This window comes from Collinsella sp. AM38-1BH (genome assembly GCF_003467545.1).
GTDB lineage: Bacteria > Actinomycetota > Coriobacteriia > Coriobacteriales > Coriobacteriaceae > Collinsella.
In genome coordinates, this window is sequence record NZ_QSHC01000002.1 from 1 (window position 1) to 57,671 (window position 57,671).

Consider the following 57,671-nt stretch of genomic DNA (forward strand, 5'->3'; position numbering starts at 1 on the left):
CAAGAAAGGGCGGAGGCGGGGCATGCCCCGCCTCTTACACCACATCTCTGTGCGCTACCCTCTCGATATCCGACCGTCCGAAAATCCTCGCTCGTCCATCACTCGCGTATCTCTCATCTCTCACTCATCTCTAATACGAGAGATAACAGAAAGACGAGAGATAAATATGAGAGATAACTGAGCAGCAAAGAGACAAGCAATCATGGTATTATCTCAATACCGATTGTTCTACCAGCAAAAACATGTTTATATGAAACAGATGGCAGACATCTTATCTTTTATCTCTCACTCATCTCTAATATGAGAGATAACAGATAGATGAGAGATAATTACGAGAGATAACTGAGAGACGAAGGAAATCCATTCGCGGCATTCTTCGCAGAACCAAGCGAAAGGACGTGCAGATGAACGAAAACGAGCTGACCGGTCTGCTCGAGTCTTTAAGGCGCATGGGCTCGGACGATCTTAACGTCGAGGTCAAGGAGAGCGCCACGACGCTTTCCCGCGACGTATGGGAAACGGTTAGTGCATTCGCGAATACCGCTGGCGGAATTATCGTGCTCGGCGTGAGCGAGCGCGCGGGCTTTATCCCGGTCGAGAACTTTGAGACCGAGAAGGTGCTCAACCAATTCGTAGCGGGCATGGGTGATGCCGGCGGCCGCGGAAAACTGGCCAATCCGCCCAAATACACCATTGAACGCGTGGAGCTTCAGGGCACCGTGGTTCTGGTCATCGCGATTGAGGAGCTCGACCCGTCGAGCAAGCCTTGTTATGTCATAGAGCGGGGCGCTCAAGGCGGCAGCTACAAACGCATCGATGACAAAGATGTCCCGCTTTCGTCGACTGAGGTCCTGTCCTTGTCATCGTATGAACGGACGAGCCCCAGTGATCGCGATGCAGTACCCGGCGCGGTCGCAGGCGATCTTGACGAGGCCCTGGTCGACCGCACGATAGAGCGTGCTTTCTCGCTGACACCCCGTGCAATGCGCGGCGCGCCGGACAAGAAAACGAAGCTGGAGCGCCTGAATTTCCTCGACTCCCAGGGCAATGTTACTAAGGCCGGGCTCCTGGCCGCGGGTGCCTATCCTCAGCAGTTCTATCCCAAGCTCTTTATCGATGTGGCGGTCTATGCCGGAACGCAGAAGGGCGCGGCGGGGTCGTTGAGGTTCATGGACCGTACGATCTGCGAGGGAACGTTGGGCGAAATGATCTCGGATGCCGTCGCGGCAGTCGCTAAGAATTTGCGGCGAACCTCGACGATCCAAGGCGTCTCGCGTGTCGACTCGCTGGAGATTCCCGAGGAGGTCCTGCGCGAGGCAGTCGCCAACGCGGTTATCCACAGGGAATACGGGGATCGGTTCTGTGGGCAATCGATCGCCGTCGACGTTTTTGACGACCGTATCGAGGTGACGAATCCCGGCGGCCTTTATGGAGGGAAGACTCGCGAGAACTTGTTTGACGGCAGCTCCCGATGCCGTAATGCAACGCTCGTGAAACTCATGTCGATTGTTCCACTGCCGGATGGCGCGGGCTCGCCGGCTGAGGGAAATGGCTCGGGCATCCCGATGATGATCGATGCCATGCGCGCGCATGGTCTGGCCGAGCCCCTGTTCTGCCCGGGGTTCGATCGGTTCAAGGTTGTACTTTACCGTTCAAAGGTTGAGCCGGTCGATCATGGCGGGGACTTGATTATGACGGCACTCAAGCGCTACGGCGAATTGGGGACGCGCGAACTGGCGGAGCGCACGGGACTCACGGTTTCCCAGGTTAGGGCACGCGTCAATGCACTCATTGCGCAGGGTGAGCTTGAGCCGACGGCGCCGTCGACAAGCCGCAACCGCAAATATCGACTGTCAGAGCGCGTGGAATAAATGCGTTAGTGGACGAGGCGACCCATTAATCGACTCTCGATTGGCGCCCACCAGGGTAAAGCAGTTGTTGCCCAGTCGACGGTGATGCTAAAGACTCGGCTTACGCCGGCATGGCCCCGAACCCGCCCGTCAAGAACAGTCTAAGAACCAGCTTGATGACATATCCCGGTTTGACTTCTGCCGCGTCAAAGACGTGGCGCTCGGCGAGCTCGCTGCAGTATGCATAGATGTCGCGGATGAGCTTCGCGCTCGAGAGCGTAAACATGTAGCCTGCGTCCGAAAGCGCATTGGGTGCGGCGGGCAACTTGGCCATGTGGCAGAACGTTTGCAGGTCGGGCGCCATAACATTCTGGTAGTCGAGGTGGCCGCTGGCATCCTGTGCGGCAAGCTCCAATTGGCGCACAAAATCCAGTGCCGCCGCTAACACAAAGCTCGGCGTAGGCGCATTGACGTCCTGAGTGGTCGCCACAAGCCTGCCCGCCGCCTGCGTGACAAGCCAAGCGACCTCGCGCTGGCAACGCACGGCCTTGCGCGTAACCGGCTTGATGGACGAAGAAGAAACGCTTCCCTTAGGCGGATTCGAAACAGCCACAAGACCCTCCCATGAACAATCCGGCCCAACAAGCCCGGACGAAACACGTGCTACATCAGTATACAGGGGAGTGGGGTAGTGGGGCGCGGGCGCGCCAGCGGCAAACCGAGAGCATCAACGATGTGCCGATTGCGGAATGAGATCTCGTAATAATTGACTCTCGGCCATATTATTGAAGGGCATGACTCGTGTTCGTATGGTTGTAGGTGCTGGCGATGAACGACTTTGACCTTGCTGTTCCGTTGATGGATGGACCAAGCTATGACCGTGCCTGCAGTCTCGTGCCTTCCGAATACGTTGAGGCATGGGAGTGGTTTCTGGGTGAGGAGCAGCGCGGCGGCGTTTGGACCAGCCTTCCGCACCACACCAAGGAAGATAGCCCTCAATATCAGTATCGTTTGAGAATTGGCTCGGACTTCTTTCCCGTAACGCGGGATTCAGGGATCTTCTGGCCGGGCCAGGATCGGGTGAAGCAAGATCCCGATAAGATCTTTGCGCTCTCGGTTCATAACTCTAAAAAGAGTTTCTATACCGATGTTCCTCCGCTCTATTTGGATGACGGCACGTGGGTCATTAAGTATTCGGTTCAAGCGCCGGGCACCGTTGGTTCTCGAGACCAAGACTATAACCGGAAAATGCTCAACTGCATGGAATGTGGCGTTCCAGTTGGAGTCATATTTGCAACTGAGGTTGGCTATAAGGTGCTTGGCCTTGCGTTTGTTGAACGGTTCGAGCCCGAAAACGGCTGGTTTGTTCTGCATGGTCCCGTTCATAAAGGCGGGCCTGACCCTCGTTTTGCGTCCGACATGAGCTATCTGAAGCACATGCCAGTCGACATTGAGTTTGCCGGACGGGATGCGACCGATGACGAAAAAGTTCGCTATGCGTTAAGGCGCGAGCGACTGGGGCAGCAATGGTTCCGCAAGCAGCTCGTTGCCGCCTATGACGGCCGTTGCGCGGTGTCGGACTGCGGCGTCAGCGAAGCTCTGGAGGCTGCACATATCGAGAATTACTCGGGCCCTAAATCGCAAGTTGCCAGCAATGGCATTCTGCTTCGGCGCGACTTACATTCCCTATTTGATGCTCATCTGATTTCGTTTGAGCCTGTTTGCGGTGAATATCGGCTGTGCGGATCGTACCTGCTGGATAAGACCGACTACGCTTCCTTTGCAGGTGCGACGCTAAGGCAGCCGAATGAGCGTCAGTGGCGACCCAATACGGCGTTTCTTGAGGCCCATCGCATTGAGTTCGATCGCTCGGAAAAGAAGCGTGAAAAGGCGGGGATTCTGCCGTATTAGCGTATTTGGCTTTGGTGGTCTTTTAAGATCGTGTTGTTTGATCGGATCGCGTGGCGATGCAATTTCGCGCGCACTTGCTGGTGCATGCTCTTCCTGGTTTCAATTACGGGAAGGGAGCGAGCGTGAGCTGGCGAGGCGATGTCGTGATGGGGAAGTACGGAAAACTGCCGCGTGCCCTTATCGACAACAATATGTTTCCGAGCGTAGAAGTTGATTGCGGGTCGTTTGTCGTCGCCTGTCCTTGTTGCGGCTCGCAAATACCGTGTCTCGACATTCGGTTCATCGATGCGCGCGACAGACTCAGCGACGAAGTGAGAAAACGGACAGGCGTTCATATGCCGGTGTACCCGGAGAAATGCCCTGTTTGTGGCCTCGATATCGTGTACGACGCCGGCGACGAGGGATAGGTGATGCGGAGGAGCTGGCTGTGAAGGCCTCTCCGTCCCTACAAATAAATCCCCTCACCGAGTTGCCTGTGGAACTCGGCGTGATGGTCGCGTGCCCAGGTAAAGAGCGCCTGGTCAAAGTCAGTGCGCGTAGCCGGGACGCCAAAGACGCCGGCAACTTCGACGCGCACAAACTCCAGTTCCGGCAGCTTGTTGATGGCAGTGAGGGCAAACGGGGATGAGGGCTCCTCGAACAGATAGCGGCTGCCTTGCAGTGCGTCGCAACTGGTGCACGTGTTGCCGAGCGACGGGGCTTTGGAGGCTCGCGCGCCTACGGGCTTGTAGCCGCAGCGCTTATGAAGGTAGTCGCGGATCTCGCCCGGCACGCAGCCAAGAGCGGGCACGATGGCGAGTGCGCTGGCGTTGGCCGTGTCGATGGCAATGTGCCCGGCTTCGTTGGGCGCGTGCGCGATGGCGATGCTCTCGTCGTTATCGGTTCGATAGGGAATGCCGAAGGCCGCGACCGAGGTCTCTTTGTGACACTTCCAGCACTCGCGCTTGCCCAGTACTAGATATATATACGGCGCCGAGAGGTCGGATCGGTCAACACCGGGCAGCCACTCGGCAAAGGGTTCGGGGTTGACGCCGCTAGGTACATACCAGATCTTCTTGGTTCGGTCCCATTTGGCGCCCAGCGCCTTGGCTTCTTCTTTGTGCGAAAAGGGAACATCGAGCTCGGTGCGCATGGCGGCTCCTTGGTGCTGCAGGTGCAAGTGGCTCAAGGATACCGCAGGGCGCAGACATCGCGGCGTTTTGCTGAGAAGTTGCGGTGCGGACTGATTGGTTATGCCGATGGATAGATCGGCAAGTAGATGGTCGGCTTTTGGCTAGTTGGGCGGTTGGAACTGCCGGCGGATTTGGCGACATAAAACAAAACAGCCCAGAGGACATAGCCTCTGAGCTGCGAACATTTGGTGGGCGTTAGAAGATTTGAACTTCTGACCTCTTCCGTGTCAGGGAAGCGCTCTCCCCCTGAGCTAAACGCCCGATCAAGGGTGCGCAAGCGCGCAAGGGATAATATAACGGAGCCTGAACTCGGTGGCAAGAACATTTTTAAAAATCGCTTACATTGTGGAATTCGGGGGCTTTGCCATATCCATTTCAAAAGAGCCTGCTGCCGCGATTTGGCTGTCGCATAATGCAAGGCCATTGCGGTATCGAGCTATGGAAAGACGCCTGCGGAATTGTCCTACCGATAAGCGGACAAGCCTCCAGCTGGTGACTTCGCCGTGGTAAGGTAAGCCGAATTGCTTCCAGACTGTTTCGGGGGAGTGGAATGAGCAAAGAGTGTGTCGAGCAGGTCGAAGGCGCAGGGGCTTCGGTGCCGATGGCCGATATATCGAACATTGATGTGCCCGAGGGCACCGACGAGCTCAGCCGCAACACCCGTCGCGCATGGCGCGACCGCCTGAACAACGCTTCGACGCGCAAGATGATCACGGGCGTCTTGGCTACGCTGGTGGGCGGTTCGTTTTGGGGCTTCTCGGGCACCAGCGCGAGCTTTCTGTTCGAAACCTACCACGTCGACACCTTGTGGCTTATGAGCGTGCGTCAGATTCTCGCCGGTCTACTCTTTATGGCCGTGGTTGTTACGCGCGACCGCGAGCGCCTGGTTAAGCTCTGGACCACACCCGCCGATCGCAAGCAGCTGCTGCTCTTTACCGCCTTTGGCCTGCTGTTCAACCAGTTTTGCTATCTATCGGCCGTGCGCCTGACGAACGCCGGAACCGCGACGGTGCTCCAGTGCCTGCAGCTCGTTATCATCATGGGCTACACCTGCGTGACCGATCGCCGCATGCCGCGTACTCGCGAAGTCATCGGCATTGGCTTGGCTCTGGGTGGAACCTTTTTAATCGCCACCGGTGGCGACCCCACCAGCCTGAATATCTCGCCGCTCGGTCTGATCGCGGGTCTCATGTGTGCGGTCAGCGCTACATGCATGGCGGTGATTCCCGCCAAGATCCTGCCCGAATACGGCAGCCCCATCGTCACGGGCTCGGCAATGCTCACGGCGGGCGTGGTCTCGTGTGTCTTCGTGCAGCCCTGGGCGCATATGCCGGCGCTCGACGCTGCCGGCGTCGAGGCGCTCGCGGTGTTCGTGGTTATCGGCTCGTTTTTTGCTTACATGCTCTATATGCAGGGCGTTAAGGACATCGGCTCGGTGCGTGCGAGCCTCATCGGAACCATGGAGCCGGTTTCGGCCACCATCACCAGCGCCCTTATGCTGGGAACGGTGTTTTTGCCCACCGACCTGGCGGGCTTTGCCATGATTATCGCGATGGTGTTTTTGACGGTGTAGATGGCGCCAAGACGGAAAAGGCGTTGTGCCGCATTTTCGCCAATTGACGTCCGTGTCTGGAGTTTAGCTGTCGATGCTCAAAATGCCATAAACTAGTAACGTTATGGACTTTTTCATTGCGACTCAATTGCGAGGATTTCTTTATGGCTGGTAATCACTTTAAGGGCAGCGATAGCGGCCGTCCTGCAGTTCCGCCGCGTCCGAACGGGGCTGGTAAGGCCGGCACGCCGGGCGGCGCTGGACAGGGCGGCTCCGGTAAGCGCGTGTCCCCGGGCGAGACGGCGATGTTTACCGCTCTGTACGAGCAGTCTCAAAAGGCAAAAAAGACCGGCCGTGCAAGAGGGAGTGTCTTTGCGGGCGGTGCAACCTCCACGTCGCAGCCGAGCGGGGCTCCTTCGGTACCTGCGAACAACGCAGGTGCCGCCAACGCCGCGAATGCCGCCGGCAACGTTAATGCCGGCAAGGCCGCCAACAATACCCCCTCTGCCGGTGGCGCGGGGCTTACGGGTAACCTTGGCACGATTTACACCGGCGCCTCCGAGACCGGCACGTTCGCCCGCCTGGATGATAGCGGTGCCGAGTTTGCGGGCTCGGGTTCCAAGGAAGATTATTACGATTTTGGCTTGAACTACGGTAGCGACGCTTCGTCGAGTTCGACCTCTGACGGTCTGGTCCGTCATCGCCATCGCAAGGGCGAGCGCAAAAAGCGTCACACTGGCGCCATTATTGCCGCTGCAGTCGCGGTGCTTCTCGTTGCGCTTGGCGCAAGCGGCTTTATGCTGCTTAACTCGGCAAAGACCGTAAAGAGTGAAGCGAAGGAGGCCGTCGAGATTGTCGGTGGCCTTAAGGACAAGGTCACGTCGGGCGATTTTTCGACGCTGCCTGACGACGCGAAGAAGATCGATGAGCTTTGCGACAGCATGAAGGCGGAGACCTCGAGCCCGCTGTGGACGGCGGCTTCGTTTATCCCGGTGTATGGCAGCGACATCAATGCGGCCCGCACCATGATCGACGCCCTGTCCGATGTCTCGACCAATGCGCTGGTTCCCATGGCCGATAACCTTTCGCAGGCCACGCCCGGCAAGCTGTTTCAGGACGGCATGATTAACGTGTCCGCGCTGCAGGCGGTCGCCGATTCGCTTTCCAGCAGCTCGAAGGTGTTCAAGAGCGCCAACGAGAAGATCCAGGGCATTGGCGATACTCATATTTCCCAGGTGACCGAGCTGGTCGATAAGGCCAAGGACGGCTTTGCCACCCTCAACGGCGCGGTTGACGCGGCGGAGAAGGTCGCCCCCGTCCTTCCCCAGATGCTCGGCGCCAACGGCCAGACGCGCAACTACCTTGTGTACGCCATGAACAACGTCGAGATTCGTGCCTGCGGCGGCTTTGGCGGTTCGCAGGGCCTGATTTCAGTTACCGATGGCCAGATGTCGATCGGTGACTTTGTCCCATGTATTGCGCTTGGCAAAGACGAGGCGGTTGAGAGCGTCGACGAAGAGGACGAGACACTGTTTGGTGACCACAGTAACCTGTACAACTCTGGTAACGCGTATTCGCCCGATTGGCCCCGCAACTCGCAGCGTGTCGCAGCCCTGTGGAAATCTCAATATGGCCAGGACGTTGACGGCGTCGTGGGTATCGACCCGGTGTTCCTGCAGTATCTGCTGGGCCTGGTCGGTAATGTGTCGCTGCCCGACGGAACGGTTGTCGACGGCACCAACGCCGCAAAGGTCCTCATGCACGATGTGTACTGGAACTATCCGGTCGAGGAGTCGGACGGCATCTTTGCATCCGTCGCCAGCGCTGCCTTCGACAAGATCCTTGGCGGTATCGGCGATGTCGATGTTACGAAGCTTGTCAGCGCCGTTGAGCGCGGTGCCGAAGAGGGACGCCTGATCGCGTGGATGAAAAACGATGATGAGCAGAATGCCATCAAAGAGACGGGCATTGACGCTTCGCTGCCCGATCCAGATGATCCGAGTGCCGATCCTGTTGCCGGCGTTTACTTTAACAACCTGAGCTTCTCCAAGCTCGACTGGTACCTGAACGCCGATACGCAGATTGGCCAGGGCGTCAAGAACGGTGACGGCACGTGCTCGTATCGCATCACCGTTACCCTGACGAACATCATGACGCAGGAGGAGGCCGGCAAGCTGCCCGACTACGTCGCGGCGAGCGCACCCGATGCCGCGCGTGACGACGAGCGTCTGAATGTCTCGTTGTTTGCCCCGACGGGCGGCAACATTACTGATCTGACCGTCGAGGGCACCCAGTTTGGTCTTGGCGCCGCTGCGTGGCATGGAATCCCCTTCTATTCGGGCACCGTTGACCTGCATGCTGGCGAGACGACGACGATCACGTATACGCTGACCACGTCGGCCGAGGCGGGGGACAAGCCGCTTACGCTGCGTCAGACTCCTACATGCCAGGCGGCTCGCGACAGCGCGTCGGCGTAGGGTTTTTCTGGTTGCGCAGATAATCGAGTACCATTTTGGGGCGGACAGGCAATCTGTTCGCCCCTATTTTGTAAGGAGAGCGCATGAAGTACTTTGGCACCGACGGCTTTCGCGGTGAGGCTAACGTTGGGCTGACGGTAGAGCACGCTTATAAGATTGGCCGTTTTGTGGGCTGGTATTACGGCGCCAACCGCGAGCGCAAGGCGCGCGTCATCGTGGGTAAGGACACGCGTCGCTCGAGTTATATGTTCGAGGCGGCGCTGGTGAGTGGCCTGGTCGCGAGCGGTGCGGACGCCTATATGCTGCACGTGATCCCCACGCCGGGTGTAGCGCATCAGACCGTGGAAGGCTGTTTCGATTGCGGCATCATGATCAGCGCGAGCCACAACCCGTTTTGCGATAACGGCATTAAGCTCGTCAACAGCGACGGTTTTAAGATGGACGAGGACGTGCTGGAGCTCATCGAGGACTACATCGATGGCAAGAGCGAAGTTCCGCTGGCCACGGGCAACCACATCGGTGCCACGGTGGACTACATGCAGGGCCGCAACCGCTACATTGCTTCGCTCATTGCAAGTGCGAACTTTTCGCTGCAGGGCGTCAAGATCGGTCTCGACTGCGCCAACGGCTCGGCTTCCTCGGTGGCCAAGCCGGTGTTTGACGCGCTCGGTGCCGACGTGCGCGTGATCAATGCCGCGCCCGATGGCTTTAACATCAATGTGGACTGCGGCTCCACGCATATGGAGCGCCTGCAGCGCCATGTGGTGGAGCAGGGCCTGGACGTGGGCTTTGCCTATGACGGCGATGCCGACCGCTGCCTAGCCGTGGACGAGCGCGGTCGCGTGGTCGACGGCGACCAGATCCTGTACGTGTGCGGCGTGTACCTGAACAAGCACGGTCGCCTTTCGGGCGGTACCGTGGTGCCGACGATCGCCAGCAACTTTGGCCTGATCAAGTCGCTGGAGCTTGCCGGCCTGAGTGCCGTGACCAGCGGCGTGGGCGACCGTCACGTGTATGCCAAGATGCGCGAGGGCGGCTACAGCCTGGGTGGCGAGCAGACGGGCCATACGATCTTTGGCGATATCGAGCGCACGGGCGACGGCATTATGACCTCGCTGCGCGTGATGGAAGTGATTCGTGCCGAGCGCGAGACGCTCTCGCAGCTCACGGCCCCGTGCAAGCTGCTGCCGCAGGCGCAGGTTGCCGTGCGCGTGGCGGACAAGGACGCCGCGCTCGAGAACATGGGCGTGCAGAACGCCATCGCCGAGGCCGAGGCTGCGCTGGCAGGCGAGGGCCGCGTGCTCGTACGCAAGAGCGGAACCGAGTCGGTGATTCGCGTGCTCGCCGAAGCCCCCGACCAGGCAGCCGCCGACGCCGCCATGAAGCGCATCGCCAACGCCCTGGAAGCTCTGTAGTTACGCGGTTTTACCAAACCGCGTAACCGCTCGACGCTGCAAACGACCCTAAGCGGCAATCTGACGTTCAATTTCAAGTAGTCATGGGGGACGTTCTTAAACGACTAGTCATTAAAGAACGTCCCCAATGACTAGGGGGGCGCCGCGGGATAGATCCTGCGGCGCCCCTTTGCGTTGTGTGTTGTCTAAGCTTTAAAGCTCGTACAGCGTGGTGAACTTGTCCTGCAGGTAGCTGCAGTAGTAGCGGGAATCAAAGGCCATGCCGCAAGCGCCCTTGATGAGCTCCGGTGCGTCCTTGGCGCGGCCCCACTGCCAAATGTGCTCGCCCAGCCACGCGCGGACGGGTGCCAGATCGCCGCTCGCACAGGCGCCATTGAGGTCGACACCGTCGCGGCACATGGCCGGCACAAACATGGCGTCGTAGGCGCTACCCAGCGCATACGTGGGGAAGTAGCCAAACGAGCCGCCGCTCCAGTGCGTATCCTGCAGGCAGCCGCGCGTGTCGTCGGGAACGGGAATGCCCAGGTACTCGTTCATAAAGCGATTCCAAAGCGCGGGGATGTCCTTGGCCGTGGCCTCGCCGGCAAACAGCATGCGCTCGATCTCGTAGCGCACCATAACGTGCAGCGGATAGGTGAGCTCGTCGGCCTCGGTACGGATCAACGACGGCTGCGCGATGTTCACGGCGCGGTAGAGTGTGTCCTCGTCGACGTCGCCGTAGACCTCGGGTGCGTGGCGGCGCAGCACCTCGAGCAACGGGCCCATAAAAGCGCGGCTGCGACCCACGGTGTTCTCGAAGAAGCGGCTCTGGCTCTCGTGGATGCCCATGGAGGTGCCACCCTCAAGACAGGTGCGCGCATAGGCAGGATTGACGCCCAGCTCGTACATGGCGTGTCCCGCCTCGTGGATGATGCTGTAGACGTTGGAGATGCAGTCGTCCTCGTAGATGTGCGTGGCGATGCGCGCGTCGCCTACCGAGAAGCCCTCGCTAAACGGGTGCTCGGTAAAGGCAAGCGTGGTGTCGTCCAGGTTCAGGCCGACGAGTTTCATGAGGTCGAAGCTCATGGCGCGCTGGGCGGCCTCGGGCACACGGGCGTGCAAGAAGTCGGCAGCGGGCTGCTGGCCGCGCTCGCCAATGGCATGCACAAGCGGCACGACCGTGGCCTTGACCTCGTCACAAAACGCGTCGAAGCTCTGGGCGGAAAGGCCGCGCTCGTACTGGTCGAGCCACACATCGTAGGGGTCGCGCTTGGGGTCCATGAGCTCGGCCTGATGCTTAAGTTGGGCGACGATTCTATCCACATAGGGCTCAAAGCTCGCCCAGTCGTTGGCCGCCTTGGCCTTGTGCCACACGGCGTCGGCCTCGCAGGTGAGCCTGGTCCAGGCCTCGGCCTCCTCGGTGGGGATAACGCTCGCCTCGCGCTGGTCGCGGCCGAGCACGCGGATCTCGTCGAGCAGCTGCGGGTCGTCGATCTTGCCGCCGGCGACGGTCTCGCGCGCCAGCGAACGCACGAGCTCGATAGACTTTTCGCTGGTCAGGAGCTTATGATGCTCGCCGGCGAGGGTACCCATGGCGTCGGCGCGCGCCGCGGCGCCGTTGGCGGGAGCAATGGTCGCGCCGTCAAACTCGGCAATCTTGAGCAGGTACTCGCGGGTCCACAGCTTGCCCTCGAGCTTGCGGAACTTCTTGACGGCCTTATCGACCTTCATGCCCTTGGGTGCCTTGCCCTCCGCGGCCTTGGCCTTCTTATCGAGTTTCTTTCCCATACCATATCCTTAATCTCGCAGACCGGACGCCACGGGTGGGCGTGCGGTCAGTTTGCACAGCTACCTGCTTTGTACCCAGCGCGAACAAAACGGAACGCGGCGATGCACACGCAGAATGTGTTATCCTATAGCCCAATGCGTTGACGGAGAGGGTTTTGCCCGCCGCGTCGCCGGCAAGAGAGGGAAGGTCATGGGCTGCAAGCCTTCCTGCGGTGACAAGGGCCAAGCGTTCACTCCCGAGCAGCAACCTCAACGGGCGCGGCCAGCGGCGGCGAAGCCCCAGTAGGGAAGCCGTGAGCCTCGCGAAAAGGGGCAAAGAGTGGGCGCGGCGGGCCAGACATCCGCCGGGTCAAACAAGGTGGTACCGCGGAATTCAACCGTCCTTGGGCAATGCACATGCCCGAGGACGGTTTTTTGTTACCGAACCGGGCCGCGCATCCGTAAGCGTCGGGTAGCGCCAGCTGCCTCGGCAAGCGGATGCGCGAGAGACGAAAGGGAAGACATGAGTCTGATTGATGATCTGGTCAAACTCGAGGAAGAGGCCAAGGAGCTCGTCGCAGGCGCCGACGACGCCGAGAAGCTCGAGGCCGCGCGCGTCGCGCTGCTCGGCCGCAGGGGCCGCATCACCGGCCTGATGCGCATGATGGGCAAGCTCGCCCCCGAGGATCGCCCCGTCATGGGCAAGCGCGCCAATGAGATGCGTCAGCTGATCGAGGGCATGCTCGACGAGCGCACCACCGAGATGAAGGCTGCCGCCCTCAAGCACGCACTCGAGCACGATGCCGTCGACATCACGCTGCCAGGCATCCGTCCGCAGATCGGCCATCAGCACCTGATCAAGCAGATCATCGAGGAGGCCGAGGACATCTTCTGTGGTATCGGCTACACCGTCGAGTCCGGCCCCATGGTCGACACCTCCTACTACAACTTCACCGCACTCAACGCCCCCATGGATCACCCGAGCCGCTCGGCCCGCGACACGTTCTACGTGGTCGACAACAATCCCGGCAGCGTCGCGCACCCCGAGGCTCACGCCCACGGCGAGTCCGACGTGCTGCTGCGCACTCAGACCTCGGGCGTGCAGATCCACACCATGGAGTCGCAAAAGCCGCCCATCTACATGATCTGCCCGGGCACCGTCTACCGTCCCGATACGGCCGACGCCTGCCACCTGCCGCAGTTCAACCAGATCGAGGGCCTGGTCGTCGACGAGGGCATCACCTTTGGCGATCTTAAGGGTACGCTCGACTACTTTGTTAAGTGCATGTTTGGCGAGGACCGCAAGACGCGCTACCGCCCGCACTTCTTCCCCTTCACCGAGCCCAGCTGCGAGGTGGACGTGAGCTGCCACGTCTGCGGCGGCAAGGGCTGCAACTTCTGCAAGCACAGCGGCTGGATCGAGATCCTGGGCTGCGGCATGGTCGACCCCAACGTGCTGATCAACTGCGGCATCGACCCCGAGAAGTACACCGGCTTCGCCTTTGGTATTGGCGCCGAGCGCGTCGCGGCCCTGCGCTACGACCTGCCCGACCTCAGAACGCTCATGACTGGCGATATGCGTTTCTTGAATCAGTTCTAGGCTGCGGCTTGCCCAAGCACGGCACCTTGCCTTTCAATCGTCGGTTGCGTACCTAAGTACGCGGCCCTCCTCTTTCAAGGCAATCTGCGGCACTTGGAAAACCCGTCTCCGTTGCAGTTTTTTGGCTCAAAGCCGCATTTATGAAAGGAGACCAGTTAGATGCGCGTTTCTTACGACTGGCTCAAGACCATGATCGATATTCCGGAGGATCCCAAGACCCTTTCGGACGAATATATCCGTACCGGCACCGAGGTCGAGGCGATCGATGCCGTGGGCGAGTCCTTCGACCACGTGGTTACCGCCAAGGTACTCACCAAGACCCCGCACCCCGATAGCGACCATATGTATGTGTGCTCGGTCGACGTGGGCGACAAGAACCTCGACGCCGACGGCAACCCCGCTCCGCTGCAGATTGTCTGCGGCGCGCAGAACTTTGAGGCCGGCGACCACATCGTCACGGCCATGATCGGTGCCGAGCTGCCCGGCGACATCAAGATCAAGAAGAGCAAGCTGCGCGGCGTCGTGTCCATGGGCATGAACTGCTCTGCGCGCGAACTCGGCCTGGGCGGCGACCACTCCGGCATCATGATCCTGCCCGAGGATACGCCCTGCGGCATGCCGTTTGCCGAGTACGTGGGCTCGAGTGATACTGTGCTCGACTGCGAGATCACGCCCAACCGTCCCGATTGCCTGTCCATGATCGGCATGGCCCGCGAGACCGGCGCCATCTTCGACCGTGATTTCCACGTTGAGCTGCCCGCCATCAAGATCGAGACCGGCCGCGCGACCGACGACGAGCTTTCGGTCGAGATTGCCGACGAGGGCCTGTGCGACCGCTATGTCGCCCGCATCGTGCGCAACGTGAAGGTCGGCCCGTCGCCCGACTGGATGGTCAAGCGCCTCAATGCCCTGGGCGTGCGCCCGCACAACAACATCGTCGACATCACCAACTATGTGATGATGCTCACCGGTCAGCCGCTGCACGCCTTTGACCTGGACACCTTTGCCGAGCGCGATGGCCACCGCCGCGTGGTGGTTCGCGCCGCCCAGCAGGACGAGAAGTTCACGACCCTCGACGGCGAGGAGCGCACGCTCGACGCCGGCATGGGCCTCATCACCGACGGCGAGCGTCCCGTGGCGCTGGCCGGCGTCATGGGCGGCATGGATTCCGAGATCGAGGACGACACCGTCGACGTGATGGTCGAGAGCGCCTGCTTTAACGCCGGTCGCACCTCGCATACCAGCCGCGACCTGTCGCTGATCTCGGACGCCTCCATTCGCTTTGAGCGCCAGGTCGACGAGACCGGCTGCGTGGATGTGGCCAACGTGGCCTGCGCGCTCATCGAGGAGATTGCCGGCGGCCAGGTCGCTCCCGGCTACATCGACGTGTTCCCCGCTCCTAAGACCATCGACAGCATCAAGCTGCGCCTGGCCCGCGTGCACGCCATCTGCGGTGCCGACATCGAGCCCGACTTTATCGAGCGTTCGCTCACCCGCCTGGGCTGCACCGTCGAGCGTGACGGCGAGGACTTTATGGTCACTCCGCCGAGCTTCCGCCCCGACCTGCCGCGCGAGATCGATCTGATCGAGGAGGTCCTGCGCCTGTGGGGCATGGGCCGCGTGACGGCGACCATCCCGGCTGCCAAGAACCACATCGGCGGCCTGACCCGCGAGCAGAAGCTCACCCGTAAGGTCGGTGAGATCCTGCGCGCCTGCGGCCTCAACGAGACCACGACTTTTGGCTTTGCCGCCCCGGGCGACCTGGAGAAGATCGGTATGTCCACCGAGGGCCGCGGTTGCCCCGTGGTGCTCATGAACCCGCTGGTGGCCGAGCAGACCGAGATGCGTCGTTCGCTGCTGCCGGGCCTGCTGCAGTCCGTGGCCTACAACGAGGCGCACGGTACGCCCAACGTGCACCTGTACGAGGTCGGCAACCTGTTCCACGGTCGCGAGAACGCCAGCCTGCCCAAGGAGACCAAGTCCGTGGCGGGTGTGCTCTCGGGCCAGTGGAGCGAGCAGTCCTGGAACATGAAGTACCGCAAGCTGCGCTTCTTCTTTGGCAAGGGCATTGTCGAGGAGCTGCTCGCCCAGCTGCGCATCGAGAAGGTTCGCTTCCGTCCCGTCGAGGGCGAGGGCTACGCTTTCTTGCAGCCGGGTCGTGCGGCCGAGGTTCTGTCCGGCGGAACCGTGCTGGGCTGGGTCGGCGAGATTCACCCCGAGGCGCGCGAGGCGATGGGCATCGATGAGGTCGTCGTTGCCTTTGAGCTCGATTTGGACAAGCTGATCAAGGGCGCCCGCAACCAGGAGAACTATCGCGAGTTCTCGCAGTACCCGGCTGTTGAGCATGACCTTGCCATTGTGGTCGACAACACTGTGACCTGCGAGGATCTTGAGCGTCGCATTACCAGTGCCGGCGGCAAGCTGCTCGAGGGCGTGCGCCTGTTCGATGTCTACCGCGATCCGGTCCGCATCGGTGCGGGCAAGAAGTCCATGGCCTTTGCGCTCACGTATCGCTCGGACGACCACACGCTTACCAGCGAAGAGGTCGAGAAGGCGCACCAGAAGATCGTCACCAAGGTGTGCAAGGGCGTAAACGGCGAGGTCCGCGGCTAGGGCTTGCGATGGGAGTGTAGGGCCTGATGGCGGTTGCTGCGGAGCTCTGCGCGACCGCGGTGTTCGGAATAAGGCATCGCTGACCCTGCATATATGACACGCGCATTACAAAACGGCGTGCTGCTTTTGTGGCGGCGCGCCGTTTTGCTATCATAGCCTGCGGCGTGTTACGAATCATCTAGCTCGTAACACTGATGAAATGTTTCAGGCGGCGCTGCAATCCCATGCGCCGGCAACCGGGAGGCGTATATGCACATTCCAGACAACTACCTGTCCCCGCAGACCGATGCCGTCATGGCGGTGGCGATGGTTCCCGTTTGGGTTCACTGCATTAAGAAGGTGCGCGCCACGCTCGATCGCGAGCACATGGCCTTTCTGGGTATTTGCGCCGCATTCTCCTTCTTGCTCATGATGTTCAACGTGCCGCTGCCTGGCGGCACCACTGGTCACGCTGTTGGTGGCGCGCTCATCACGCTGCTGCTGGGCCCCGAGGCCGCGGCTATCGCTGTCTCGGTCGCGCTGGCGCTGCAGGCGCTGCTGTTTGGCGACGGCGGCGTTCTGTCGTTTGGCGCCAACTGCTTTAACATGGCCTTTGTGCTGCCGTTTGTCGCTGCTATCGTGTTCCGTGCGCTCAACAGCCGTCTGCACGACAAGAGCTGGGGCACCTCGGTTTCTGCCATCGTGAGCGGTTGGGTCGGCCTGTGCCTGGCGGCCCTGTGCGCGGCAATCGAGTTTGGTATTCAGCCGATGCTCTTCACCAACGCTTCGGGCGCCCCTCTGTACTGCCCCTTCCCGCTGTCCGTGGCTATTCCGGCCATGTTGATCCCGCATATGCTGGTTGCCGGCGTGATCGAGGGCGTGGCGACGGCCGCCATCTACGGCTTCATTAAGAAGACGGCGCCGAGCATTATCGTCGGCCCCGAAGCCGCCGATGGCCAGCTTGCCGCCGATGGTACCGCCAAGAAGACTTCCCTGATTCCCACGCTCATTCTGGTCGCCGTGCTTGTTGTGGCCACGCCGCTGGGCCTGCTGGCCACGGGTGACGCATGGGGCGAGTGGGACGCCGAGGGCGCCGCGACTGCCGTTCAGGAGGCTGGCGACGACAGCCTGCAGGCTTCGGTCGGCCTCGATACCCCGACCTTTGCCGATGCCCTGCCCACGGTCGATTATCTGCAGGCCTATTCCGAGGAGCAGGGTCTTGGCTTTGCCGGCCAGGCTGCGATGTATATTCTTTCGGGCGTGATTGGCGTGGCGGTGCTGACCATCGCATTTCGCCTGGTCTCGCTGACGGTCAAGGAAAGCGGTGCTCATGGCAATAGCCGAGCTGCCTAGCTGGCTTGCGGTCGAGCAGCGATACGAGCCCGCGGGGGCTCGGCATCGTGTGATGCAAAAGAATGTCCTACACCTGGCGAGCCTGCTTGAGCGGGTTCGCCTGGGTGGAGGCGCGCACGAGGGCGGGTCGATGGTCGACCGCGCCCTTTCTTGCGTTTCGGCTCCGGTGCGCCTGGTGGGGATGTTCGTCTGCGTTCTGTGCGTGTGCCTGACACAGAGCCCGCTTTACCTCATGTTGATGGCGGCTATCGCGCTGGTGCTCGTTGCCGTGCGCCCCGTACGCGGGCTGCGGGCAACCTTTGTGCCGGCGCTTGGCGCTGCGGGGCTCGCGGTGGTTTTGGCACTGCCTGCCCTGCTGCTGGGCGCGTCTGCCACGGGCGCCATGCTCAAGATCGCGCTCAAGACCTTCATTAATGTGTCGCTGGTGCTGGGCGTTTCATGGACGCTTACCTGGAGCCGCATGTCGGCGGCGCTCAAAATGTTGCACCTGCCCGACGAGGTCATCTTTACTTTCGATATGGCGCTCAAGCATATCGAGGTGCTGGGACGCACGGCGCACGATCTGTGCGAATCGGTCATGCTGCGCAGCGTGGGTCGTGCGCCTGCGGGTTTTTCGCGCACCGACTCGCTGGCGGGTATCATGGGCATGACCTTTATCAAGGCGATGGAATGCAGCCGCGCGATGGACGAGGCTATGCTTTGCCGTGGCTTTGCCGGTGCGTATCCGACTCCCGCGCGGAGCGGCTTTGGCTGGCGCGATGCGGTCTATGCGGTCGTCGTGGTGCTGCTCGCCGTGTTGTGCGCGGTGCTGTAGCGCGGGCGGCCGAGCCGTCGATGTGGATAGGGAAGGGCGACGTTTTGGCAAACGATACGAATAACGCGATGGGTGCGAGCGGTGCTGCCGGCGCCGAGGTCACGCCGCTCATCGAGTTTCGCGACGTGCTGTTCTCCTATGCGGGGCATACGGTTGTCGATGGTGTGTCGCTGCAGGTCGATCGTGGTGAACTCGTTGCCCTACTCGGTCCCAACGGCTGCGGTAAGACGACGATTATGCGCCTTATCAACGGTCTTGAACTAGCGGACGCGGGTGCGTACCTGTTTGACGGGCACGTGATCGATGCGGCATATCTCAAGGATTCCGCAGCCGCTCAGCGTTTTCATCAGCGCGTGGGCTTTGTGTTCCAGAATGCCGACGCCCAGCTGTTCTGCGCTACGGTGGGCGAGGAAGTTGCTTTTGGCCCCGCGCAGATGGGGCTGCCGACAGACGAGCTCGAGCGCCGCGTCCGCGATGCCATGGAGCTGTTCCAGGTTGCCGATCTGGTCGATGCCTCGCCCTATCAGCTTTCGGGCGGGCAAAAGAAGCGCGTTGCGCTGGCTGCGGTGGTGTCGATGAACCCCGATATCCTAGTGCTCGATGAGCCCACCAACGGGCTCGATGAGGACTCGTGCGACATCGTAGTCAACTTTTTGCTGGCCTACGTTGCTGCCGGTAAGACGGTTTTGATGAGTACGCATCATCAAGATTTGGTGCGCCGCCTGGAGGCCCGTGCCATCTATATCGATCGATATCACCATGTGGTCGAGGCGCCCGTGCCGTCGTATGGAACCGAAAGCGGTGCTGCGGAATAGTTGCTGCGTAGGGTATGTATGGCCGCCTGTGCGACTCTGCCGTGATGGTATAGTTATCCAGGTTTTTTATGGGGGTGGCTATGCCAAGCTGGAACATTCATATCGCTCAGACGGAGCGTTTGCTGGGGCGCACCAGTGCGCTTGCCGATAGCGTGCGTGACCGTAATGCCTTTTTGTTTGGCTGCGTGGTTCCGGATATCTTCGTGGGCTATATGGTCCCTGGCATCGCCGATCCCATTCCGTATCGCATTACGCACTTTGCAAAGCCCGAGCCTATCCCTAAGCCGCGCGAGCACGAGTTCTGGGATACCTATGTGGCGCCGCTGCTTAAAGGCGCACCCGCGGGCGAACCTGCAGAGGCTACCTCGATTGTCGAGGAGCGCGAGCGACTGAACCGCGTGCACTATCCTCAGCGCTACAGGGATGCCGAGCCGGTTGTCGGTCCCGGCGCCTGTGAGTTCTCGCTTGCGTCCGAAGATGTGGCGCAGTCGCTGCTCGATTTAACGCTGGGCGTCTGGTCGCATCTGGTGGCCGACACGGTATGGAACACGCGTGTGAACCAGTATCTGGAAGCACGCGGCGGCAAGCCGTGCGAGGAATTCCGCATTAAAAAGCAGGGCGATTTTGACTGGTTTGGCAAGACGCTGGGCATCGTTTCCATTCCGCGTGCGACCGATCGCCTCTATACCGCTGCGACGCGTTTTGGGCAGTATCCCATCCATAAAGAATATGTGCTCAAGACTATCGGCGTCATGCACGAGATTGTACGCGAAAACCCCGGCGAGCCCGATCATCCGCCGTATCGCCTGCTAACCGAGGAGTTTTTCGATGCAACGTTTACCGAGGTCATCGAGCTGACCGAGGCGGGATTTGCGGCTCGCGTCGCTGCTTCTGACGTTCCCGCAGTCCCCCTGATCGCTAGCTGCTAGCCGGCCGGCTTAACGGTGAACAGTTCATTCCAATTGACCAACGGCTCCCGTCGCAGGGCGTCTTCGGTGGTGCGCTCGGCATCGGAGAGGCTTGCGACTGAACACAAATCGATGATGCGGCATACGAAGAAGGTCTAAAAAGGGCCCGGAAGGCAATGCCTTCCGGGCCCTTTGCAATGCAAATCTGCTTGCAAGTGCGATTTAGCGCACCTGAGCGACGTAAGCGACGTTGGTCGAGGAGACCTTGTCCTCGAGCTGGACGCTCATGCGGGGATCGCCGGCGGTGGCGACGGTCAGGTCGCCGGCCTCGACGTAGCCGAGCTCCTTAGCGGTCTCGATCGCCTTGACGATCGTGCCGTTGACGGTGCCCTGGGTAATCTCGGCCTGGTGCGGGATAACGCCCCAGTACATGATCATCTGCTGGACGGCCCACTCGTGGCGGGAGAACGCGCAGATCGGCATGTTGGGACGGAAGTGCGAGATCAGGCGAGCGGTACGACCGGTGGTCGTCGGCACGGTGATGCACTTGGCGCCAACGGTGGTGGCCATGTTCACAGCGGACATACCCACAACGTTGTTGACGACGCGGGTGCCGTGAGCATCGGCCGGAACCTCGAGCGGAGCGTGGGCCGGGAGGTACTTCTCGGTCTCGAGAGCAATGCTGGCCTGCATCTTGACGGCCTCGACCGGGTACTTACCGGCAGCGGACTCGCCGGACAGCATGACGGCGTCGGTGCCGTCATAAATGGCGTTAGCAACGTCGGCAACCTCGGCGCGCGTCGGGCGCGGGTTCTGCTGCATGGAGTCGAGCATCTGCGTAGCGGTGATGACGGGCTTGTAGGCCGCGTTGCACTTGGCGATGATCTCCTTCTGGATGTGCGGAACGAGCTCGGGCTTGATCTCGATGCCCAGGTCGCCACGGGCGACCATGATGCCGTCAGAAGCCTCGAGAATCTCGTCGAAGTTCTCGACGCCCAAGGCGCACTCGATCTTCGGGAAGATCGTCACGTGCTCGCCGCCGTTCTCGCGGCAAAGCTCGCGGATGCCGCGGACGGACTCGCCGTCACGGATGAAGGAAGCGGCGATGTAGTCGATGTTCTCGGTCAGGCCAAAGAGGATGTCCTGACGATCGCGCTCGGTGATGGCGGGCAGCGAGATGTTGACGTTGGGCATGTTGACGCCCTTGCGCTCGCCGATCAGGCCGTCGTTCTTAACGACGCAGGTCATGTCCTGGCCACTGACGGACTCGACCTCGAGGGCAACCAGGCCGTCATCGATCAGGATGAGGGAGCCCTTCTCGACCTCGGAGGGCAGAGCCAGGTAGTCGAGGGAGATGTGCTCAGCGGTGCCGTGGAAATCCTCGGACGTGGGCTGAGCGGTGACGACGATCTTATCGCCGGTCTTGACGGCAACCTTCTTGCCGTCGACCAGAAGGCCGGTGCGGACCTCGGGGCCCTTGGTGTCGAGCAGGATGCCGACAGGCAGACCGAGCTCCTTGGAAATACGGCGGACGCGCTCGATGCGACCGTGGTGCTCGTCGTAGGAGCCGTGCGAGAAGTTAAAACGGGCGACGTTCATGCCCGCCTTGATCATCTCGCGGATGGTCTCGTCGCTATCGCAGGCGGGACCCATGGTGCATACAATCTTAGTGCGCTTGTACATTCAGACCTCCATCTGACATCGTCTTGCGCTGATAGATAAACCATAAGAAATAAAACCGAGATGATTATAACGAAATGCCGACCGAATACCCCAAAAAATCGACCGTATGCCGAAATGGAAGTTCATTTTTTGCGGGAAAAACGGTATATGGAAAATCTTTACCAACCACTCCAACCGCTGCTATCTGGGCGATATGTCAGTTTGGCGATGTGCCGAAGAAAAAACGTTTTACCAATGTTGAGCATCACACGGTCTGCACCGTTGCGTGCGGACCATATTTCCAAACCGATTGTTTTGGCTAGACGCGTCGCTTTGGGGTACCATAGCTCCACTATCAACTGCCGCTCAGCACGGCAGCCTTGATGAGCCCTTGCCCTTCTCCTGGGAATTATGATCGGGCATCAATCTGCTGAGTGGCCCGAATCCCAGGAGGGGATTCTATATGCAAAAGGAATACCTGTCCGCCGCGGCGGAGGTGCTCAGCGACCAAGGTGTCGATGAGAACCTCGGCCTGAGCAACGACGAGGCGTCGTCGCGCCTCGCCAAGACAGGCCCTAACAAGCTCGAGGAAGCCGAGAAGACGCCGTTGTGGAAGCGCTTCTTTGAGCAGATGGCCGACCCCATGGTCATCATGCTGATCGTTGCCGCCGTCATCAGCGCGCTCACGGGCATGGTCAAGGGCGAGGCGGACTTTGCCGATGTCGCCATCATCATGTTCGTCGTTATCGTCAACTCGGTGCTGGGCGTGGTCCAGGAGGCTAAAAGCGAGGAGGCTCTCGAGGCCCTGCAGGAGATGAGCGCGGCGCAGTCCAAGGTGCTGCGCGACGGCAAGCTCGTGCACCTGCCGAGCGCCGAGCTCGTGCCCGGTGACGTGATCATGCTCGAGGCGGGCGACTCCGTCCCGGCCGACTGCCGCGTGCTCGAGAGCGCCACGATGAAGATCGAGGAGGCCGCGCTCACCGGCGAGTCCGTGCCCGTAGAGAAGCACGCCAACGTGATCGAGCTTGCCGCGGGCACCGATGACGTGCCGCTCGGCGACCGCAAGAACATGTGCTACATGGGTTCCACCGTGGTATACGGCCGTGGCCGCGCCGTCGTGGTCGGCACCGGCATGAACACCGAGATGGGTAAGATCGCCGGCGCCCTGGCCGAGGCCAAGGAGGAGCTCACGCCGTTGCAGGTGAAGCTCGCCGAGCTCAGCCGCATCCTTACCATTATGGTGATCGTCATCTGCGTCGTGATCTTTGGCGTTGACATCCTCCGCCACGGCGTGGGCAATGTCCTCACCGACCCGACTGCCCTGCTCGACACCTTTATGGTCGCCGTCTCGCTTGCCGTCGCCGCCATTCCCGAGGGCCTGGTCGCCGTCGTGACCATCGTCCTTTCGCTCGGCGTGACCAAGATGGCCAAGCGCCAGGCGATTATCCGCAAGCTCTCTGCCGTCGAGACCCTTGGCTGCACGCAGACCATCTGCTCCGACAAGACCGGTACCCTTACCCAGAACAAGATGACCGTCGTCAAGCACGAGCTCGCTGCGCCCAAGGAGAAGTTCCTGGCCGGCATGGCGCTGTGCTCCGATGCTCAGTGGGACGAGGAGCTGGGCGAGGCCGTGGGCGAGCCGACTGAGTGCGCGCTCGTCAACGACGCCGGCAAGGCGGGCCTCACTGGCCTGACTGCCGAGCATCCGCGCGTGGGCGAGGCCCCGTTTGACTCGGGCCGCAAGATGATGTCCGTGGTCGTCGAGACCCTGGATGGCGAGTACGAGCAGTACACCAAGGGTGCGCCCGACGTGGTGATCGGCCTGTGCACCCATATCTACGAGGGCGAAAAGGTCGTCCCGCTGACCGAGGAGCGTCGCGCCGAGCTCGTGGCCGCCAACAAGGCCATGGCCGACGAGGCTCTGCGCGTGCTGGCGCTGGCAAGCCGCACCTACACCGAGGTCCCGAGCGACTGCAGCCCCGCTGCGCTCGAGCACGACCTGGTCTTCTGCGGCCTGTCCGGCATGATTGACCCTGTCCGCCCCGAGGTCGCCGACGCCATCCGCGAGGCGCACGATGCCGGTATCCGCACCGTCATGATCACGGGCGACCACATCGACACCGCCGTGGCCATCGCCAAGCAGCTGGGCATCGTCACCGATCGCAGCCATGCCATCACCGGTGCCGACCTCGATCGCATGAGCGACGAGGAGCTCGACGCGCACATCGAGGACTACGGCGTGTACGCCCGCGTCCAACCCGAGCACAAGACACGCATCGTCGAGGCTTGGAAGTCGCGCGACCAGATCGTGGCCATGACGGGCGACGGCGTCAACGACGCCCCGTCCATCAAGCGCGCCGACATCGGCGTGGGCATGGGCATTACTGGTACCGACGTCACCAAGAACGTCGCCGACATGGTGCTCGCCGACGATAACTTTGCCACCATCATCGGCGCCTGCGAAGAGGGTCGTCGCATCTACGACAACATCCGCAAGGTCATCCAGTTCCTGCTTTCGGCCAACCTTGCCGAGGTGTTCTCGGTGTTTATCGCCACGCTCATCGGCTTTACCATCTTCCAGCCGGTGCAGCTGCTGTGGGTGAACCTGGTCACCGACTGCTTCCCCGCGCTCGCGCTGGGCATGGAGGATGCCGAGGGCGACATCATGAAGCGCAAGCCGCGCAACGCCAAGGACGGTGTCTTTGCCGGACATATGGGTCTGGACTGCGTGGTCCAGGGCCTAATCATCACCGCGCTGGTGCTGGCGAGCTTCTTTGTGGGCGTGTACTTTGACATGGGCTACATCCACATCGCCGATATGATCGCCGGCAATGCCGACGAGGAAGGCGTGATGATGGCGTTCATCACGCTCAACATGGTCGAGATTTTCCACTGCTTCAATATGCGCAGCCGTCGTGCGTCGCTGTTCACCATGAAGAAGCAGAACAAGTGGCTGTGGGCTTCCGCCGCGCTGGCACTGGTGCTGACGGTGATCGTGACCGTGCAGCCGACGCTTGCCGAGATGTTCTTTGGCCCCGTGACGCTTGAGCTCAAGGGCGTTGTCGCTGCCCTGGGCCTGGCCTTCCTGATCATCCCGCTGATGGAAATCTACAAGGCGATCATGCGCGCGGTCGAGAAGGAGTAACGTTCTCGTCCGGGCCCGCCCCACGCCCTTTCTCCCTCACTGGTCCTCGCGCTTCGCGCTGCGGGATCGTTCGGGAGAAAGGGCTTCCGGGGCGGGCCCTGCGGTATCCTTGCTGGCTTTTCTCCCGCGCGGATGATAAAGGGCTGAGGGAAAGTTTGTGAGCCGATCGAGCGTTTGCTCGACCGGCTCTTTTTGATTTAGGGCTTTGCCCGGCCAGCTCTTTTTGATTTAAAATACCTGCTCAGTTGTGTGGTTTTGTGCTGGGAGGCATCTGTGGGCAAGGCTAAGGCTAAAGCGAAGAAAAAGACGACGGGGGCGCGGGCTAAGCGCGATCGTCGTCGGAAGCTCGCGACCGAACCCCCTGCATCTGCTGAGGAGTTGCTGGCGAGTGTACAGGGGCTTGACGCGCTGCAGGATGTTCCGGCGTTTGATGACCTGCCGGTCGATGAAGCTCAGCAGGCTGCCTTTGATGATTTCTGCGCACATGCCGAGGAGCCCGAGCAGATGCAACTTGGCGCCGTGGTGCGCTTGGATCGTGGGTTTCCGCTGGTGGCGAGTGCCGACGATACCTTCCGCGCCGAGCATGCCGTGGGATTTGCCAAGTCGCGCGGTGGGGACGAGGTCCTGCTGCCTGCCGTGGGCGATCGTGTGGCGGTGCGCCGCGCTCCCGGGCACGATATGGGCGTGATTGAATGCGTGCTGCCGCGCCGTACGAGCTTTGAGCGTTGGCGCGGCCGTGCCCGCGGAGAGCGCCAGGTGCTCTGCTCCAACGTGGATAGCGTGCTAATCGTGCAGGCGCTCGGTGCCGGTGAGGTGCTGCTCGACCGCGTGGCGCGCTCGCTGGTGTTGGCGCTCGACTGCGATGCCGAGCCGGTGGTGGTACTCACCAAAGCTGATCGCTGCGATGCCGAGGAGCTCGAGCGCGATCTGGACCGCGCGCGCCGCCTGGTGGGTCCGGACGTGCGTGTGATCGTGACGTCCTCTGCCGAGGGCCGCGGCCTGGACGAGGTCCGTGCCTGCGTGCCTGCCGGGAGCTGCGCCATGATTCTGGGCGAGTCGGGTGCCGGCAAGTCGACGCTGCTCAATGCACTGCTGGGCCACGATACGTTGGCGACCGGCGGTGTGCGCGAACGCGACGACCAGGGCCGTCACACTACCGTCGCGCGCGTGATGGTGGCGCTGCCGGGCGACGCCGGCGTGATCGCCGATGCCCCGGGTCTGCGCAGTTTGCCGCTCGTGGGTCACGAGCGGGGTCTGGCACGCGCCTTTCCCGAGATTGTCGAGGCATCGCGCGCGTGCCGGTTTGGCGATTGCACACATACCCATGAGCCGGGCTGCGCCGTTCGCGAGGCCGAGGACGCCGGGCAGATCGACAGCCTGCGTCTGGAAACGTTCCAAAGCCTGGCGTCATCCATGCGCGTGAGCGCTCAATTGCTCGATCCCGATGTTCATCTGTAATTGATTTTTCCTATGACAGCCGTCTCCCAACTGTTCGGGAGACGGCTTTTTTGCTGCGGAAAAGCCTCGAAACATGCAGTTTGCTGACGTGCTGACCAAAACCTTGCCACGAGCTTGACGGGCTGGTCAGCTTTTGGTCAGCGATTGGTTTGACATCGAAAACCAAGATTGCGATTGCGCCGCTTTGCACTCTGGCCGCCCAGACAATGGTGGTACGGGCATTCGCCCGGCACTGCCATGAGAGGAGCGGCCGTGAACAAGAGCAAGCGCATCGCCATCAGTCTGGTCGCGGGCGTGCTCGCTGCTCTGCTCTGCATGGTTTACGGCTCGTCGATCCGCTCGCAAGCCGAACAGGTCCAGGCTGAGACCTTGGCCAAGTACGGTGGCGATCGCGTCGAGGTATGCGTCGCGGCGCGCGATATCGATGTGGGTGAGACCCTCGATGAGACCAATGTCATAACCCAGGAATGGCTGACGAGTCTGCTGCCGCGTGACGCGGCGACCGAGCTGCGCCAGGTGCGCGGCGACGTGACGACTTCGCGTATTCCCAAAAACGCCGTGATCTGCAATGTCTACACCAAGGCCGAGAGCCGCAAGCTCGAGGTGCCTAAGGGCAAGGTTGCCGTTTCGGTGGCGGTCGATGCCGAGCACTCGGTCGGCGGTGCCACGGGCGTGGGCAGCTACGTGGACGTGTACGTGCAAAAGGACGGCGTGACCGATCGGCTGTGCGGCGCGCACGTGATCGATACCAGTGAGGATTCCGGTGCCACGCGCGAGGGCAAGATCGAATGGGTGACGCTGGCGGCTGACCCCGAAGACGTCAAGGAACTGCTGGGAGCCTCGGGCAAGGGAACGGTCAGCTTGACGATTCCCGCCACGGCGCGCGGCAAAAAGAGCGGAGGCGACGAGTGATGAAGGCGATCTGGCTTGCGTGCTGCGCGTGCGGCGATTACGGGCTGTTGCAGCGGGAAGTCGAGGGCCGTGATGCGGGTGCACAGGTGCTTCGCGTGGGTGACCTGGACGGGCTGGTTTCCATGGCGCGGGCGTTTCCGTCGCGCCGCGGGGCTGCCATCATCGCGGCGTCTCTGTTTGATACCGAAGATGTGCGCAAGACTGTTGCGCGCCTGACGGCCGAAGGCCGCGTGAGTCGCGTGGTCGTGTTGATAGAAGCGCTCGATCCGTCGGATATCGAGGGGCTGTTTCGCGCGGGGGCGACCGAGGTCATCGCTGCACACAGTATATGCGGCAACGGGCGCGCGGGCGAGGGAGCGGTTGATTCCGATCGGCGCATGACGATTGAGCCCGATGCTTTTGTTGATAGGGAACCCGGGGCGCCTCGCGCTACAAGAGGCCCGCGTGTTGATGATTATGGAAAAGCGGAAGCCGAGCATGGTCGGCGCCCCCGGAACCCCCTTGTATGCGATGACGCTGGAGGGCCGGCGCAGCATGCTGGCGACTCCCCGGCTGTAGATATGGGATACGTGCACGGCGTGAATCTGGTGGATGAACTCGACGAAGTTGAGGGCTTTGCCGGGTGCGGCGAGTTGTCGCTGATGCAGCATGAGCAGATTGCGCAGAACGAGCCTGCCTCGCAGACCGAACAAGCAGCCATGCCGGCTTGGACGCAGCACGTGGTTGCGGCGGGGGAGACGGGGACGCTGTCACCGACGTCCGCCCCGCCGCCTCCGATGCCGCCGGCAGACGCTACCGCTCCGCCGCATCGAGCTCCAGTCATCTGCGCTATTTCGGGTTCGGGCGGTTGCGGCAAGTCGACGATCGTTGCCACCATGGCACACACATCGTCGCTGTTGGGCTTGCGTGCCGCCGTGCTCGACCTGGACCTGATGTTTGGAAACCTTTACGACTTGTTAGGCGTCGATGCTCCGCGCGATATGGCGGCACTTATCGAGCCGTCGGCGGCGGGCACGCTCACCGAGCCGGATATCGTAGCCACATCGATGCGCGTGGCGCCGGGCGTTACGCTCTGGGGTCCCGTCGCGGCGCCCGAGCAAGCTGAGCTCATGGCGCGTCCGGTGGAGCTACTGCTTGATGTTCTGCGTCGCGAATCCGACGTGGTCTTTATCGATACCTCGGTCTTTTGGGGCGACGCCGTGGCGGCTGCGGTGGCGGCGAGCGACCGTTGCCTGGTCGTTGGCGATGCGGCGGTGTCGTCCGCGACATCGGCGTCGCGCGTCATCGAACTGGCAGGTCGAGTAGGTGTGCCGCGCACGCGCATGAGCGCCGTGTTCAACCGGTTCGGTGCGCGCGGGGCAGACGAGGACGTCGCCATGCGCTTTGAGATTGCCTGTGCGTTGAGCTCCAAGATTCGTATCGCCGATGGCGGGCAGGATCTCGCCGCGCTCATGGCGTTTGGACGCGCTGACGAGGCGGTGGGGCAGACCAGTGCTTTTGCGACTAGCATGCGCGAGGCCACGCGCGAGATGCTCGTGGAACTGGGGTGCGCCGTCGGCCCTTGGGGCGATATGGTCGCCGACCGTGCAACGCGTACCGAACGCCCGCGTATCCGCCTTCCCTGGTTGCGCGAGGGTGATCAGCGATGAGCCTGCAAACGAGGATTAAGGCTGCCGGCGCTGCAGCGGCGGCAGCGCCTGTAGATGCGGGGCGTCGCCGCGCGGTGAAACGACGCACCAAGCGCGCCGTGATGGACCGCATGGGTTACGACGAAGTGGCGCGTATCAGCGCCTATATCGACCCGGCACTTGCCCGCTCGGAATTGCGTCCTGCGGTGGAGGCGGCGCTCAATGTTGAGGAGCCGACCGATCTCGCGACGCCCGAGCGCGAAACCATCATCGACGAGATTTTGGATGACGTGGTGGGCTTGGGGCCGTTGCAGCCGCTCATCGAGGACGACACCGTTACCGAGATCATGATCAACGGCTGCCGCTCGGCTTTCTTTGAACGCGGCGGCGTCTTGTACCCCATCGAGCATGCGTTTGAGGATGATGAGCAGATCCGTGTGCTTATCGACCGCATCATCTCGCCACTTGGCCGCCGTATCGACGAGCGCAGCCCCATCGTCAACGCCCGCCTCAAAACGGGCTATCGCGTCAACGCGGTGATTCCGCCTGTGGCGATTGACGGACCGATTCTCACCATCCGAAAGTTCTCGGACCGTATCTGCTCGCTGGACGAGCTTGTGGGGCTGGGGTCGCTGCCGCTTTGGTATGCGCAGCTGCTGTCGTGCGCGGTGTCGCTGCGACAGGACCTGGCGGTTGCGGGAGGCACGGGATCTGGTAAGACCACCCTGCTCAACGCGTTGTCATGTGAGATTTCCACCGGCGAGCGCATCGTGACGATCGAGGACTCTGCCGAGCTCAAGTTTGCGCATCATCCGCACGTGGTGCGCCTAGAGGCGCGCGAGGCTTCAATTGAGGGCGAGGGCGCGGTGACGATCCGCGACCTGGTAACTAATGCCCTGCGCATGCGCCCCGACCGCATCGTGGTGGGCGAGGTGCGCGGTGCCGAGTGCTGCGACATGTTGCAGGCCATGAACACGGGCCACGACGGGTCGCTCACCACACTTCATGCGGGTTCAGAACAGGAGACCGTGGTGCGTCTGACGTTGCTTGCACGTTATGGCATCGACCTGCCGAGTGAGCTCATCGAGGAGCAGATTGCCATGGCGCTCGACGGTATCGTGATGTCCGAGCGCCACGCCGATGGCAGGCGCTTCGTCTCCTCGTATTCGGGGGTGCGACGCGCCGCATCGGGCGGCGTAGAGCTCGAGCGCTATGTGACGTTCGATGCCGCCGAGCGCACCTGGACGCTTGACCGCGAGCCGCCGTTTATCGCAGAAGGCCTGCGGTCGGGGACGCTCACACAAGAGGAGGTGGACGAATGGAGATCGCTGTGCCCCTCGTCGTAGGGGGCTTGGCAGGGCTTTCTGTCGCGACGGCGTGCGGGGCGGAACCTCGTGTGCCGCAGGTACCGCCGGCGGAGCTGGCACGTCAGGCGCTCGAGACGGTGGCAGAGAAGCTGCCGCGTGAGCTGGTGAAAAACGATCTGCTGAAAAAGATCGCCCGTTCGTGGGCATCGCTGGCTCCGGCGCATCGCCTTGGCCTCGTGATCGAGGATGCTTCGGGATGTTTGGCGTTTCTGCTGCTATCGAGCGGTGTCTGCTGCGTTTTACTAACGATGGTGTCGTTATCGCCCCTCGGATTTGCCTTGGGACTTGTTGCTCCGTTTGCCGTTGGTGCCGCTCGGGATGGCTTTGAGAGCCGGCGCGAGCAACACGATGCAGAAGAGGCAATGCCCGAGGCGTTTACCGCACTTTCCATGTCGCTTGCCTCGGGACATTCGCTGGCCCAGGGCATGCGCTTTGTGGGCGCTCATGCGCAAGAGCCAGTGCATAACGAGTTTTTGCGGGTGGCGGCGGCGATCGATTGCGGCATCTCGGCGACCGACGCGCTCGATGACTTGCTCGTGCGTATCGACGCCCCCGGTCTTTCGCTTGTGACCTTGGCGCTTAAGGTGTCTCAGCGCACCGGCGCTCCGCTTGCCGACTTACTGTCCGAGGCGTCGAGCATGGTGGGGGAGCGCATTGAGCTCAAGCGCCGCCTGGATGTTAAGACGTCGCAGGCTCGCATGTCTGCGCATATGGTCGCGGCGATGCCGGCGGGCATGTGCGCGGTGTTGGCGCTGCTTTCGGCAGATTTTCGTCGCGGTCTTGCGACGCCTGCCGGCGCGGGCGCTGTGGTGCTGGGTCTTGCCCTCAACGCCGTTGCCCTGGTGGTTATCCGGCGCATTATGCGGGTGGAGCTATGAGCGCCTCGGTTGCAGTTGCGGCTTGCCTGTGCGCCCTGAGTGTATTTGTCGCGACGGGTTTTGATCGGGCGGATGCACGCAAGATCGCAGGGGCCTGCAAGCGCGAGGCGGTGCTGGTCGCTGCCGCTGGTCGCTCGGTGGTCGATGCTCTGACCGCGCGAGTGAAGGGCGCGGTTGGAGCGGGCGGCCCGGCGCGAGTGTCGCTCGGCGAAGTGTCCGAGATGATCGATGTTGTGCGCTTGGGTCTTTCGGCCGGTCTTTCGTTTGATGCGGCGCTTGAGATTTTCTGCGCCAACCGCCGGTCAGTGCTGGCTCTTCGCCTTGAGCGCGCCTGCATGGCGTGGCAGGTGGGCGTGGGCACGCGTGAGGACGAGTTGTTGGCCGCCGCGCGCGATCTGGACGTGCGAGCGCTCGAGACCTTTGCCATCACGGTGGGGCAGGCGCTCGCCCTGGGTGCCCCACTTGCCGAGACGCTGGCCGCTCAAAGTCGCGAGATCCGTGCGGCTCATCGCGCCGCGGTCGAGCGCGAGATCGAGCGTGCGCCCGTCAAGCTGTTGATTCCCACCGGCACGCTCATCTTGCCGGCGTTGCTTCTGTCCATATTGGGCCCGCTGCTGGGAGCAGGCGGGATGATGTAGGGAGGAATACATGAACACGATGGTCGAAGTTGCTGACAAGGCTTGGAGCTGGGCTTTTTGCCGGGCGATTCACACTCGCCAGCATGCCAAGGAGCTGTTGCAGGAGGAGAGCGCGCAGGGTACCACCGAGTACGCCATTTTAGTGGGCGTACTTGTGGTGATCGCGATTATTGCCATCGTTGCATTTAAAGGCAAGGTTAAAGAGCTATGGGATGCGATCAGCGAGGGCATCAACAGCCTGTAGAGGGCGAGCGCCCCATCGGGGTGCTGCTGGTGTTTGCTTGCCTGACCGTGGCGATAGCGGTGGTGCTTTGGGGGCTTAACGCCGCGCGGCAGCAGCGTCCTGGGACCGCCTCCGATTTGGGCTCAGATTCGGCGGTGGCGTCTCAAAAAGATGAGATGCGAGATGCGGACGATTCGGATGTCGCTGTCACGGCGCAAACCTTTCTGCGGGCGCTCGACAAGCGGTCTGGCACTGCGACGGATTCGCCTGAGGGCAACGCGATTGCGGTCCGGCTTGCATGGTCCGAGGACCGACCGATGACTGAAGCGGCGGAGGATATGCTGCGTGCCTATCGCGAGGTACCCACGGCACAACTTGCTCTGAGCGGCTATCTCGACATTAAGGGCAACGTGTGGGGCGCTATCGTGCGCGACGGACGCGGCTGGGTCGATATGGTGACGGTTGCCGCGGATACTGGCGATGCTTCGTGTCGTCTGCGCGCCGTGCGTCTGGTCCCGCAAACAATAAGCTCAAAGGAGGGGTCGTGAAATGCATGACGTCCTGCGCGAGGAGTCTGCCCAGGCAACGGTCGAATACGCCATCGTCACGGTGGCGCTGTTATCGATCGTGCTGGCGATCGCGGGGCTTTGGCGCGCTGGCACCGATGGGCGCTTGGCGGCGCTGGTTGAGCGGGCGGCATCCCATGGCGTTGCCTCGACATCGGTTATCGACGCCGCTGCGGGCGCTAAGGACATCGCGTTGTATTGATATCGCGCGTGAGGACCGGGCGCAGTCAACGGTCGAGGCCGCTTTTTTGCTGCCGACGTTTCTGACGCTCATCCTTTTCGCACTGCAACCGGTGTGCCTGCTCTATACGCGCGCGGTCATGGAGTCTGCCGCCGCCGAGACCGCGCGGCTCATGACCACGACGACGGCGGAGGACGACGATCTTAAGGAGTTCACCCGCCGCCGGCTTGCCGCAGTACCCAACGTTTCGATTTTTCATGCCGGCGGGCCATTGTCGTGGGATATCGAGCTTGGCCGGGCCGGTGCGGGTGGCGTCTCGTCCGTGTCCGTTTCCGGCGAGGTCAAACCGTTGCCTGTGATCGGTGCGTTTGCGCAGGCTATGGGTGGTGTAGGCGAGGGCGGCTACGTTGAGCTCAAGGTCGATGTCTCGTATCAATCGCGTCCCGAATGGCTGGAGGGAGATTATGATTCGTGGATTGCTACATGGGATTAAGCGTTTCTGGTCTAGACGCGTTTTGACGCGCCGTCCGAGCTGCCATCACAAGCGAGGCGGCTTTATGGGCCGCGCCGGTGTTGATCTGTTTATCGAAGACGGCGCCTATACCACGCTTTCTTCTGCCGTGGTCATCCTAGTGGTGCTCACGTTGTTGTTTTCGTCGACGGCGGCGATATGGAGCATGTCGCGTGCCGGGGATACCCAGGTGGCGGCCGATAGCGGCGCGCTGGCGGGTGCCAACGTAGTGTCGTCCTATCACACGGCTGCCACGGTGGTTGATGCGAGCATCTTGAGTCTGGGGCTGGCGGGGTTTGCCACGATCGGGACGGGCCTGGTCGCCATCCTCATCCCGGGTGCCGAACCAGTTGCCGGCAATATGGTCGACACCGGGATTGAGATCATTAAAACGCGCAACAAGTTTGCCAAAAGCGCATCGGAAGGCTTACAGAAAATCGAGACGGCTCTGCCGTATCTGATCGCCGCGCGTGCCACGCAGGCGGTGTCGGCGCAGGATACCGATAGTGTGACCTATACCGGTACGGCGCTTGCCGTGCCCAGGACATCCGAGTCTGACTTTGCTGCGCTCAAAGGATCAGAGATCTCGACCGATACCATTAAAGACGCATCAGATGATTTAGAGTGTGCGGCCGAGGAGCTGCGGAAGGCTTCTGAGGACACGGCGAAGGCTAAAGAGCGTGCTTGGCTGGCGGATTGTGGTGGGTCTGACAAGGGCTCGGTCGGCAGCTGTTCTTGCATGTGGGAGCGTGCGAAAAGCCTAACGGATCTCTCCGGTGTTCAAAATCCGCATTACTCATCGAGCGTTACGTGGGAGCCCCAAGTTGCCCTTGATCGCGCGAAGGACTACTACCATTGGCGTCTGACAAATGAGAAGCCCCACGGCTCGAGTGTCGAGATGAAGGCAGAGTCTGCGGCGCGTAAGGCGTTTTATACCTATGCGAGCGCGGAGGTCGATCGGGCGCATATAACCGAGAACGGAGACAGGGTTTCCTCCTATATTCCGCTGCTGCCGCGCAGCTCTGATGAGGTTCGGGCGACGGAACTCTATACCGATGCGGTGTGGCCGACGAGCGTGAACGATGACAAGGCGTATCTGCATTACGGGACGACCTGCCCTAACTATAAGAAAGGGACGCCGAGTGGATTTGCTTCGGTTGCCGATTACGATGGACAGGATAAATGCAGCAAATGCCATTTTGGCGTTTTGTCGCTTGGTGCTGTTGCGGCGCCTTCAACCTCTATCGAAAACGGCTTCGAGTATCACTTTGACAAGTTTAAAGACGCCCTGGAGGACTACGTCGACTGTCGCAACAAGGAGCTCGAGCACGAGCGTCAGACCGAGGACGAAGCCGACCGTACGGGCAATGCGTTTGACCAGGCCATTAAAGCGCTTTCGGGCGAGCGTCCGCGTATCGCTCCGCCCGGTCGCAACGGCGTGGTTGCCTTTGCGGTTTCGGGTGCCATCTCGAGCCCCGATGAGCTCAACTCTTCGTTTAACACGGCAGTCAGGCTTGGCGATCGCGGTGCCATCTCTGCCGCGGTGCTGGCGCCCGATGAGGCGACGGCGCAAAACAACGTGCTTTCGCGATTTTTCTCGACATTGAAGGAACGCTCGGGTGGCGTTGCCGGCGTACTTGATGACGTCATGGATGTTTGGGGACGGCTGCTTGTGGGATACGGAGACATCCAAGGTTCGGCCGACGAACTTATGGACGAGATGATTAAAGGCCTAGGAGGGGACAGCGGCGCGTTGGGCTCCATTGCATCGTGGCTCGGCGATACCGTTTCGGCGTCCGTGGCGGCGCTGGGTTTGGAACCGTGTGACTTGCGCCTGCGAAAGCCGGTGCTGACCGATTCCGCCAACGTCATTAAGAGTCCGGGGTCTGACATTGCCGGTCTCTCTCAAGCGCAAGACAAGCTGCGAAGTATTCCGTTGGGCGTGACCGATCCCAAGGCGCTTTGCGAGGTGTTGGAATATCAAGTCGAACGCACCATCAGCGGTACGGTGTTCACGCTTGCGGAGATTCCTCTGCCCGGCGGCGGCTCCATCCCACTCACCGTCGATGTCGCCACGCTGGTTGGCGCTCTGGGCGGTGGGTCGTGATGAGTGTCCGCATGCGTCTGCGCGAGGAGTGCGCCCAAGCGACGGTGGAGATGGCAGTGGTTACGCCCGTTTTGCTGGTGCTGGCACTCATCGTGTACAACGTCATGATCTTTGCCAGCGCTGTCGCGCGCTTCGACCGCGTGGTGCCCGACATAGTGTTGGCGCACGCCGTGGCGTCGGAGGGGGAGGGCGACGAAAGCTCTGCCGATGCCTCGGCGACGGTTCAGACACAAATTCTGAATGCCATGGAAGGCTATGACTTGCAGATCGAAGTGTCGAGCGAGCAAGGCGCGGAGGCATCGGATGGTGGCCTGCTCTCCCTATCCGGTACGTTTAGGACCTACACCTGCACCATGCACTATGAGCCGTGGCCGACTTCTCTCAGCATCGCTGGTGTTCCGCTGGGGGCGCCGACAACGTTGTCGCACGAGCGCGCGGTGACGGTCGATCCATGGCGTCCGGGGGTGGTCATGTGACCGCGGTCTCGTTCTACATCGCCTACGCGCGGGCACTCAACAGGCTGGGTTGGACGCCGGCCGAGTTTGCGGTGGCGGAGTCGTTTGCCGTGCGCCTGCGCGGCATGCTGGGACGGCGTCCGGTTGCCGCTAACGGCCTGCCGCTCGTCATGGCGTTTCCACGCTGCTCTTCGGTCCATACGTGTTTTATGGCCTATCCCATCGACATCGCCTTCATCGATCGCGACGGCAATATCCTCGCGCGCTACGAAAACGTACGTCCCTGGCGTATGTGCTCCTGCCCCGGCGCCTGGGCCGCACTAGAGCGCCCTTCAATCATTGTTTTGACCCCTGCTCTCCAACGCGTGCCGGCTTAAGAATTGGCGACAGCGGACTTTCGTCATACGAAATTGGGTAAGATGGAGGAGAAGATGCATGGATGTTGAGATCCATCCCAACTCTAAAAAGCACCTGACGGAAGGGGCCGATGATGGGCAAGACGTATACGGCCGCTAATGGTCAGGTTGTAACGGATGAAATGATTGACGCGTGGTGCGAGTCGTACGAGCGCGGAGAGTTTCCGGATGGCGAACACACCGTTGGTGGGATCGTGCATGGACGGCCCCCACTCTCAGGTGAGGGGACGGCAACGCTGTCGGTCAAGATTCCTCTGGGAATGAAGGAGGCCATTCGTCGACGGGCGGCTGCCGAGGGGATGACGCCAAGTGAGTTTGCCCGTGCGGCTCTGAGCGAAAAACTTCTTGCTGCCGGCTGATGCCTCTGACGTGCCGATTTAAAGAACCGAGGCTGTGCTCAAAAACTTTTTTGAAATTCTCGGTTGACCGGAACGCGTCCTTGGTTATACTAATCAAGCCTTGAAACAAGGCACACCTCAAATGGCTGGGTAGCTCAGTTGGTAGAGCAGAGGACTGAAAATCCTCGTGTCAGGGGTTCGATTCCCTTCCCCGCCACCTTGAATTGACTAGGACCTCTGCAAAGGGGTCCTTTTCTTTTATGCAGCCCCCACATGGAATCGAACCCCGTGAGGGCGCGGAGCTGAGTAAACGCGTAAGCGTTTGCCAGCGCAGCTCGCAAGGCGCGTAAGCGCCGCAGCGGTCCGTCCGCGCAGCGCGCGGACGCGATTCCCTTCCCCGCCACCTTGAATTGACTAGGACCTCTGCAAAGGGGTCCTTTTCTTTTATGTAGGGTTCTGCGGAAACTGCGTCCCAGAATAAGGGCTCAGAACGGGACACACTTTCCACTTCGGGCCTGTCTGGGAAAGCGCGACCCGGAATGACGCGAAATTGCGGGTCGCGCTTTCCGGTTGGGCCTGCTAACGGAGAATGCGCCCCATTATTGAGCGATAGAACGGGACACACTTTCCGGTGCCTGCCTCTGGCGCGCGTACACACCTCATCGCACCATCCCGAGCCCGCCTGTTCCCAGACATTCCTCCCACTTTCGCGTCACTTTACAGACCGTTCGGTCGCCTATCCGCACACGCGGGTATACTCAAAACGATACTTATCCTATGCAATACGATGCGGGTTCGACCTGCATGATCCGAAGGGGGCAGTGATGGAGAGGATACTCGGCGTTAATCTCTCTGGCTGGTTTATTCCCGAGCCTTGGGTGACCCCGTCGCTGTACGCGGCGACCGGTGCATCCAACGCGGCCGAGCTACAGGAGGCCATGGGTACCGCCGCCTATAACGAGCGCATGCGCCGCCATTACGAGACGTTTGTGAGCGAGGACGATTTTCGCCGCATGGCGCAGATCGGTCTCAATGCCGTGCGTCTGCCGGTGCCCTGGTATGCCTTTGGTTCGCAGGAGTCCGATGCGTCCTACATCTCGGTTGTCGACTACATTGACCGTGCAATTGAGTGGGCTGCCAAGTACGACATCCGCGTGCTGCTCGATCTGGCAACCGTGCCCGGTGGCCAGGGCGATTCCAACGATTCGCCCACCACGCCGGAGGCTGTCGCCGAGTGGCATTCGTCCACCAACGGCCGTCATGTCGCACTCGACGTGCTCGAGCGCTTGGCCGATCGCTATGGCGAGGCCGAGAGCCTGCTGGGCATTGAGCTGCTGGACACGCCGCAGATGAGCGTTCGCAAGAGCCTCTTCACCATGACGGATGGCATTCCGGCCCACTACCTGCGCAATTTCTATCGCGATGCCTATGAGCTCGTCCGTTCGTATATGCCCGAGGATAAGATCGTCGTCTTCTCGTCGTCGGGGCATCCCGGCGAGTGGAAGCATTTTATGCGCGGCGCCAAGTACAAGAACGTCTACATGGACCTTCACCTGTACCATTACCGCGACGAGCATGCGCTCGACATCACGAGCCCCCGCGGGCTGACGACGGCGATTTCGCGTAACAAGCGCGAGCTCAAAGAGGCGATTTCGACGGGGTTCCCCGTGCTGGTGGGCGAATGGTCGGGTGCGGCAATCTTTGCCAACTCGTCGGTTACGCCCGAGGGCCGCAATGCCTACGAGCGCGTGTTTATCGCCAACCAGTTGGCTTCGTTTGCACCGGCTGCCGGTTGGTTCTTCCAAACGTGGAAGACCGAGAAGCGCATTGCGGCGTGGGACGCCCGCGCGGCGCTCGGTACGCTCGAGCGCGGCATGATTGAATAGGTTGATATGACGCAGAACAGCGCCCATACGGGCAAACTCTATGTGGTCGGAACGCCCATCGGTAACTTGGGCGACCTGTCCCCGCGCGTTGGCGAGGCGTTTGCCGCCGCCGATGCCATTTGCTGCGAAGACACGCGTGTGACGTCAAAGCTGCTGATGCACCTGGGCATTTCCAAGCCGCTTGTCCGTTGCGACGAGAATGTGATCGCCAGCCGCGCCGCCGGCCTGGTCGACCGTCTGCTGGCGGGGGAGACCCTCGCCTTTGCCTCGGACGCCGGCATGCCGAGTGTGTCCGATCCCGGCCAGGCGCTGGTCGAGGCGGCGCGTGAGGCCGATGTGCCCGTCGAAGTTATTCCCGGGCCCTCTGCTTGCGTCACGGCGCTCGTTTCGTCCGGTATTCCTTGCGAGCATTTTTTCTTCGAGGGCTTTTTGGGCCGAAAGCACGGCGACCGCGTGCGCCGTTTGCAGCGCCTTGCCGTGGTGCCCGGCGCGCTCATCTTCTACGAGTCTCCACATCGCATCGTGGCGACGCTCGAGGCCGTGACGGAGGTCTTTCCCCAGCGCGAGGTTGCTGTCTGCCGCGAGCTTACCAAGCTGCATGAGGAGGTCCTGCGCGGCACCGCCGCCCAGCTTGCCGAGGAGCTGCGTGCTCGTGGCGAGGTAAAGGGCGAGATTGCGCTGGTCATCGCGCCGCCGAGCGAGGATGAGGAGGCCGGTATCGTGCCGGTTGGCGCCGCGGCAGCGGATCCCGACGAGGCCCTGTGCGAGGATATTCGCGCCGCGCTCGAGGAGGGGGAGCCCGCGTCTGCGGTGGCCAAGCGCCTGTCTCAGAAGTATTCGCGCCGTAAGCGCGATGTCTATGCCATGGTGCTCGATATGCAATAGATGGAGGATATCCAGCCCTTGCGCTAGAATCATCCCCTGTATGCAACGTTTTTCTGGAGGACAAACCCCATGGATCAAAGCAAGCCTTCGTTCTTTATCACGACGCCCATCTACTACGTCAACGCCGATCCGCACCTGGGTACGGCTTATTCCACCATCATCGCCGATGTTCAGGCTCGTTATCGCCGCTCTGCCGGCTACAACGTCAAGTTCCTGACCGGCATGGACGAGCATGGCGAGAAGGTCGCCGAGGCCGCAGCCAAGCACAACATGACGCCGCAGGAGTGGACCGACAGCCAAGCCCCGCACTTCAAGGAGCTGTGGAGCAAGCTCGAGATCTCCAACGACGACTTCATTCGCACCACCGAGCCGCGCCAGCATCATGCCGTGCAGTACCTGTGGGAGCGCATGAAGGAGTCCGGCTACCTGTATAAGGGCAGCTACGACGGTTGGTATTGCGTGCCTGACGAGACCTACTTCACCGATACGCAGGTCCAGAAGGGTGACGAGGAGTACGGCAGCGTCGGTCAGCACCTGTGCCCCGATTGTCACCGTCCGCTTGAGCGCGTGCAGGAGGAGTCTTATTTCTTTAAGCTTTCCGCCTTCCAGGACAAGCTGCTCAAGCTCTATGACGAGCACCCCGACTTTGTCGAGCCTGCGTTCCGCATGAACGAGGTGCGCAGCTTTGTCGAGGGCGGCCTCAACGATCTTTCCGTGAGCCGCACGAGCTTTGACTGGGGCATTCAGGTTCCGTTTGACGAGGGCCACGTGACCTACGTGTGGTTCGACGCCCTGCTCAACTATATGACGGCTGTCGGCTACGGCGTCGACACCGACGAGGCCCGTGCCGAGCTGGCCTATCGCTGGCCCGCGCAGTTCCACATCGTGGGTAAGGACATCATCCGCTTCCACTGCGTCATTTGGCCCGCCATGCTCATGGCCATCGGCGAGGCCCTGCCCGAGCATGTTTTTGCCCACGGCTTCCTGACCGTGCGCAACGCTGAGACCGGCAAGGCCGAGAAGATGTCCAAGAGCCGCGGCAACGCCATCGCTCCGCAGGACGTCATCGACATGCTGGGTGTCGAGGGCTATCGCTATTACTTCATGACCGACGTGGTGCCCGGCACCGACGGCGCCATCAGCTTCGATCGCATGGAGCAGGTCTACAACGCCGACCTGGCCAACAGCTGGGGCAACCTTATCTCGCGTTCGCTCAACATGAGCGGCAAGTACTTTGACGGCTGCGCGCCCGCCAAGCCCGCATTGTTCGATGCGTTCGACAATCCGCTGGCAAAGATTGCCGATGGCCTGGTCGAGCGCTATATGGCCAAGATGGACGTGCTCGATTACGGTGGAGCCAAGGACGAGGTCATGGAGCTCATCCACGCCGCCAACCATTACATCGAGGACTCCGAGCCCTGGGCGCTTGCCAAGGACGAGGCTAAGGCTGATGAGCTCGCGTTTGTGATCTACAACCTGCTCGAGGCCATCCGCATTGCCGCTCACCTGCTGATGCCGCTCATGCCCCAGACTTCTGCCGAGGCCCTGCGCCGTCTGTCCTGCGAGGACGAGGCCGCAAGCGACGACCTCAAGGGCATTTGCGCTTGGGGCCTGCTTGCCGGTGGTCAGCCCGTCGAGAAGGGCGATCCGCTGTTCCCGCGTCTGGCGTAGAGACCGCGCGGGCGCCATATCGGCAATTTGCTGTTTAGATGTAAGGGCATGGCCGCCACGGTCCATGCCCTTTTGTTTCAAGACGCCGCCATCATGCTAAGGAGGCAACCATGACAACTTCGCCTTTGGCAAACCCCACGGCCACCAGGGAGCTGCTAGAGGAGTTTGGCCTTGCGACCAAGCATCGCCTGGGCCAGAACTTTCTAATCGACAATCATGTGATCGAGCGTATCTGCGAGCTTGCCGAGCTTGCAGGTGACGAGCGCGTACTCGAGGTGGGTCCGGGTTGTGGAACGTTGACACTTGCGTTACTGCAGGAAGCGGCGTGCGTTACGTCCATTGAGGCCGATCCCGAGCTTGAGCCGGTGCTCGATGCCCACGCCGCCGACTATGCCAACTTCCGCTTTATCATGGGCGATGCGCTCAAGGTGACGCCGGAGCAGATTGAGCAGGCCGCCGGTGGTGAACCCACGGTGTTTGTCGCGAATCTGCCCTATAACGTGGCGGCGACGATCATTCTTCAGTTCTTCCAGACGATGCCCGCGCTTAAGCGCGCTGTCGTCATGGTGCAAAAGGAGGTTGCCGATCGCATTGCCGCAGTGCCGGGCAACAAGACCTATGGCGGCTATACGGCAAAGCTCGGCCTGTATGCGCAGGTGACGGGTCGCTTTGAGGTGCCGCCGCGTTGCTTTATGCCGGCGCCGCACGTGGACTCGGCCGTCGTGCGTATCGACCGTGTTGACGGTGTGGTGCCCGAAGAACTCGATCGCGAATTTGTGGCCCGCGTGATTGACGCTGCATTTGCTCAGCGTCGCAAGACCATCCGCAATTCCATGAGCGCCAACGGTTTTGCCAAGGACGTGCTCGATGCCGCCTTTGAGGCTTGCGGTATCGCACCCACCACGCGCGCCGAGACGCTTGATGTTGCCGACTTTGTCCGTCTGGCCCAGGAGCTAATCCATGATGCCTAATGCCGAACGCGTGACGTTTACCAAGAAAAAGAAGACGGTTGCTTGTCCCGTGCCCTTGGCACCGCTTGCTGACACGCATGCGCATCTGCTTCCGTTTTGGGGCAAAGAAGTGCCCGAGACACTCGTGCGCGCCAAAGCCGCGGGCATCGACCTGTTGGTGACGGTCTTCGATCCCATTGCCGATAAGCGCAGCGTGACGGACTATAGCGACTGGCTGACGCGCGAGATTCTGCCGATGCAGGATATCCCGCAGATCAAGTATCTTGCCGGCGTGCATCCGTATGGCGCGCCGGACTATACCGACGACGTTCACGCACAGGTCGTTGCCGCACTCGATGACCCCTTATGCGCCGGTATTGGCGAAATCGGCCTGGACTACCACATGGACTATGATGACGATATCGCGCCGGCACCTCATAACGTGCAGATTGACTGCATGGCGCGCCAGCTCGAGCTTGCCGCGTGCCGTAACGTGCCGGTGGAGTTGCACCTGCGGCACGAGGACTCGGATGGGGAGCGCACCTCGCATATGGATGCGTACAACGTGCTTCGTGAGGTGGGCGTGCCCCAGGCCGGTTGTGTGCTGCACTGCTTTGGCGAGGACCGCGCCACGATGGAGCGCTTTGTGAAGCTGGGCTGCTATATCGCCTATGGTGGTGCGGCCACCTTTAAGCGCAACGACGACGTGCGCGAGGCATTTGCGGCGACCCCGCTCGACCGCATTTTGTTCGAGACGGATTGCCCGTATATGGCTCCGGAGCCCATCCGCGGTCTTGAATGCGAGCCCGCAATGATCTCCATTACGGCAAACGCGCTGGTTAACGACCGTGTCGATCGCACTGGTGAGGACGCCGAAACAATCGCGCAAGCCGCTTGGGAAAATGCCTGCAAACTTTTTCAAAAATAGTTCTTGCGTTCGCGATGGCGCTCCGTTATTCTAATTCCTGCACGCGGGCGTGGCGGAATTGGCAGACGCGTACGGTTCAGGTCCGTATGGGGGCAACCCCATGAAGGTTCAAGTCCTTTCGCCCGCACCATTGATTGAAAGAGCTCCCAGCAATGGGGGCTTTTTTGTTATGTGCCCATCGCAGGGACTTGAACCTGTGAAGGAGCGAGCGTCAAGAAAACGCGGAGCGTTTTTAGCGAGCTGGCGAGTCCGCCGGCAGGCGGGCGAAGCCGGTGCGGATCCGCGCAGCGGATAGGCGGACGTCCTTTCGCCCGCACCATGGATTGAAAGAGCTCCCAGCAATGGGAGCTCTTTTTGTTGTGCACGATCTCCTTGGACGGGTATCCTAGTACCAACGTGTGCCTATCAGAGGAGAGACCATGCTGTTTTCCGGTATCATCGCCGCCCTTACCAGCCTTTTGATTCCCATCATCATCCTGTTGCTGCTGCTCCCCAACGCCTGTTATGTCGTTGAACAGCAGCACGCCGTAATCATCGAGCGCTTGGGTAAGTTCAACCGTATCGTCAACGCGGGCTTCCACGTGAAGGTGCCCGTGATCGACCGCAAGGCCGCCACGGTGAGCCTGCGCACCATGAAAAACGGTTTTGGCATCGACGTTAAGACCCAGGACAACGTGACCATCGGTCTTGAGGTCTCCGCTCAGTACCACGTGAGCTACGACATGGGCGCCGGCCCGGCAGATTCGGGCATCTACAAGAGCTACTACATGCTGCAGGAGCCCGTCGACCAGATGCGCGACTTCATCACCGACGCCCTGCGCTCCTCCATCCCCGTCTACACACTCGATGAGGTCTTTGCCAAGAAGGATGACATCGCCAAGGATGTCAACGCTACCGTTTCCGAGCAGATGGCCGCCTACGGCTTCACCCTCGTGTCGACGCTCATCACCAAAATCGCACTGCCGACCGAGGTTGAGAACTCCATGAACGACATCAACGCTGCCCAGCGCAAGCGCGCTGCCGCGCAGGAGCTCGCCGAGGCCGACCGCATCAAGCGCGTCACCGAGGCGACCGCCGAGGCCGAGGCTATGGAAAAGGCGGGCGAGGGCATCGCCAACCAGCGCAAGGCCATCGCGCTGGGTATCAAAGATTCGCTCGAGATCATCCAGGAGACGGGTGTCGGCAATGACGAGGCCAACCAACTGTTCATGTTTACGCAGTGGTCCGAGATGATGACGGAGTTCGCTCGCACGGGTAAAACCTCGACGGTCGTGCTGCCGAGCGACTTTTCGCAGTCGGCCTCGATGTTCGAGCAGATGCTGGCCGCCGGCAAAGTTCAAAACGATTCGAAGGAGTAGACGCGCGTGAAATACACCGTCGTTTGCGTCGGTAAGCTCAAGGAGCGCTTTTGGAAGGACGCGTGCGCTGAGTACACCAAGCGCCTAGGTGCCTATGCCAAGGTGGATATCCGCGAGGTGGCCGATATCGACCCGGCTAAGGCGGGCGGCGTGGATGCCGCGCGCGACAAGGAGGGGGCGGCGATTCTTGCCGCCTTGCCATCTCGAGCGCATGTGATCCTGCTGGCTATCGAGGGCAAGGAGCGCTCGAGCGAGGAGTTTTCGGCGAGGCTCGACGATCTTATGCTGCGAGGCAGCAGCGACATTGCCTTTGTAATCGGCGGTTCGGACGGCGTGAGCGATGACGTGCGCGCACGAGCCGACGAGATGCTCAGCTTTGGACGCATTACCTTGCCGCATAACCTGGCGCGTGTGGTGCTGCTGGAGCAGATTTACCGTGCCTGCAAGATCAGTCGTGGCGAGCCGTATCACAAATAGGTCGGCAATACGAAACAATGGCGTGGGACAATACCTTTCGTTTTGAGGAATGTGTCTGAAAGGACTATGCGATATGAAGATTGGATTTGTCGGTTTTGGCAATATGGCGAGCGCTATGGCCGATGGCTGGATCGCTGCCGGTGTAGCTGCGAGCGACATGTGCGCCTGCGCGGGTCGCTACGACGCACTGGTTGAGCGCTGCGAGGCGCGCGGCATGGTCGCCTGCCACGATGCCGCCGAGGTTGTCGCCGCATCCGATATCGTGGTCGCTGCGGTCAAACCGTACATGATCGAGAAGGTATTCGCCCCGCTCAAGGATGCTCTTGCCAAAAAGGTCGTTCTGTCGGTTGCCTGGACCTGGGACAGTGCCAAGTGGGAGCAGGTCCTGCCGGGCGTCGCGCATATCTCGACGGTGCCCAACACGCCGGTTTCGGTGGGCGAGGGCGTCATCGCCTGCGAGAAGGCTTCGACGCTTAACGACGAGCAGCGTGCTGTGGTGCTCGACCTGCTCGGTAAGCTTGGCGCTGTCGTCGAGCTCGACACAAGCCTGCTGTTTGTGGGCGGCACGGTGGGTGGTTGCGCTCCGGCGTTTGTCGCCATGGCAATCGAGGCCCTGGGCGATGCGGCGGTCAAGCACGGTATCCCGCGTGCGGATGCTTATCGCATTGTGAGCCAGATGGTGCTGGGTACGGCAAAGCTGCAGCTTGCAACTGGCCAGCATCCTGCGGCGATGAAGGATGCCGTATGCTCGCCCGGTGGTGCCACCATCAAGGGCGTCGTTGCGCTCGAGGACGCCGGCATGCGCAGCGCCCTGGTCAAGGCAATCGACGCAACCCTCCAGTAAAACCGACCAAAAAAGGGACAGGTTTATGTTGGCAGGTTTTTCCTGCGGTTTTGTCCTTTTAGCGAAAAGTGCCCCGCAACTGGCTCAATTCCAGTTGCGAGGCACTTGCGTTTGCCCAGATAAAACCGACCAAAATAAACCTGTCCCTTTTTGGCAGGTTAGTCCCAGAAGCTGTCTTCTTCGTCCTCGGACTTGGGGCCGCGGTCGACATACATCTTATGGGTGCGCTTCTCCATTACAAAGGCAATAATCGCAAACAGCAGGATGCCGCCGGCGAAAAGGATGGCAAAACCGGTGCGGGTGCCAAACAAAAAGGAAAAAACTGCGTCCATTGGGTGCCTTCTTGCGTAGTTGAGTTGGGTCGTAAACGCTCATAAGTATATACTTGCCCATACATGTACAAGGTTGCAACCTAAATGGAATGTATATCGCCGGAGGATCTAATGCTTGATATCAAGTTTGTTCGCGAGAACCCCGATGCCATCGATGTCGCCATGGCTAACCGCCAGACGTCTTGGGATCGCGAGAAGTTCTTTGAGCTCGACGACGAGCGTCGTGCCGTCATCACCGAGGTCGAGGAACTTCAAGCCACGCGCAATGCCGAGTCCAAGAAGATCGGCGCCCTGATGAAGGAGGGCAAGAAGGACGAGGCCGAGGCCGCCAAAGAGGCCGTGCGCGCCGTCAACGAGAAAATTGACGGTCTGGCCGAGCGCCGCACCGCCCTCGAGCAGGAGCAGTACGACTTCATGGCTCACCTGCCCAACATTCCTTGCGAGGCCACGCCGTACGGCAAGGACGAGGACGAGAACATCGAACGCCGTCGTTGGGGCACCCCGCGCGAGTTCGACTTCGACTTTAAGCCGCACTGGGATCTGGGCACCGACCTCGACATTCTTGACTTCGAGCGCGGCAACAAGCTCTCCGGCAGCCGCTTCACCGTTCTCGGTGGCGCCGGCGCCCGTCTTGAGCGCGCCCTCATCAACTTCTTCCTCGATACGCACACCAGCCGTGGTTTTAAGGAGTGGTGGCCGCCCATCGTCGTCAAGCGTCAGACCATGTTCGGCACGGGCCAGCTGCCCAAGTTCGAGGACGACGCCTATCACGTCTCGGGCGACAACTTCCTGATCCCCACCGCCGAGGTCGTGCTCACCAACCTGCACGCCGGTGAGGTCCTCGACGCCGATACCCTGCCGCGCCGCTACACCGCCTTCACCCCCTGCTTCCGCGAGGAGGCCGGCTCCGCTGGTCGCGATACCCGCGGCATCATTCGCCAGCACGAGTTCGACAAGGTCGAGATGGTCAAGTTTGCCAAGCCGGAGGAGTCCGACAAGGAGCTCGAGAGCATGACCGCCGAGGCCGAGTTCCTGCTGCAGCAGCTGGGTCTTCCGTATCGCGTGATTAGCCTGTGCACCGGCGACCTGGGCTTCTCTGCCCGTCAGACCTACGACGTCGAGGTCTGGCTGCCGAGCTACAACGCCTACAAGGAGATCAGCTCCTGCTCCAACTGCGGTGACTTCCAGGCCCGTCGCGCCAACATCAAGTATCGCGACCCCGAGAACTTCAAGGGTTCGCGCTATCTGCACACCCTCAACGGTTCCGGTCTGCCGGCTGGCCGTACCATGGCAGCCATTCTGGAGAACTACCAGAACGCTGACGGCACCATCACGATCCCCGAGGTTCTGCGTCCCTACATGGGCGGCCTCGAGAAGATCGAGCCGGTCGCGTAGATTGGCTGCATAAGCGATTTGCTAGGGCACTCCTTTTTGGGGTGCCCTTTTTGTGTGCGGCCATACCATGCTGTGCGGACAGCTCAATAGAAAACACACGAACAACTGTTCTGTATACAGCCATCTACCTGCTATGCTTTTGCTAAATAAGAGCGAGAGAAAGGGGACGCGATGGAGCTGTTTGATGATCGGGTGGTTTTGTTTGAGAGCGACGAGGGCGGGGAGTACCTGCTTGTGACGTGTGAGCCGTCTGGCATGGGTGGCCTGGTGGTTCGACAGACGAGCGAGGGGCCGTTGACGCAATGGTGCTACGAGGAGTCGCCTCATGTGGTTGAGACGTTTGTGGCGCACGAGGGGCTTGTGGCCCTAGAGCATTTCTATGGGGTCCAGACATCTAATCAGGTTGCTCGCATGTTGAGCATCTCGTTTGCCGATTATGATTGTGCCCAGCGGGTGAGATCGCTCCTGAGGGAACTTGATGCTAAGTTTGACGTGATCGAAAAGCCAATCGATCGTACGGGGAATGGCGGTATATGCGGAGCAGCATGACAAGACTGCGTTCCACAAAAAAGTTTGAAATTGTGCTTGACTCCAATAAGCTAAAGTGGTTTTATATGTCTTGCGCTGCGGCGTTACCTCAGCTGGATAGAGGGTCTGACTACGAATCAGAACGTCATAGGTTCGAATCCTATACGCCGCACCAATTGAAATTGAAAGCCTCCGGCAACGGGGGCTTTTCTTTTATGCCGCCACCGCATGGATTCGAACCTCGGTCGAGGCGCGAGCGTCAAGAAAACGCGGAGCGTTTTTAGCGAGCGGGCGAGTCCGCCGGCAGGCGGGCGAAGCCGGTGCGGATCCGCGCAGCGGATGCGCGGAATCCTATACGCCGCACCAACCGAAATTGAAAGCCTCCGGCAACGGGGGCTTTTCTTTTAGGTGGACGCCGCATGGATTCGAACCTCGGTCGAGGCACGAACAACTTAATTATCACTCCATAAAATTTTTTCTAATTGTCGCTTGACCCATCGGGGGCTCGCGTGCATAATAATCCGTGCGTTGCGGCGTTACCTCAGCTGGATAGAGGGTCTGACTACGAATCAGAACGTCATAGGTTCGAATCCTATACGCCGCACCAACTGAACTTTAAAGCCTCCGGTAACGGAGGCTTTTCTTATATGTCGACATACTTGAGGAGTTGCTTTCGCCGTGTTTGAAAGTATCGAGTCGATCGACTGCATCAAATGAGTAAAAATCAAATTCGATAACTTTTTTTGAAAAAATGCTTGACCATTATTCAGTCCCTGTGCATAATAATCAACAAGTCGCGGCGTTACCTCAGCTGGATAGAGGGTCTGACTACGAATCAGAACGTCATAGGTTCGAATCCTATACGCCGCACCATTTGAGATTAAAGCTCCCGGCAACGGGGGCTTTTCTTTTACGTAAACACCGCATGGATTCGAACCTCGGTCGAGGCGCGGGCGTAAAGAAAACGCGGAGCGTTTTTAGCCCGCGGGCGAGCACGCCGGCAGGCGGGCGAAGCCGGTGCGGATCCGCGCAGCGGATGCGCGGAATCCTATACGCCGCACCAACCGAAATTGAAAGCCTCCGGCAACGGGGGCTTTTCTTTTAGGTGGACGCCGCATGGATTCGAACCTCGGTCGAGGCACGAACAACTTAATTATCACTCCATAAAATTTTTTCTAATTGTCGCTTGACCCATCGGGGGCTCGCGTGCATAATAATCCGTGCGTTGCGGCGTTACCTCAGCTGGATAGAGGGTCTGACTACGAATCAGAACGTCATAGGTTCGAATCCTATACGCCGCACCAACTGAACTTTAAAGCCTCCGGTAACGGAGGCTTTTCTTATATGTCGACATACTTGAGGAGTTGCTTTCGCCGTGTTTGAAAGTATCGAGTCGATCGACTGCATCAAATGAGTAAAAATCAAATTCGATAACTTTTTTTGAAAAAATGCTTGACCATTATTCAGTCCCTGTGCATAATAATCAACAAGTCGCGGCGTTACCTCAGCTGGATAGAGGGTCTGACTACGAATCAGAACGTCATAGGTTCGAATCCTATACGCCGCACCAACTGAACTTTAAAGCCTCCGGTAACGGAGGCTTTTCTTATATGTCGACATACTTGAGGAGTTGCTTTCGCCGTGTTTGAAAGTATCGAGTCGATCGACTGCATCAAATGAGTAAAAATCAAATTCGATAACTTTTTTTGAAAAAATGCTTGACCATTATTCAGTCCCTGTGCATAATAATCAACAAGTCGCGGCGTTACCTCAGCTGGATAGAGGGTCTGACTACGAATCAGAACGTCATAGGTTCGAATCCTATACGCCGCACCATTTGAGATTAAAGCTCCCGGCAACGGGGGCTTTTCTTTTACGTAAACACCGCATGGATTCGAACCTCGGTCGAGGCGCGGGCGTAAAGAAAACGCGGAGCGTTTTTAGCCCGCGGGCGAGCACGCCGGCAGGCGGGGGGAGCCGGTGCGGATCCGCGCAGCGGATGCGCGGAATCCTATACGCCGCACCATTTGAGATTAAAGCTCCCGGCAACGGGGGCTTTTCTTTTGCGCCAGCTTGAGTGCTTTCGTCCAAAGGGACGATTTCCTGTCGACTCGTGTAAGATTCCGAGTAGATGTCGCGACTTATTCGCGACCACTCCTTCTTCAAGCGACCGATCAGGGTGATATTCCGTGGCAGAGCGTCCGACATACAAGCTCAGGTTTCTCGATCCCAAGAAGCGCTTTCCGGCGATGCCCGAGCAGCCTGCGGGACGCTCATATGGCGTGGTCTGGAAACTCTTTGGCGAGGATCAGCATGAATCTTGTTATGTCGTCGAATTCGTTGGCAAAAGCCATGTGTCGCTTTTGGGCTACGTAAGCGTTTCGGGTGAGGTGTGCAAGGTGGACCGCCCCGTCAGCGAGGCTCCGCTGCCCAACGATCCCGACATGGAACTGGTCCTTGACGAGTCGGACTCCGGTATTGGTGAGATTATGGTGAGGGGAGCAAACGGCACGATGCGCGCGTGCGCGCGAACCGTCGGCTCTCCCGAAGGTCCCATGCGCGAACAGTCCGATCACGAGACATGGAATTCGACCCGCTCCCTTCCTTACGGTGAGTTCATGGCATCGATGTTCCTGCGCTACGTGATATTCGCTGACTCCGAAAATACCATTGCGAGCACGGCGGACGCCGACGGACTCGACGAGGGTATGCAAAACGTTGTCGACAAGATCAAGCTCGTAAAGTTGCCCGAGCCGGTCGAGGTGTTTTTGGGCTTTAACACGACACCGCTACCTGACGCTATCGAGACGCTGCTCTACCGCGTTGACCATGCCGAGAATCCGAGCGGTATCGAGCGCTATGCCGCCGCCCTTATGAGTGAAATTGACTTGCCTCGCTTGCGCACCATCGCCGCTAAGTCCGAGATGAGCCTGGCTCGCATCGATCGCTCAAAGCTTTTCTATCTCAATTTTGATCGCAGCCTGCTGGACCGGGACGAGATTGACATGCTGCTTGCCATCGAGTGCCGTCTTAACCGTCTCTCCGGCATCCTTGAGCACATCGGGGCCGGATTGGTCCCTGCGGCATCCTCGCCGAGCCTTGAGGGCTGCGCGCTCTTTGATGCGTGGCATATCGCCAAGACGACCAACGATGTTCCCCGACTGCTTGATACGGCCTCGAGCGATAACCCGTGGGGCAAACCGGGTACGGTGGCTTGCCAGCCGGGCGGTGAGTGGGATGTGCGTACCCGCTTCGCGCGTATTGTCGAGGCACTTAACGTGGTCACGCGGCTCGACTATACCTATCGGGCCAACGTTGCCGAAGGGATCATGCTCGTTCGGTTTGGGCAGTCTGTCGTTGATGCCATGCCGCAACGTGAATACGACGCTCAAGATGACGCCTGGCGCGAGTTGGACGAGGACGCGCGTGCGATCTGGGCCGCGGAGCACGATGCGCGCGTGGCACTCACGCTTGCGGCAGCGTGTTTTGCCGCGGGCACCTGCATCACGCGCTGCTATGTGCAGATTGCTGCTCCCGACAGTGAGCAGGGCGAGCGCGTTGTTGCAACGTATTTCTTTGGGCGCGCGGCCTATCTGGCCGATTGCGTGCCTGTCGCCAAGGATCTTGAGAGCATGGACATGGACGATATGCCGTGCAAGCGTGTGCTTGAGGCATATGAGTCAACCGCTCCGGAGACGATTGAACCTGCGGAGGTTCATGCTCGTCCGCGTGATGACCATCGCATGCTGCCGCCGGCGCTGCGCGATCTGCTGCTTGCCGATACGGCTGACGAGCTGGAGGTCATGGAAGAGGACGACGACCCATACGTGGCCCGTGTTGTTGAATTGCGCGAGCAGGCAAAAGTCGACCGTACAGGTGCTTTTGAAGGCTTTTCCCGTCTTGTTGAGGAGTTGGAGGCTAAGTGCGCCGTCGCCGAGCTTTTGGCGACAGGTCCGGTTCAAACGCAGTTTTGCGATAACCAGCTGGTGCGCATGGTGCTACCGGTGTTGGAAGAAGACCGCTCTGTGCGAATCCTTCGTGCGCCCGATGCGCTGTACTTTGCCCAGCACGAGATCTGCAGCTTTTACGCCGAGCAAGAGGACTTTGAACGAGCACTGCCCGAGGTGCGCCATCTTTACGATCTGGCGCGCTCGTCCATGCAGTCGCACTTTGCGCTCATCAACGTGCTTGCGCGTCTGGAGCGCTTTGACGAGATTATCGAGGTGGCGCGCCACGGCCTACGTATTGCCAGCGATCGTTCTGCAATCGGCTACCTGTTCTATCGCTTGGCGTTTGCCTATTGGAATTGCGATCAGCTCGACCTGGCGCTGGCTTGTTACCGTCTGGTGCCGCGCGGCGAGGAGTCGGGCAGCAGCGCGCTGGAAGAAATGCAGGGCCTTATGAACGAGATGGGCGTCAGCGGGCCTCCGACGTTCGAGGAAGCGGTCGAGACCATCCACAAGGCTGGACTAGAGCTGCCGCCAGTGTCCGCCGTGACGAATCAGCTGGCAGATGCCGCTGTGCAACTGGTCGACAACGGTTTCTTTTTCCTGGCGCGCGGTTGTATCTTCCAAATGTGGCGCACCATGGGCAACGACGAGCTCGGCTCCCTCAACCGCTCGCTGGGGTAGGCGAAGCTTTCAAGAAGGAAAGGCTGCTAGGCAATTAGAAAATTTCCTCTTGCTCATCCTTGGCTGTTTGGTTACTATAGAACGGCTGTTACGGAGAGCTGACCGAGAGGCCGAAGGTGCTCGCCTGCTAAGCGAGTATGCCCCAAAAGGGCATCTGGGGTTCGAATCCCCAGCTCTCCGCCAGTACGAATTTGAAGAAGGGTCCCATTTGGGGCCCTTTTTATTATCAAGAATGGCGGCTGGGGATTCGAACCCTCAAAAAAGGAGGCATCCTTTCGGACGCCTCCTTTCAGTGGACTTATTATTCTTGCGCCCTACACCTCGGGCGCCTTGGCGACGGTCTCGCTTTCTGCCGTGAGTGGGCGGTTGTCGATGCGACGGCCCAAGCGATCGAGCTTCACGAGCAGCCATTCAATGGGATTCGGCCCTGCGCCTTCCTCGTCGGCAACCAGGTCCATGACGGCGATCTTGGTGCCATCCTGCTTGAGCGTAACGCTGCCCACCTTGTCGCCCACATGCACCGTGCCCGAAAGATCGTCGTAGCTAACCTTTTCGGTCACCTCGCCGGCAAGGGAAAACACGGTCGCTTGCGCCGTAGGATCGGCGAGCGTGGCGTCGATCGTCTTATCCGTCCAGTCGGTTTGGCCAATGCGCGCCATAAGCGGGTTGCCGTTGGCGGTCTTTTCCTGCGTGTTGGCGATTGCGACCGTCACCTTGTGACCGTAGTACCAATTGGCAAGGGTTGCGGTATCGGTAAAGCGCTGGTCGGTGGTGGTGGAGTTCAAAACGACGGTGTAGATCTCGTCGCCATCGCGGTTGTAGGCACCCGTAAAGCAATAGCCTGCATCATCGGTGGTGCCGGTCTTGCCACCGATGTTGCCATCTTGGCCTAGCAAATAGTTATGCGTGTCCATGGAATGCGAATGGTCGGTGCCGTCGGCGCCCGTGACCTCGATCCAGGAATCCTCGCTCGCTACGACCTCGCGGATCGTGTCGTTTTTCATGGCCTCTTGCATCATCAGCGCTACGTCGTGTGCGGTTGAGTGCATATCGCCAGCCCACTCATCAAAGTCCAGACCATGCGGGTTTTCAAAAAGCGTGCCGGTGCAACCGAGCTTCTTAGCGCGCTCGTTCATGGCTTTCACAAATGTTGCCTCGGCGTCTTTGGTCTTAGGGTCGATCTTCTTGCCCACATATTCGGCGAGCACGATGGCGGCGTCGTTGCCCGAGGGAATCATCAGGCCGCGCAGTGCCTGCTCCACGGTGAGCTCGTCGCCTTCGAGTAGGCCGGCTGTTGAATTGCCCACGGTGGCTGCGGCGTTGCTCACCGTGACCTTCTCGTCCATCTTGCAATTCTCGACGGTTAGGATTGCGGTCATGACCTTGGTGATCGAGGCAATCTTGACCTGCTCATCGGCGCCGCGGGCATAGTAGACGGTGCCGTCTTTGCCCATGACGAGGGCATTGGTCGCATCGATATCGGGCAGGTTTTCGGCCGTGATGCCGCGCGCATCGGCGGTTTTGCCGCAAACATTGTCGGTCGTGAGCACTTGGGCGCCGGCGACGGTGGGCGCGCCAGCGGCAAGGGCGATAGCGCAGACAAAGCCGGCGGCAAGCTGGGCTGAGCGCTTTGCAAAAGAGGTGAGGGACTTCACGGATTTCGCTTTCGACGGGATGGTCTCTTCTGGAACTAGAGTATATCGTTTGCCGGCGTCGGCGATCATCGCGTGCGTGCGTGGCCCACATCCGCGCCCGAACGGGCACAAGGGTGCTTAAGGCCGACTTAATCACCCACGCTTGTTGTGTGTGGCGTGCGTCGCCTCGGGCATAATGGAGCGCGAGAGGAGCACGCATGAACGAGCGCATTTTGGTAGTTGATGACGAGAAGGCCATCGCCGACTTGGTTGGTATCTACCTTACAAAAGAGGGCTTTGATGTCCAGATTGCCTATAGCGGGGCCGATGCTGCCAAGGCAATCCTGGAGCAGGAGTTCGATCTGGCACTGTTGGATGTCATGCTGCCCGATATCGATGGCTTTGAGCTACTGCGTACGATCCGTTCCAGCCATACCTATCCCGTGATCATGCTGACGGCGCGCGATGCCCAGCAAGACAAGATCGAGGGCCTTTCGCTTGGCGCGGACGATTACGTGGTTAAGCCGTTCCGTCCGCTGGAGCTCATCGCGCGCGTGCATGCTCAGCTTCGTCGCTACACCAGCTACGGTAGCCGCGCGCAGGTGGCCGAGTCGCCGACCATCCAGCTCGACGGCCTGGAGATCAACCGCGATGCTCGTTCCGTAATGGTGGACGGTGCGCCGGTGCGCCTCACGCCCATCGAGTATTCCATCTTGCTGTATCTGGTCGAGCATCGCGGCAGTGTGGTGGCCGTGGAGGATCTGTTCCGCGCGGTGTGGAACGAGGATTTTATGCCCGGCTCCAACAATACGGTGATGGTGCACATTCGCCACCTGCGCGAAAAGATCGGTGACGACGCTCAAAAGCCGCGCTTTATCAAAAACGTCTGGGGCGTCGGCTACATAATCGAATAACGCCTTTAATGGTGGGGAAGTGGATATGACAAAAGACGATAGGCAGGCATTCGAGGTGCCCGATCGACTCTTTGAATACGTGAGGTCGGTCGTCGACAACCGCGCGCTTGCAACGGTGCTGCTCTTTTTGCTGAGCCTGCTGCTGATTGGCATCGATAACATCGCTGGAATCTTGGCGGTGCTGCTTGTCGGCTTTTTGCTGATCGATCGATTCGAAATCGTGCGCCGTTGCGTGGTGATTGGCGGTGCCGCGTGGGCCATGACGTTGGCGATTGGCGCCATGGCGCTCGGCGGCATCGAAGGGCCGGTGCTGTTCGATGCCGGCTTTGTATTCAACATGCTTGGCTTTGTGCTGGCGCTTGCCGTGTGCGTGCTGTTCTTTTGCGGCCGCGCCCTGTACTACCATGGCTACGAGCAGGGCGAGCAGCATGCCGATTGTGTGCTGGCCGCTCGTATTCAAGATCGCCTGATCGATCACCCCGACACCTGGGATAACATCGACGGCGACTTCTTGGAGGTCGAGGGCGCCCTTAACCGCGTGCGTGACCGTGAGCGCAAGGTGCAGCAAGCTCTGCGTGACGAGTCGCATCGCAAGGACGATTTGGTCACGTACTTGGCACATGACCTACGCACCCCGCTTGCCAGTGTGGTGGGCTATCTTTCGCTGCTGCAAGAGGCTCCTGAGCTGCCGGTTGAGCAGCGCACACGTTTTACGGGCGTGGCGCTCGACAAGGCGCACCGGCTCGATGCGCTCATCGAAGAGTTCTTCGATATCACGCGCTTTGACTTCCACGATATCGTGCTCACGCGCGGCTATGTTGATCTGGGGTTGCTGCTGGCTCAGGTGGCTGACGAGTTCTATCCCATCCTCAACGAGCAGCATAAGGAAGCCCAAGTTGATATTCGCGAGGACCTGACGGTGCTCGTGGATGGCGACAAGATGGCCCGCGTGTTCAACAACATCATGAAAAACGCCGTCGCCTATAGCTATGAGGGTTCGACTATCACGATTGAGGCCAGGCGCCAAGACGATGGCGGCGTGCGCGTGCGCTTTATCAATCAGGGCGATCCTATCCCTGCGGCTAAGCTCAAGGTGATCTTTGAGAAGTTCTATCGCCTGGATGCGGCGCGTGCGACCAATCGCGGTGGTGCCGGTTTGGGCCTTGCTATTGCCAAGGAGATCATCGCGGCACACGGCGGTACCGTTGCATGTGAATCGACGCCCGAACACACGATATTCACCATCGGGCTGCCCGCCGCATAGCCTGCGTGCCCTTACAAACACTTGACAATGTGCTCACGTGCGTATGAGCCGCGATTCCTACTATCGATACTGCTGAATTGATATCGATATGGAGGTGTGCGGTATGAAGGCTGCTGCGGCTGTGGAGCCCACGGAGCTTGAAGAACTCATGGAAGCGCAGGCCGAGGCCGCGCATGAGCGCGAGGTTGGGGATGCGACTCGCCCCACGGCAGAGGATCTTGCCGCCTCGCCGACGCGCATCGATGTCGAGGGCCTCGACCTGTTCTATGGCGACCACCATGCGCTCAAGGACGTGAATATCAAGATCCGCGACAAGCAGATCACCTCGTTCATCGGGCCTTCGGGCTGCGGAAAGTCCACGTTGCTGCGCTGCTTTAACCGCATGAACGACGGCATCAAGGATTGCCGCATCGAGGGCAAGATCGCGCTCGATGGTCAAGATATCCTGGGCGATTACGACATCTGCCGTTTGCGCCAGCGCGTGGGCATGGTGTTCCAGCGCCCCAACCCGTTTCCCATGAGCATCTACGACAACGTCGCCTACGGTCCGCGCGGTATGGGTGTGCGCGACCGTGTCATGCTCGATGAGCTGGTCGAGGACTCCCTTCGTCGCGCTGCGCTATGGGACGAGGTCAAGGACAAGCTCATGGAGTCGGGCCTGGGTCTTTCGGGTGGACAGCAGCAGCGCCTGTGCATCGCCCGCGCACTTGCCGTGCAGCCCGACATTCTGCTGATGGACGAGCCGACCTCGGCACTCGACCCTGTGTCGACGTTGGTGGTGGAGCAGCTGGCCTGCGAGCTCAAGGAGACCTGCACGCTGGTGGTCGTGACGCACAACATGCAGCAGGCCGCGCGTATTTCCGATTCGGTTGCGTTCTTTTTGCTGGGTGAGCTGGTGGAGCACGCGCCCACCGCGCAACTCTTCAAGAATCCGTCCGATCCGCGCACCGCGGATTATTTGACGGGGCGTTTTGGCTGACGCTGTCTTTTGCAGGTGCCTTTAGGGTTAAGATGCGGTCATATCGGCCGCAAAGGGGTTCAACATGATCTATTACGTCGAGGACGATGACAACATCAGGGATTTGACAGTCTACGCGCTGCGCAAGCAGGGAATCGAGGCCGAGGGCTTTTCGTGCGATGGCGAGTTTAAAGCTGCCGTGGCGCGACGGGTGCCCGATGCTGTGCTGCTCGATATCATGCTGCCCGACACCGATGGCTTGGCGATTATGCGTCGCCTGCGTGCCGATCGCCTGACGGCGACGGTGCCCATCATGATGCTTACCG

The 57,671-nt window shown here is 60.4% G+C and carries 47 protein-coding genes and 10 tRNA genes (1 of these 57 running past the window's edge); 50 read left to right on the forward strand and 7 right to left on the reverse strand.

Translation table 11 applies throughout. The annotated features are described in order from the left end of the window. Positions 1-404 precede the first annotated feature (404 nt). Positions 405-1,871 (forward strand): ATP-binding protein, encoded by a 1,467-nt coding sequence (locus DW870_RS01275; protein ID WP_117876654.1) that lies wholly within the window; start codon positions 405-407, stop codon positions 1,869-1,871. Between the two features lie 100 nt (positions 1,872-1,971). Here the strand turns inward: DW870_RS01275 and DW870_RS01280 are convergent, their stop codons facing one another. Further along, complete coding sequence (locus DW870_RS01280) at positions 1,972-2,463, reverse strand: hypothetical protein (RefSeq protein WP_117876656.1); 492 nt, start codon at positions 2,461-2,463, stop codon at positions 1,972-1,974. A gap of 215 nt (positions 2,464-2,678) precedes the next feature. Here DW870_RS01280 and DW870_RS01285 point away from each other — a divergent pair, with 215 nt between their 5' ends. Further along, the gene (locus DW870_RS01285) at positions 2,679-3,761 is read left to right on the forward strand and encodes an HNH endonuclease (RefSeq protein ID WP_117876658.1); all 1,083 of its coding nucleotides are present in this window, start codon (positions 2,679-2,681) and stop codon (positions 3,759-3,761) included. A gap of 445 nt (positions 3,762-4,206) precedes the next feature. On the opposite strand, the gene DW870_RS01295 is transcribed toward DW870_RS01285, so the two are convergent. Together DW870_RS01295 and DW870_RS01300 are read right to left on the reverse strand one after the other, a co-directional pair. Further along, positions 4,207-4,893, reverse strand: a complete 687-nt coding sequence (locus DW870_RS01295; RefSeq protein WP_117876660.1) for a DUF5710 domain-containing protein — start codon at positions 4,891-4,893, stop codon at positions 4,207-4,209. A 226-nt stretch (positions 4,894-5,119) separates the two neighbouring features. Beyond that, a tRNA-Val gene (locus DW870_RS01300) sits at positions 5,120-5,194 on the reverse strand. Between the two features lie 289 nt (positions 5,195-5,483). Here DW870_RS01300 and DW870_RS01305 point away from each other — a divergent pair. The 3 genes from DW870_RS01305 (at position 5,484) to glmM (ending at position 10,377) form a co-directional block, all read left to right on the forward strand. Continuing rightward, positions 5,484-6,506, forward strand: coding sequence for a DMT family transporter (locus tag DW870_RS01305; RefSeq protein ID WP_199573571.1), 1,023 nt, complete (start codon positions 5,484-5,486; stop codon positions 6,504-6,506). 143 nt (positions 6,507-6,649) lie between these two features. Next, positions 6,650-8,962 carry a DUF4012 domain-containing protein gene (locus DW870_RS01310; protein ID WP_117876662.1) on the forward strand — a complete coding sequence of 771 codons (2,313 nt, stop codon included), beginning with the start codon at positions 6,650-6,652 and terminating at the stop codon, positions 8,960-8,962. An 83-nt stretch (positions 8,963-9,045) separates the two neighbouring features. Continuing rightward, on the forward strand, positions 9,046-10,377 hold the full coding sequence (glmM, locus tag DW870_RS01315; RefSeq protein ID WP_117716606.1) for a phosphoglucosamine mutase: 1,332 nt from the start codon (positions 9,046-9,048) through the stop codon (positions 10,375-10,377). A gap of 192 nt (positions 10,378-10,569) precedes the next feature. Here glmM and DW870_RS01320 read toward each other — a convergent pair whose 3' ends face one another. Continuing rightward, on the reverse strand, positions 10,570-12,144 hold the full coding sequence (locus DW870_RS01320; RefSeq protein ID WP_117876664.1) for a carboxypeptidase M32: 1,575 nt from the start codon (positions 12,142-12,144) through the stop codon (positions 10,570-10,572). Positions 12,145-12,646: 502 nt separating this feature from the next. Here DW870_RS01320 and pheS point away from each other — a divergent pair. The 6 genes from pheS (at position 12,647) to DW870_RS01350 (ending at position 20,226) form a co-directional block, all read left to right on the forward strand. Further along, entirely contained in the window at positions 12,647-13,723 is a 1,077-nt protein-coding gene (gene pheS / locus DW870_RS01325) for a phenylalanine--tRNA ligase subunit alpha (protein WP_117876666.1), read from the forward strand. 159 nt (positions 13,724-13,882) lie between these two features. Further along, complete coding sequence (pheT, locus tag DW870_RS01330) at positions 13,883-16,336, forward strand: phenylalanine--tRNA ligase subunit beta (RefSeq protein WP_117876668.1); 2,454 nt, start codon at positions 13,883-13,885, stop codon at positions 16,334-16,336. A gap of 249 nt (positions 16,337-16,585) precedes the next feature. Further along, positions 16,586-17,668, forward strand: a complete 1,083-nt coding sequence (gene cbiM / locus DW870_RS01335; RefSeq protein WP_117876670.1) for a cobalt transporter CbiM — start codon at positions 16,586-16,588, stop codon at positions 17,666-17,668. Then, entirely contained in the window at positions 17,646-18,482 is an 837-nt protein-coding gene (locus tag DW870_RS01340; RefSeq protein WP_117876770.1) for an energy-coupling factor transporter transmembrane component T, read from the forward strand. Before cbiM ends, DW870_RS01340 begins: the two co-directional genes overlap by 23 nt. A gap of 44 nt (positions 18,483-18,526) precedes the next feature. Then, complete coding sequence (locus DW870_RS01345) at positions 18,527-19,297, forward strand: energy-coupling factor ABC transporter ATP-binding protein (RefSeq protein ID WP_233539796.1); 771 nt, start codon at positions 18,527-18,529, stop codon at positions 19,295-19,297. Positions 19,298-19,377: 80 nt separating this feature from the next. Continuing rightward, positions 19,378-20,226, forward strand: a complete 849-nt coding sequence (locus tag DW870_RS01350; RefSeq protein WP_117876674.1) for a hypothetical protein — start codon at positions 19,378-19,380, stop codon at positions 20,224-20,226. 201 nt (positions 20,227-20,427) lie between these two features. On the opposite strand, the gene pyk is transcribed toward DW870_RS01350, so the two are convergent. After that, positions 20,428-21,888, reverse strand: coding sequence for a pyruvate kinase (gene pyk / locus DW870_RS01355; protein ID WP_117634311.1), 1,461 nt, complete (start codon positions 21,886-21,888; stop codon positions 20,428-20,430). Positions 21,889-22,330: 442 nt separating this feature from the next. Here pyk and DW870_RS01360 point away from each other — a divergent pair, with 442 nt between their 5' ends. From DW870_RS01360 to proC, 25 genes are all read left to right on the forward strand, one after another. Then, entirely contained in the window at positions 22,331-25,012 is a 2,682-nt protein-coding gene (locus DW870_RS01360) for a cation-translocating P-type ATPase (protein ID WP_117876676.1), read from the forward strand. 504 nt (positions 25,013-25,516) lie between these two features. Beyond that, positions 25,517-26,470 carry a ribosome small subunit-dependent GTPase A gene (gene rsgA, locus DW870_RS01365; RefSeq protein ID WP_199573579.1) on the forward strand — a complete coding sequence of 318 codons (954 nt, stop codon included), beginning with the start codon at positions 25,517-25,519 and terminating at the stop codon, positions 26,468-26,470. A gap of 252 nt (positions 26,471-26,722) precedes the next feature. Further along, entirely contained in the window at positions 26,723-27,382 is a 660-nt protein-coding gene (cpaB, locus tag DW870_RS01370) for a Flp pilus assembly protein CpaB (protein WP_233503148.1), read from the forward strand. Next, entirely contained in the window at positions 27,382-29,031 is a 1,650-nt protein-coding gene (locus DW870_RS01375; RefSeq protein ID WP_117876680.1) for a P-loop NTPase, read from the forward strand. Before cpaB ends, DW870_RS01375 begins: the two co-directional genes overlap by 1 nt. Beyond that, a complete protein-coding gene (locus tag DW870_RS01380) occupies positions 29,028-30,356 on the forward strand; it encodes a CpaF family protein (RefSeq protein ID WP_006235095.1) in 1,329 nt (442 codons plus the stop codon). The genes DW870_RS01375 and DW870_RS01380 overlap by 4 nt, the downstream gene beginning before the upstream one ends. Beyond that, on the forward strand, positions 30,329-31,255 hold the full coding sequence (locus DW870_RS01385; protein ID WP_117776651.1) for a type II secretion system F family protein: 927 nt from the start codon (positions 30,329-30,331) through the stop codon (positions 31,253-31,255). The genes DW870_RS01380 and DW870_RS01385 overlap by 28 nt, the downstream gene beginning before the upstream one ends. Next, positions 31,252-31,893, forward strand: a complete 642-nt coding sequence (locus tag DW870_RS01390) for a type II secretion system F family protein (protein ID WP_117759583.1) — start codon at positions 31,252-31,254, stop codon at positions 31,891-31,893. Before DW870_RS01385 ends, DW870_RS01390 begins: the two co-directional genes overlap by 4 nt. 10 nt (positions 31,894-31,903) lie before the next feature. Then, positions 31,904-32,137 (forward strand): hypothetical protein, encoded by a 234-nt coding sequence (locus DW870_RS01395; RefSeq protein WP_117583818.1) that lies wholly within the window; start codon positions 31,904-31,906, stop codon positions 32,135-32,137. Continuing rightward, positions 32,101-32,664 carry a hypothetical protein gene (locus tag DW870_RS01400; protein WP_117876682.1) on the forward strand — a complete coding sequence of 188 codons (564 nt, stop codon included), beginning with the start codon at positions 32,101-32,103 and terminating at the stop codon, positions 32,662-32,664. The genes DW870_RS01395 and DW870_RS01400 overlap by 37 nt, the downstream gene beginning before the upstream one ends. A gap of 1 nt (position 32,665) precedes the next feature. Next, positions 32,666-32,884 carry a hypothetical protein gene (locus DW870_RS01405; protein WP_117734711.1) on the forward strand — a complete coding sequence of 73 codons (219 nt, stop codon included), beginning with the start codon at positions 32,666-32,668 and terminating at the stop codon, positions 32,882-32,884. After that, positions 32,820-33,356, forward strand: a complete 537-nt coding sequence (locus DW870_RS01410) for a TadE/TadG family type IV pilus assembly protein (protein WP_117876684.1) — start codon at positions 32,820-32,822, stop codon at positions 33,354-33,356. The genes DW870_RS01405 and DW870_RS01410 overlap by 65 nt, the downstream gene beginning before the upstream one ends. Before the next feature lie 64 nt (positions 33,357-33,420). After that, positions 33,421-35,481, forward strand: a complete 2,061-nt coding sequence (locus DW870_RS01415; protein WP_117876686.1) for a hypothetical protein — start codon at positions 33,421-33,423, stop codon at positions 35,479-35,481. Further along, entirely contained in the window at positions 35,481-35,957 is a 477-nt protein-coding gene (locus tag DW870_RS01420) for a hypothetical protein (RefSeq protein WP_117876688.1), read from the forward strand. Before DW870_RS01415 ends, DW870_RS01420 begins: the two co-directional genes overlap by 1 nt. Then, positions 35,954-36,313 (forward strand): DUF192 domain-containing protein, encoded by a 360-nt coding sequence (locus DW870_RS01425; protein WP_233547372.1) that lies wholly within the window; start codon positions 35,954-35,956, stop codon positions 36,311-36,313. Before DW870_RS01420 ends, DW870_RS01425 begins: the two co-directional genes overlap by 4 nt. Before the next feature lie 113 nt (positions 36,314-36,426). Further along, positions 36,427-36,711, forward strand: a complete 285-nt coding sequence (locus DW870_RS01430) for a ribbon-helix-helix domain-containing protein (protein WP_035137167.1) — start codon at positions 36,427-36,429, stop codon at positions 36,709-36,711. Positions 36,712-36,834: 123 nt separating this feature from the next. Next, positions 36,835-36,907 (forward strand) — tRNA-Phe (locus DW870_RS01435). Positions 36,908-37,514: 607 nt separating this feature from the next. Continuing rightward, positions 37,515-38,576: a glycoside hydrolase family 5 protein gene (locus DW870_RS01440; RefSeq protein ID WP_117876692.1), complete on the forward strand. Its 1,062-nt coding sequence runs from the start codon at positions 37,515-37,517 to the stop codon at positions 38,574-38,576. Between the two features lie 6 nt (positions 38,577-38,582). Next, on the forward strand, positions 38,583-39,461 hold the full coding sequence (gene rsmI / locus DW870_RS01445; protein WP_117876694.1) for a 16S rRNA (cytidine(1402)-2'-O)-methyltransferase: 879 nt from the start codon (positions 38,583-38,585) through the stop codon (positions 39,459-39,461). 69 nt (positions 39,462-39,530) lie between these two features. Further along, positions 39,531-41,132 carry a methionine--tRNA ligase gene (metG, locus tag DW870_RS01450; RefSeq protein ID WP_117876696.1) on the forward strand — a complete coding sequence of 534 codons (1,602 nt, stop codon included), beginning with the start codon at positions 39,531-39,533 and terminating at the stop codon, positions 41,130-41,132. Positions 41,133-41,242: 110 nt separating this feature from the next. Then, positions 41,243-42,103 (forward strand): 16S rRNA (adenine(1518)-N(6)/adenine(1519)-N(6))-dimethyltransferase RsmA, encoded by an 861-nt coding sequence (rsmA, locus tag DW870_RS01455; protein WP_117876698.1) that lies wholly within the window; start codon positions 41,243-41,245, stop codon positions 42,101-42,103. Next, the gene (locus DW870_RS01460) at positions 42,093-43,010 is read left to right on the forward strand and encodes a TatD family hydrolase (protein WP_117876700.1); all 918 of its coding nucleotides are present in this window, start codon (positions 42,093-42,095) and stop codon (positions 43,008-43,010) included. Before rsmA ends, DW870_RS01460 begins: the two co-directional genes overlap by 11 nt. Before the next feature lie 43 nt (positions 43,011-43,053). Then, positions 43,054-43,140: transfer RNA gene (locus DW870_RS01465), tRNA-Leu, on the forward strand. 289 nt (positions 43,141-43,429) lie between these two features. Continuing rightward, the gene (locus DW870_RS01470; RefSeq protein WP_055250521.1) at positions 43,430-44,368 is read left to right on the forward strand and encodes an SPFH domain-containing protein; all 939 of its coding nucleotides are present in this window, start codon (positions 43,430-43,432) and stop codon (positions 44,366-44,368) included. A gap of 6 nt (positions 44,369-44,374) precedes the next feature. Continuing rightward, on the forward strand, positions 44,375-44,845 hold the full coding sequence (gene rlmH / locus DW870_RS01475) for a 23S rRNA (pseudouridine(1915)-N(3))-methyltransferase RlmH (RefSeq protein WP_117563694.1): 471 nt from the start codon (positions 44,375-44,377) through the stop codon (positions 44,843-44,845). Between the two features lie 73 nt (positions 44,846-44,918). Next, complete coding sequence (gene proC, locus DW870_RS01480) at positions 44,919-45,689, forward strand: pyrroline-5-carboxylate reductase (protein WP_089572672.1); 771 nt, start codon at positions 44,919-44,921, stop codon at positions 45,687-45,689. Between the two features lie 158 nt (positions 45,690-45,847). Here the strand turns inward: proC and DW870_RS09355 are convergent, their stop codons facing one another. Beyond that, positions 45,848-46,021 (reverse strand): DUF6724 family protein, encoded by a 174-nt coding sequence (locus DW870_RS09355; protein WP_168170424.1) that lies wholly within the window; start codon positions 46,019-46,021, stop codon positions 45,848-45,850. A gap of 111 nt (positions 46,022-46,132) precedes the next feature. Between DW870_RS09355 and serS the strand changes: the two genes are divergently transcribed. The 10 genes from serS to DW870_RS01530 all read left to right on the forward strand — a co-directional run bounded on the left by serS (position 46,133) and on the right by DW870_RS01530 (position 52,758). Beyond that, the gene (gene serS, locus DW870_RS01485; RefSeq protein ID WP_117563693.1) at positions 46,133-47,416 is read left to right on the forward strand and encodes a serine--tRNA ligase; all 1,284 of its coding nucleotides are present in this window, start codon (positions 46,133-46,135) and stop codon (positions 47,414-47,416) included. A 171-nt stretch (positions 47,417-47,587) separates the two neighbouring features. Continuing rightward, positions 47,588-47,965, forward strand: coding sequence for a hypothetical protein (locus DW870_RS01490; RefSeq protein ID WP_117645937.1), 378 nt, complete (start codon positions 47,588-47,590; stop codon positions 47,963-47,965). Between the two features lie 77 nt (positions 47,966-48,042). Next, a tRNA-Arg gene (locus DW870_RS01495) sits at positions 48,043-48,119 on the forward strand. 355 nt (positions 48,120-48,474) lie between these two features. Then, positions 48,475-48,551, forward strand: a tRNA-Arg gene (locus tag DW870_RS01500). 189 nt (positions 48,552-48,740) lie between these two features. Continuing rightward, positions 48,741-48,817 (forward strand) — tRNA-Arg (locus DW870_RS01505). A 354-nt stretch (positions 48,818-49,171) separates the two neighbouring features. After that, positions 49,172-49,248, forward strand: a tRNA-Arg gene (locus DW870_RS01510). A 189-nt stretch (positions 49,249-49,437) separates the two neighbouring features. Beyond that, positions 49,438-49,514: transfer RNA gene (locus tag DW870_RS01515), tRNA-Arg, on the forward strand. A 189-nt stretch (positions 49,515-49,703) separates the two neighbouring features. Further along, positions 49,704-49,780: transfer RNA gene (locus tag DW870_RS01520), tRNA-Arg, on the forward strand. Between the two features lie 353 nt (positions 49,781-50,133). Continuing rightward, the gene (locus tag DW870_RS01525) at positions 50,134-52,575 is read left to right on the forward strand and encodes a lipopolysaccharide assembly protein LapB (RefSeq protein ID WP_117876702.1); all 2,442 of its coding nucleotides are present in this window, start codon (positions 50,134-50,136) and stop codon (positions 52,573-52,575) included. Between the two features lie 92 nt (positions 52,576-52,667). Then, positions 52,668-52,758 (forward strand) — tRNA-Ser (locus tag DW870_RS01530). 131 nt (positions 52,759-52,889) lie between these two features. Here the strand turns inward: DW870_RS01530 and DW870_RS01535 are convergent. Next, entirely contained in the window at positions 52,890-54,230 is a 1,341-nt protein-coding gene (locus tag DW870_RS01535; RefSeq protein ID WP_158548905.1) for a D-alanyl-D-alanine carboxypeptidase family protein, read from the reverse strand. 197 nt (positions 54,231-54,427) lie between these two features. Here DW870_RS01535 and DW870_RS01540 point away from each other — a divergent pair, with 197 nt between their 5' ends. The 4 genes from DW870_RS01540 to DW870_RS01555 all read left to right on the forward strand — a co-directional run. Next, positions 54,428-55,123, forward strand: coding sequence for a response regulator transcription factor (locus tag DW870_RS01540; RefSeq protein ID WP_117563689.1), 696 nt, complete (start codon positions 54,428-54,430; stop codon positions 55,121-55,123). A 25-nt stretch (positions 55,124-55,148) separates the two neighbouring features. Continuing rightward, complete coding sequence (locus DW870_RS01545; RefSeq protein ID WP_117563688.1) at positions 55,149-56,387, forward strand: sensor histidine kinase KdpD; 1,239 nt, start codon at positions 55,149-55,151, stop codon at positions 56,385-56,387. A gap of 103 nt (positions 56,388-56,490) precedes the next feature. Next, complete coding sequence (gene pstB / locus DW870_RS01550) at positions 56,491-57,366, forward strand: phosphate ABC transporter ATP-binding protein PstB (RefSeq protein WP_199407866.1); 876 nt, start codon at positions 56,491-56,493, stop codon at positions 57,364-57,366. A gap of 64 nt (positions 57,367-57,430) precedes the next feature. Further along, positions 57,431-57,671, forward strand: the beginning of a protein-coding gene (locus DW870_RS01555; protein ID WP_055250507.1) for a response regulator transcription factor. Its footprint extends 488 nt past the window's final position; only the first 241 of its 729 coding nucleotides appear in the window; its start codon is at positions 57,431-57,433; the stop codon falls past the right edge of the window.

Excerpts from the sequence above, each read along its gene's own strand:
- DW870_RS01275 (WP_117876654.1), top strand. The coding sequence starts at position 405 with ATGAACGAAAACGAGCTGACCGGTCTGCTCGAGTCTTTAAGGCGCATG.
- DW870_RS01285 (WP_117876658.1), top strand. The coding sequence starts at position 2,679 with ATGAACGACTTTGACCTTGCTGTTCCGTTGATGGATGGACCAAGCTAT.
- DW870_RS01295 (WP_117876660.1), bottom strand. The coding sequence starts at position 4,893 with ATGCGCACCGAGCTCGATGTTCCCTTTTCGCACAAAGAAGAAGCCAAG.
- DW870_RS01305 (WP_199573571.1), top strand. The coding sequence starts at position 5,484 with ATGAGCAAAGAGTGTGTCGAGCAGGTCGAAGGCGCAGGGGCTTCGGTG.
- DW870_RS01310 (WP_117876662.1), top strand. The coding sequence starts at position 6,650 with ATGGCTGGTAATCACTTTAAGGGCAGCGATAGCGGCCGTCCTGCAGTT.
- glmM (WP_117716606.1), top strand. The coding sequence starts at position 9,046 with ATGAAGTACTTTGGCACCGACGGCTTTCGCGGTGAGGCTAACGTTGGG.
- DW870_RS01320 (WP_117876664.1), bottom strand. The coding sequence starts at position 12,144 with ATGGGAAAGAAACTCGATAAGAAGGCCAAGGCCGCGGAGGGCAAGGCA.
- pheS (WP_117876666.1), top strand. The coding sequence starts at position 12,647 with ATGAGTCTGATTGATGATCTGGTCAAACTCGAGGAAGAGGCCAAGGAG.
- pheT (WP_117876668.1), top strand. The coding sequence starts at position 13,883 with ATGCGCGTTTCTTACGACTGGCTCAAGACCATGATCGATATTCCGGAG.
- cbiM (WP_117876670.1), top strand. The coding sequence starts at position 16,586 with ATGCACATTCCAGACAACTACCTGTCCCCGCAGACCGATGCCGTCATG.
- DW870_RS01340 (WP_117876770.1), top strand. The coding sequence starts at position 17,646 with ATGGCAATAGCCGAGCTGCCTAGCTGGCTTGCGGTCGAGCAGCGATAC.
- DW870_RS01350 (WP_117876674.1), top strand. The coding sequence starts at position 19,378 with ATGCCAAGCTGGAACATTCATATCGCTCAGACGGAGCGTTTGCTGGGG.
- pyk (WP_117634311.1), bottom strand. The coding sequence starts at position 21,888 with ATGTACAAGCGCACTAAGATTGTATGCACCATGGGTCCCGCCTGCGAT.
- DW870_RS01360 (WP_117876676.1), top strand. The coding sequence starts at position 22,331 with ATGCAAAAGGAATACCTGTCCGCCGCGGCGGAGGTGCTCAGCGACCAA.
- rsgA (WP_199573579.1), top strand. The coding sequence starts at position 25,517 with ATGCAACTTGGCGCCGTGGTGCGCTTGGATCGTGGGTTTCCGCTGGTG.
- DW870_RS01375 (WP_117876680.1), top strand. The coding sequence starts at position 27,382 with ATGAAGGCGATCTGGCTTGCGTGCTGCGCGTGCGGCGATTACGGGCTG.
- DW870_RS01380 (WP_006235095.1), top strand. The coding sequence starts at position 29,028 with ATGAGCCTGCAAACGAGGATTAAGGCTGCCGGCGCTGCAGCGGCGGCA.
- DW870_RS01385 (WP_117776651.1), top strand. The coding sequence starts at position 30,329 with ATGGAGATCGCTGTGCCCCTCGTCGTAGGGGGCTTGGCAGGGCTTTCT.
- DW870_RS01390 (WP_117759583.1), top strand. The coding sequence starts at position 31,252 with ATGAGCGCCTCGGTTGCAGTTGCGGCTTGCCTGTGCGCCCTGAGTGTA.
- DW870_RS01395 (WP_117583818.1), top strand. The coding sequence starts at position 31,904 with ATGAACACGATGGTCGAAGTTGCTGACAAGGCTTGGAGCTGGGCTTTT.
- DW870_RS01400 (WP_117876682.1), top strand. The coding sequence starts at position 32,101 with ATGGGATGCGATCAGCGAGGGCATCAACAGCCTGTAGAGGGCGAGCGC.
- DW870_RS01405 (WP_117734711.1), top strand. The coding sequence starts at position 32,666 with ATGCATGACGTCCTGCGCGAGGAGTCTGCCCAGGCAACGGTCGAATAC.
- DW870_RS01410 (WP_117876684.1), top strand. The coding sequence starts at position 32,820 with ATGGCGTTGCCTCGACATCGGTTATCGACGCCGCTGCGGGCGCTAAGG.
- DW870_RS01415 (WP_117876686.1), top strand. The coding sequence starts at position 33,421 with ATGGGCCGCGCCGGTGTTGATCTGTTTATCGAAGACGGCGCCTATACC.
- DW870_RS01420 (WP_117876688.1), top strand. The coding sequence starts at position 35,481 with ATGAGTGTCCGCATGCGTCTGCGCGAGGAGTGCGCCCAAGCGACGGTG.
- DW870_RS01430 (WP_035137167.1), top strand. The coding sequence starts at position 36,427 with ATGGGCAAGACGTATACGGCCGCTAATGGTCAGGTTGTAACGGATGAA.
- DW870_RS01440 (WP_117876692.1), top strand. The coding sequence starts at position 37,515 with ATGGAGAGGATACTCGGCGTTAATCTCTCTGGCTGGTTTATTCCCGAG.
- rsmI (WP_117876694.1), top strand. The coding sequence starts at position 38,583 with ATGACGCAGAACAGCGCCCATACGGGCAAACTCTATGTGGTCGGAACG.
- metG (WP_117876696.1), top strand. The coding sequence starts at position 39,531 with ATGGATCAAAGCAAGCCTTCGTTCTTTATCACGACGCCCATCTACTAC.
- rsmA (WP_117876698.1), top strand. The coding sequence starts at position 41,243 with ATGACAACTTCGCCTTTGGCAAACCCCACGGCCACCAGGGAGCTGCTA.
- DW870_RS01460 (WP_117876700.1), top strand. The coding sequence starts at position 42,093 with ATGATGCCTAATGCCGAACGCGTGACGTTTACCAAGAAAAAGAAGACG.
- DW870_RS01470 (WP_055250521.1), top strand. The coding sequence starts at position 43,430 with ATGCTGTTTTCCGGTATCATCGCCGCCCTTACCAGCCTTTTGATTCCC.
- proC (WP_089572672.1), top strand. The coding sequence starts at position 44,919 with ATGAAGATTGGATTTGTCGGTTTTGGCAATATGGCGAGCGCTATGGCC.
- DW870_RS09355 (WP_168170424.1), bottom strand. The coding sequence starts at position 46,021 with ATGGACGCAGTTTTTTCCTTTTTGTTTGGCACCCGCACCGGTTTTGCC.
- serS (WP_117563693.1), top strand. The coding sequence starts at position 46,133 with ATGCTTGATATCAAGTTTGTTCGCGAGAACCCCGATGCCATCGATGTC.
- DW870_RS01490 (WP_117645937.1), top strand. The coding sequence starts at position 47,588 with ATGGAGCTGTTTGATGATCGGGTGGTTTTGTTTGAGAGCGACGAGGGC.
- DW870_RS01540 (WP_117563689.1), top strand. The coding sequence starts at position 54,428 with ATGAACGAGCGCATTTTGGTAGTTGATGACGAGAAGGCCATCGCCGAC.
- DW870_RS01545 (WP_117563688.1), top strand. The coding sequence starts at position 55,149 with ATGACAAAAGACGATAGGCAGGCATTCGAGGTGCCCGATCGACTCTTT.
- pstB (WP_199407866.1), top strand. The coding sequence starts at position 56,491 with ATGAAGGCTGCTGCGGCTGTGGAGCCCACGGAGCTTGAAGAACTCATG.